Origin of the sequence: Psychrobacter sp. NPDC064578, assembly GCF_044901245.1 — a bacterium.
GTDB lineage: Bacteria > Pseudomonadota > Gammaproteobacteria > Pseudomonadales > Moraxellaceae > Psychrobacter > Psychrobacter cibarius_C.
This window is the reverse complement of the sequence record NZ_JBJDPI010000001.1, coordinates 230685-288355: the sequence shown is the minus strand read 5'-3', so window position 1 is coordinate 288355 and position 57671 is coordinate 230685. Positions and strand designations below refer to the sequence as shown.

The window sequence follows — 57671 nt, the reverse complement described above, 5'->3', positions numbered from 1 at the left end:
TGGATCTTAGCTTTGTAGAATTCTGGTGATTCAGTACCACCAGTTTCAAGCTTGTCATAAGCGACCGCTGCCATACGCGCCCAATGATAACCCATCATGACATAGCCTGAGTACATCAAGAAATCGTCTGATGCAGCAGAGATGATTTCACGATCTTTACGTGCCATTAGCATCAAGCGCACGGTTAGTGTGTTCCACTCAGCACATAGCTTGGTGAGCGCCCAAACGAATTTACGCATGTCTTTGTCAAGTGCATACTCGCCACACCATTTCATGATGCTTGAGGTGTAATCACGGATGATTTTGCCTTTAGACTGCAAGATCACTTTACGACCGAGTAAATCCAATGCTTGAATACCAGTTGTACCTTCATACATAGTAGCGATACGAGCATCACGAGCAATTAGCTCCATGCCCCATTCTTTGATATAGCCGTGACCGCCATAGACTTGCTGACCGTGTTTAGCCGCTTCAATGCCTAGCTCAGTTAAGAAGCCTTTTAGGATTGGTGTATAGAAACCCAATTTATCATCCCATTTTTCAAACTCTTCATCATCGCCATTGATGATACCCTGTGCCATTTTATCGGCATAGCGCGCAGAATGATAAATCATCGAGCGACCGCCTTCGGCAAAGGCTTTTTGGGTCAATAGCATACGACGTACGTCAGCATGGTTGATGATGGCATCAGCAACTTTTTCAGGCTCTTTTGTGCCTGATAAGGTGCGCATAGAACGGCGATCTTTTGCATACGGCAGCGCGTTTTGGAATGATAATTCAGTATGCGCCAAACCTTGGATGCCAGTGCCAATACGGGCTGTGTTCATAAAGGTGAACATAGCTTTTAGACCTTTGTTCGGCTCACCAATTAAGTAACCCACGGCATCATCAAAGTTCAACACACAAGTAGCCGATGAGCTAATGCCCATTTTGTGTTCGATCGATCCACAAGTCACACCATTACGCTCGCCAATTTCACCCTCAGTAGTTGGTAAAAATTTCGGTACGATAAATAATGAGATACCGCGTGTGCCTTCTGGTGCATTTGGCAAACGTGCTAAAACAATATGAACGATGTTTTCCGTTAAATCATGCTCACCACTTGAGATGAAAATCTTAGTACCGCTAAGCTTATAAGAGCCGTCATCTTGTGGAATGGCTTTAGACTTAACTTGACCCAGATCCGTACCACATTGTGGTTCAGTCAAGCACATGGTACCAGCCCAAGAGCCTTCGACCAATTTATGCAAGTAGGTTTCTTTTTGCTCATCGGTACCATATTGCATAATGGTATTGATACAGCCAGTTGATAGACCAGGATACATTGCCCATGGCCAGTTCGCCGTGCCGATCATTTCAGCTTTAATTAAGTTCAATGAGGTCGGTAAGTTCATACCGCCGTACTCTTCAGGGTAAGAAATACCTTGCCAGCCGCCTTCTACAAATTGATCATAAGCTTCTTTAAAGCCTTTAGGGGTTGTGACAACACCATTTTCAAAATGACAACCTTCAGCATCTGCTGGCTGGTATAAAGGAGCTAAGACATTTTCAGCAAAATCTGCCATCCCTTGAAGAATCATATCAACGGTTTCAGGATCGGCATTTTCGCCATTATCCAAATCTTTATAATGAGTTTGAAAGTCGAAAACATCATTTATTAAAAACTTGATATCACGTAAAGGTGCTTTGTAAGTTAACATAGTCGCTCTCTTTAGTTATTCGCTATCATAAATGGCTAGCTCGGTATTTGAGCCACGTTTCATGTAAAAGGGTGTTTAATCATTTGGGGTAAGAATAGACGATATCACGGCTCGTCATTCAGATTTATCAAAAACAGCTCATCCATTTTGATTGCCTTTAAGGCATCCTTGATAAAAAACAGCTGTCGCGGCGTTACTGTCAGTATAAATCTTCTATAGCGACAAATATATAACTAATAACTAATATTCATAATTAATATTTTAAATCAAAACATTAATTTATGTATTGATGGATTCGGTTTTTATTGTTGTCTGTGGTTAAGTAGCTATTTATGATAGATGTGACCGTATCAGAAAAACATTTTTTAACTGCATTTACGATATAAGGAAAGCCAATTATGAGCGCATCCAAGCGCGAGGCAACGCGAGCATCTTGGCTGACAGCGTTATTTGCTCGCATAAAGGCTTTAATTGATGGCGAGCTGGTGCATCTGCTGACAGTGAACCGTAGTAAGAGACCGTGGCATATGCCGATTATCGCGGCGATTGCCATCAGTTTCCCTGTGTTTGTGGGCGCTTATTTTGATGCTTTATCGTCAGGTATCAAAGCGTCTTTGGGGGCGATGGTTATTTTGAACATACCGTTAGTGGGCAAGCTGCCGTATCGATTGGTGACGGTGATGGCTTGGGGTTTTGCCATGTCGCTGTGCTTTGCGCTCGGTCTAATTGCTCAGCAAGTCCCGCTCTTAAAACTGCCAATATTTACGCTCATGGCGTTTGGTATTGTGATTTTTGGACGTTATTATCGTCAGCCACCGCCAGCGGGACTGTTTGTGATGATGGCAGGCGCTATTGCGCTATTTATACCGCTGCCTTTGGAAGATATTTTGCGTGCAACTGGACTGGTGATGCTTGGCAGTGGCTTTGCTTTAGTGATGGCATTGCTGTATTCGTTGTTTTTACTGGCGACGCGCCCAGCGACGCCGACGCCTACTTATAGCTACGAGCCAGATACCATTACTGAAAGTTTGATTGTCGCCAGTTTTGTCAGTTTAGCCTTGCTCATAGCTGTCACTTTACAGCTGTCCAACCCCTATTGGGCAGCAGTTAGCTGCTTTTTAATTATCCAAGGTATTCATTTGCGTACCATGTGGATTAAGCAAATACATCGTTTACTTGGCACAGTATTGGGTGTAGTTTTGGCGAGTTGGATGTTGTCTTGGGGATTGTCAATATGGGGTGTCGCACTGGCGATACTGACGATGATGCTTTGTATCGAGACGTTGGTGGATCGACATTATGGTTTGGCAGTCATATTTATCACGCCGCTGACGATATTTATTGCAGAATACGGCAGTGGCCTACCGCTTTCTGAGTCCGCCTATCAAGAAGTGATTCGCACGCGCCTTTTTGATACCGTGATTGGCTGCTTGGTGGGTCTGAGCGGCGGAGTAGTGATGCATTCGACCAACTTACGCATACCGCTACGGCGTATCGAAAACTGGCTACTGGCGCGCTTTGGCTAATTGATGAGTGTCAAACCACCAGTACATTTGAAATCAAGTATTAATCAAAGTCGCATGAGCTGAGTTCATGCGACTTTTTTTATGTCAATTTTCGATTAACGACTGTGTAGCGTTTCAGTCGCTTGCACAACATCGATCGTATGACACGTCCAATGCGCAAAACTTAGCGCTGCTTGCCCGATGAGCATGCCATAGCCATCAGAAATCTGCGCGCCACGTGCAGAAAAATGCTGCAAAAATGGCAGCGGGCGTCCGTACATCATGTCATAAGCGTAGTCACCGTTTAGCGTGTCGCTTAGTGGTAGCGTATCTGCTGATAAACCAATAGAAGTCGCATTGATGATAATATCAAACGGTCCATTTAATTCAGTCGTGCGACAAGTTTCAATCTGCTGCTCATGAATAGCAGCGCTTGCCGCGCTAAGCTCAGTGACTAACTCTGTTGCCTTGCTCAGCGTGCGATTGGCAATCGTAAGATGTGCGATACCAGCTTCAATTAATGGCAATATCACTCCACGTGCTGCGCCGCCTGCACCAATGAGTGCCACACGTGCACCACTCAATGGCCAATCCAAACTTAAGATGTGATTGACCAGTCCTTGTCCGTCGGTATTATCGCCATACAATGCCTCGGTGATTGGCACGCCACTTTTTACCAGCGCTTTATTTAGTAACAGCGTATTGACTGCGCCTGCAACTTTGGCATGCTCTGATAAACCACCGCGCGCCGCGCAGCAGTCATAAGCGATTTGTTTAAAAGGTACAGTTACGTTGGCTCCAACACCGCCGCCCTGAAAAAATGCCTCAAGCACCGCGGTAAAACTGGCTGCATCATCGGGGCAATATTGGCGTTGATAGCTAATCTCAATGCCCGTCTGCGCTGCAAATAACGTATGAATTTCAGGGGATTTACTGTGGGCAATGGGATTACCGATAACGATAAAATGCTGGGTCATAATAGGTCTGCTTGCGATAAGAGGCAAAAATTAATCAGTAGAAGGGCATCGATATACAATCATCATAAGGGATAACGCAATATTTGACAAATCGGTGGTCTAACGAGTAAACACTTGAATAGGTAGGTTTTTTGACAGATTATATCTTTAACAAATCTGTACTGTCTGGGAGCGTTATCCGTAACGTAAAGGGTGGTCAAGTGTTAAGCAGTTGGGTAAACTAGAGAGTATGAAAATTTTATATTGATATTTTGGCAGTTGCATAACTATCAGTAACTGAACTGTCAAAAACCAAGTCATAACAAACTGACATAACAAACTGAGTCATACAATACCAAGTATAAGAACGCTTGTTTATAAAATATAATGTCCATTATCAGCGGCCTATCTGCCTGCTCGTTAATACTATTTTGAGAATCATCTAAAAGTGTGAGTAAATTGCCCATGTGGAATAATAGCCTACAGACCCTCTTAGTCGGTACGATAATGGCAGTCGGTGTGTCGCTCAGTGGTTGTGATAGCAGTAAAGACGACGCCCAAAAACAAGATGCCGATATGAGCGAGCAAACCGTCGCTGACGATGCGCTAGTACAGGGCAATGCTGCGCCGAACGCCGACTTAGACGGTGCTACTGCTCAGCAAGGTACACAAGTGAAATATGACGTTGCGGGATGGGGCACTAAAAATGTAGCGTCACTGAACGTCGATAATTTAGATGAGATCAAAGCGACTTTTGGCAAGGTCATGAGCACTGACGAGAACAGCCTCGACTATGCCAGTAATCCAGCCGCCAAATATCGCTTTATGGATACTGATGCGCCGTATTTGGATCTGATTGATTCTGAAAAGTATCTCGAACTCGGCTGGTACTTTGCCAATCCTACTGACTCTGATAAAGAAAAAGAGATAAGTCAAAACCATGCCGAAAAAGCGCATAAGCTTGCCCGCCAACTGATGGGTGATGAGGGCGGACAACTGATTTCTGATATGCTTAATGGTCAAATTATCAAAAATAAAGTCATCGGTGGTCAAAAAATAGAATTGGCAAAATGTGAGTTCTATAGTTGTATGCTGGTCATCAATAAATCTGCTGCCCAAACAGATAAGAAGTAAGCTGTGCTAGCTATCATGCCGCTCAGTAATTGGCTATGCATACATCCATTAAGTGCTACGACGGATAGCTCAGGCACAGTATCGCTAGACAATCGTGGGTTGGCATATGGCGATGGGTTTTTTACCACGATGGGGGTTATCGATGGGCAGATACTGTGGTTGGCTCATCATCAGCAGCGCCTTGTTTCCCATGCTGAAGCTTTACAACTTGAATTAGACAGTCATTCTGCCATGGCTTTATTGCAGACGCATGCCGAGCAACTACAACAAGGCATGCTGAAACTGATGGTGACTCGCGCCGTGCAAGATGTCCGTGGTTATGGCTATGTGCCAACCACATCTGGTAGCGCTTGTGAGATTTGGCTAAAATCCTCTGTGATGACCGTCACTACGACTGAGCAATTACGCTTGCCTGATGGATGCTTAATCCCGATGCAGCCTATCAGTTCTGCCATTTGCCTATCTTCGCAGCTTGCTTGCTTACCGCCACCATTAGCCGGACTCAAAAGCCTCAATCGCCTCGACAATGTGCTGGCAAGTGGTGAGCTGCAAGCTATCAAAGCCAAAGTATTGGAAGACAATATTAAACCAAGCATCAGTGAGGGGCTGCTACGAGATATGAGTGGTCGTTGGGTTGAAGGTACGATGAGCAATGTCTTTTATCAATTATCAGAGCAGCAATCCTCAAAATCCGCAAGCCATTTAGACATCAATAAAAATGATCCGAATTATTTAGACCAAGGTCAATGGTATACACCATCGATGGCGCAAGCGGGCGTCGCTGGCGTGATGCGGCAAGTGCTTATCGATGCGTTATCGACTAGCAAACCTCCCGTCATTATCAGGTCATTGCAAGATGAGGATTTGCCACGACTAAGCCAGCTATTCTTTTGCAATGCGCTGCGCGGTGTCATGCCAATGAGCAGTTTGACATTATTATCGGGTGAGGTGGTGAGATTTTAAGCGATTCTAATCGTATTTAAAAATATTAAACTTGGTATCAATAAAGTCATTTGGGTACAAAACAACTTCTTCATTGCGATACATATCTCGCACTTTTAATAGTGCTTCTTGCTCGTTCTCTGCGTTAACCTCTACGATATTATTCAACGTCTCGACAATCTCTATCTGAAAGGCTCTTTTCAGTTTTTTATCTACTTTCATCATTGCTATTCCCGATATCTGCTTATCAAAATTTCTTGAGTATTTATATATTCTAGGTTAGCAAAGGCATTTAAAAAGAAGTGATCGTCTTTTGTTATGTAGACTTGTGCGATAAGGAAAATCGATCAATGATAGTATTTTGATAAGGAGAGATATCCATGGACTACATCTACGAAGATGAACGAATACCTTTACAAATCCGTCGACTATTAATTTTTGATGAGATTTGCAAATTAGCAAAAAAACAACCTGATGAAATTATTCATTTATCAAGATTCACTGAATTATCGCTTGGTGTTATGTATTTGAAAGACTTTAAAAAATTTATTGCGTTTGGCGGCGTGTTTGAGTACGCAGAAACAAGAGAAGAAGTTATCGAGCAGCGTATTAGAGTTTTTCCTAACGATGAACCCGTCACACGTGCGCTGACAGTTAATTTAAAACAGTTTACTCAGCCTGCGCGCACAGCTATCCAGCTGGTCTGCTATTGGAATAACTATATTAAAAATAGAATGCATGCTTACGTCGATTATCGAGAAGAGCACTTTTTTAAAATCAATGATGAAATTGATGGAGAGTATCCACCGCATAAGTTTCATGGCCGTTTAGTTGCAACGGCACGTTTACCTTTATGGGACGATAGAGAGGAGTTAATTGCAGACGTGTACCGTGATAATGAGGGAAAACCAAGGCCTGAGCGATTCAATGAGAAACGTTTAATATAATTTACAATACGTAGAAATCAATCGTATCTGATTAAAGATTATTTAGCAGGAGATAAAAATGCGTACTACCTATGAAGAAAAACGAATTCCGCTACAAATCCGCCGATTAATGCTATTTAATGAAATATGTCGTAAAGCAAAAAAATATCCTGATGAAGTCGTTCACTTAGCGGGTTATTCGAAGATAGCATTCACAATATTGTTTATTCTAAGAAAGATAAAAAATATACAGCATTTGGTGGGGTGTTTAGGTATACACATATACGCCAAGAAGTCATAGAACAAGGCGTGGATAAAATACCTCATGATGAACCTGTCATGTGTGCGCTTACAGTAGAAAGACAAGCTTTTACTAAGGCTTCTCGTACGCCACTAGGACTATTAATAGGCTGGAATAAGCACGTAAGAAATAAATCTTTTAAATGTATTAAAGACAATATGGACACTTTTTTTAAAGTAAATGATGAGTTGGAAATGGATTATCCTCCACACAAATTCTATGAACGATTGGTGGCAAGTGCCTATTTGCCACTTTGGGATGATAATCAAGCTTAGTATAATTTCCGATAGTGACCACGACCCAAAAACTCAATAATTCCTTTATCACGTAATAGTTGTAATTGCTGACGGATTTTATCTTTAATGTGATTATTTTCAGGATGTTTACGCTGTAATTCATCAGCAAAAGCATAAACCTGATTGAGAGAGAAATTAGCATCCAGTCTATCAATACATTGCCAAACATCCAGTGCCCAACCACGCGAAGCTGTAGATTGCTTACGTAGAAACAAGGTTTTTTGAAATTGCTCGGTGACATTATCGCGTGATATGACTTGCTGGTTTTTCACCAAAAATACTTTGCCTGATTCGGGCACTTGTCGTAAATCAATATTGCAACCAACCCAACCGGCACGTTTAGCAGAGACTGATAAAGGCTTACGTTTGACAATCATATCAGGCTTAAAAAAATGCTTAGGAATAATCAGGAAGTTGTTAACGCTATATTCTTGAGAATAGGTTAAAAAGAAAAAGTTAGGATTGTTGTCGCTACTGATACGCTCAATCATGGTGTCATAAGCGCCATCATTGATAATGTTGCTTAACTTTGCTTGCTTACTTTTGAGCTCATATTGCTCATTACAATTTGTACAATAAAAGTCAGCGACAGGCTTGTTGTTAGTAAATTCCGCCAATGGTTCAGCATCGCAATTAGGGCAGTAACTTTGCTTAGAAACCCAATCCTCGCTTAATACACGAATTTTTTGAGGTTCGGATTTGTAGTTTGCAGCGAGACTTTGATTAAAATGTAGGTTCATAACCAGTTTTCGTTATTAGAGAAAAGGAAAAACACCAAAAGAAGGTAGAAATATTAGCCCATATCAGCAGGCGTAAATACCAAGATAATTGATAAGCTAAGCAAATACCATTGAAAATCGCACGGTTCAGTGCTAAATTCTAGCAAACTTCTGCCTCGCGAGTTGCCATGAGCAAGCCTACATCTGAAACGCCTCCTGAACGCCCTAATGAAACGCCATCGAATAAACCAGATAGCAGTGTTGAGGAGCGTGTCGATACCACACTACCGGACACGCAACCAGCAGTCGATGGGGTAGAGGAAACGCCAGCGACAGATGTGTCACTCATCAGTGGAGCGGCTAAGCCACGCGAATATAAAGCGGATAATCAATCGTTCTTTATGCAGCGTGGTTATCAAGTGTTGCTAGTACTGGGGCTTATCGCTGCGTTTTTCTTAGTGATGGTCTATCAGACATTGTTTGGGCGGATTGAGCAGCCAAAGCAAATGGTCACCATTGAGCAGGGTCAGAGCTATTATGGTCTACTGCCGCAGTGGCAACAGCAAATCCCGCTGTTTTCTGCCACGATTGCCAAGCTCTATATGAAAACACAAGTCGATGGCCCCTTACATGCTGGTATTTATCAATTACCAGAAAATCCTACCTTTGCTGAAACGCTACATATACTTGGGCAAGGGGTAAAAGCATCGATGGTAAAGGTGCAAATCATCGAAGGCAAAACCTCTAAAGATTTATATCAAACATTAAGGGACAATAAAGGCATCAAAAAAGAGGTGCTGACCGACGATAGTGGCAATGATAGAGACAATGCTGGTATTGCTCAAGCGTTGGATTTGGTCGGTATATTGCCAAATGAAGTGATCAATAGTAACGACCCTATCGTCAATCACAATCTTGAAGGCTGGTTTGCCCCCGATACTTATTATTATGGGGAAGGTAGCACTGATAAGCAGGTACTGACCGATTTATATAAGCGTCAACAGCAAGTATTGACTGAAGCGTGGGAAAATCGTGCGCCCAATTTGCCTTATAAGACGCCTTATGAGGCGTTAGTGATGGCCTCTATTATCGAAAAAGAAACCAGTGTGGCAGAAGAGCGTCCTTTGGTCTCTGCGGTGTTTAGAAATCGTTTGGATAAAGGCATGCGAATGCAGACCGATCCGACCATCATCTATGGTATGGGCAGTCGCTATGAAGGCAACATTCGCCGTAAAGACATTGATGAAAAAACGTCTTATAACACTTATCAAATTGATGGCCTACCGCCAACACCTATCGCGCTACCATCGGCTGCCTCTATCGAAGCGACCTTGCATCCAGCAGATAGTGATGCATTATACTTTGTAGCGACAGGTAATGGCGGGCACAAATTTACCAATAGCTTGGCGGCGCACAATCAAGCGGTAAAAGAATATCTCGGCGTCATGCGTGAGAAAAAATCACAAACCCCGCCGCAGTAATTCAATCCTCTATCTTTTCTCAAAACCTATCGTGAACTGAGCGTTATGCAACTGTCTACATAACGACATAACGCTCATCAATGACATAAGGTCATATCATGTCAGCATCTATACAAGACCACGTATCTCAAACAGTCCAGTCGCAAGCAAGTCAGCCCAAAACAAGCAATGACATTAATGATATCGCACTCAATCAAGGGCGCTTTATCAGTTTTGAAGGTACTGAGGGCGTAGGCAAAACGACTGCCATTGAGCAGCTGTGCACACGCTTAGACGATAACAATATTGCGTATCTGCGTACCCGTGAGCCGGGTGGTAGCCCGTTTGCAGAACGTTTGCGCGCTATATTATTGGACCCTGCGACCGACATCAATGATGATACAGAGTTATTGCTACTGTTTGCGGCGCGCTGCGACCATATGCAGCAAGTGATTTTGCCAGCGCTGCAACGCGGGACGTGGGTAATATGTGATCGATTTACCGATTCTACCATTGCTTATCAGGGCTTTGGGCGCGCGCATGGCGATGCGGTGGTACGAGCCAAAATTGAATCGCTTATCGAGCAGTTTGTGCCGCAACTACCTGAGCTGACATTGTGGCTGGATTTGCCCGTATTAGAAGGTATGACACGCGCTAATAAACGTAGCGCCGCTGATAGATTTGAGCAGCAAGCGACCGAATTTTTTACTTGGGTGCATAAAGGCTTTAACACGCTAGCGACTCAGCACCCCGAACGGATACAGCGCATTGACGCATCAGGCAGCGCCGATGAGGTGAGCGCGCGAGTATGGCAGGCGGTACAAGGCAGATTTGATGTTTCGTAACGGATTTTATAAAGCCATCACCTAGCCAAATAAAAAGCCCCAACATTGCGTTGGGGCTTTTGTGTTTCATAAACTGTTATATTCTATAAAGTATCAAAACAGTCATCAAGATATTGTCAAAACTGTGTTAAATCAAAGCTGTGGCAATGATCATTTATCCTGTTTATTCACAGCTTTATTATTTGAAATTTCCTGAACATTGCCTTTGTTGATGTTGTCTTTAGTAGTATCGACATCAGAGCTTGCATTGGTTGTATTATCTTGACCAGAGTCGGGTAAACGATTTGGATCAAGCGCGCCCTTCTTGGTTTTAGGTGCGTTGCCATTACCATTCGTACTACTGTTGCTAGACACCTTATTTTTAGGAATTGCCTTCGAAGTCGCTGTCGAGTTGGCTGACATGACGCCTTTATTAACGACGTCAATAGACTCATCTTTTGACGTTATTACTTTGTCATTCAAGGTGTCTGGCGTGGTTTTAGTTTCAGCATTGCTGCTCGAATGGTTTGATACCTCAGTATCTGCATTTTGCTCAGCGACTCTCTGCTCAGTGATTGCCTGCTCAGTGATTGCCTGCTCAGCGATTGTTTCTTTAGCGCTGTCGCTATCAGTGGCAGTGGATGGTTCTGTTGCATCAACACTATCATCGCTCAGCTCTTTCTCTTTACGCTTTTCAGGCGCTTTTGAGCTGGACTCAAAGTTAGCATCAGCTGCCAGTCGCGCCTGCTCTTGTTTAGGTGTCACGTCGACAGGTTTTGGCTGTACTTCATCTTCCACTACCAGTGAGATGAGCTTGCGATCGCGTGGCACGATGCCATCAAACTTATCGGTAATGACGTGTAGCTTGCCTTCTTTGTCGATTGTATACAGCGGCACGAATTGTTTATTGTCGGCTTTATATTGCTCAAAGCTGTAGCTGTCAGTGATGTTGGTAATCTTGATACGGGCTTTTTTCGACAGCATACTGGCAAGTTTGGTATAGGTGACGTCTTTGCCAAACAGCCACTGCGAGTGGAAGTTGCCTTGCTTATCATCGCGCTCGCTTTTGACCTTTTCGTCGCTGAACTTGAGACGGTACAATTTGCGCTCACCAAATTCATGACGATAATGAATCTCAGACAAGGTATTCATCTCTTTGTCCATACTCATGGCAAACAGACGACCGATACCGATCAGGTCAAGATGATGATCGGCGTGATCAGAGATGGGATTGCCAAAATAAGTACGCAGACCGCTCATGCGTGCGCGGGCAATATTGGTATAGTTGTTGTGTGCGACGATGACATCAAAGCCCTGATCTTTTAGAGAAGTTGCTACCAAAAGCGCAATGGGATTTGAGCCGACGATAAGAATGCCATTGGTCTCAGGCTCACGGACACCCAGCAAGTTGCCGACTATTTTTGCCCCCAAGCCCTGAATCATAACCGTGCCAATAATGACCATGAATACTAAGGGCACGAGCAGCTCAACACCTTGAATATCATACTCTTGCAGACGAATAGCAAACAGTGATGAGATGGCTGCAGCGACGATACCACGTGGCCCAATCCAACTAATCATCAGCTTTTCATTGGTCTTTAAGTTTGAGCCAATAGACGATGCCCAAACGGATAATGGTCGCGCCACAAACATGACGATAGCAAGTAACACCAGACCTGCGAAACCAACGCTAAGTAAGCTTTCCAGCTCTACACGTGCTGCAAGGATAATAAACAGCACAGAGATAAGAAGGATGGTTAAAGATTCATTAAACTCTAAAATCGTATCGCGTGGGAATTTTGGCCAATTCGCCAATGCCACGCCCAATACAGTGACTGTCAATAGCCCAGACTCATGCTCTAAATGGTTCGATACTGAAAATAACACCAAGACAAACGCGAGCGTAAAGACATTGCGTAAAAATTCAGGAATCATATGCCGACGCATCAAGAACGCAAGCAGCCAAGCGCCTGCCATACCCATCGCTGTCGCTAATACCACGATTTTGGCAAACAATAAGATACTGCTGGCTTCGCCGCCTGAGATGATGTATTCATAAACCAAAACCACGGCAATAGCGCCGATTGGGTCAATGATGATACCTTCCCATTTGAGGATATTAGAGATGGTCTTATTGGGACGCACACTACGTAATAGCGGCATAATCACCGTTGGACCCGTGACGCACACGAGCGCACCGAACAGCAAAGCAATCAGTGGATCGACATCGAATAAGAGATAAGTCGATAACGCCACGATAGCAATGGTGATAAGTACACCGACCGACACCAGCATTTGCACCACGGTGCCATGCTGTTTAATCTCGTCAAACTCTAACGTCAGCGAGCCTTCAAATAGGATAATCGCCACGCCCAAAGAGATGAAGGGGAACATCAGCTCTCCCAGCACCAAGTCAGGATCGAAGACTCCCAGCACTGGGCCCACGATAATGCCAATCAGTAATAAAAATAAAATGGACGGTTGCTTTAAATACCAAGCCAACCATTGGGCAGCAATGCCAATCCCAACCACGCCAGATAATAATAGGGCGGTATCCATAAATTGATCCTTTTATAATCTTGTCGTATTTTATAGCTATCAACCGCTTTTTTAGAGTAGCGGTTGCCAGTAGTATAGTAATAAGTTGACGCTACTCGCTATAGAGACACATCTCTATAAAACGTAAGCGACGACAATGGTATCCATCATGAATCACAACATGAGCCAGATATGATATAACTACTATAGAGTAGTAAAGACAAAAGCATTGCTAGAAAAACAGTCAATCTCATATAAATCGTATATGGCATCAAGCTCGCTCAGACTATTATTGATAGTACTGTCACGCGACTTTCTTTATCCATTTATCTTGAATTGACCATCGCATTATTCTAGTGATGCAAAAGATGAAAAATAAGGGTGATAATAGCCAGCTTTATAAAACAATAGTCAATAATGATTATTTATATACTTTAGTTTGCTTAAAAATTTATTTGGCTTGCTATCATAACATGCTTTTATTTCATGCTGAGCAAGGCCGTATCCAGCACGATATCAGTAGGCAGCGGTAAAAACATACAATAACTGGGTCAAATAATCGCGCCTTGGGTTATCCTACATAATTGAAATAATGACAAAATAGCACGATGACTTATCATACAGTAGCCGTCTTTATCATGCACCTAACGAGGATTATCATTGTTTTGGGGTGTTTATATAAGGAAAGGTGAATGGTCGATGGCATAAGGGTATAAAAAACAGTAATCTAATAAACGACTAGATAGCGACTAAAAAGGTTGGCCGCCATAACATTCAGTGCCGATACAACGTTTGTCATATACGGATTTGGTTAAAATTAAAACATCGTATACGCCTCACTAGCGATAGTAGCCAAAACATAACCATTAAAAATAACAACGATTACTTATATGGAGGACAACATGCCTATCAATATGCTTACAGCGCAATCTAAGTTTTATGTGCCGCATTGGTTAAAACGTAGTGCGCTGGTGCTTGCTGTCAGTACCTCGATGGTTACTGGCGTCACTGCCACCGCCATGGCAAGCGCCCAAGCTGTCGTCACCACGGCAGATTTTTCTGACTTAGTGCAGCAAGTTACCCCAGCCGTTGCCCGCGTAAATGTCACCAAGACCGTCAGCGAGGCTGAGCTTGCCCAAGCCCAAACAGCCGAATTGTTGCGGCAGTTCTTTGGTGATCGTTTACGTATTCCTGATCAGGCTGCCACGCCAGCAATTGAGCATGCTTATGGCACGGCTTTTTTTGTCACAGCCGATGGTTATATGCTAACCAACCATCATGTGGTGGAGGGCGCTGATAAAATCACTGTCACTCTTAACGATAGAACGGAGCTTGATGCAACCTTGGTTGGTAGTGATGAGCGCTCTGATGTGGCAGTGCTAAAAGTCTCGGGCAACCAATTTCCCGCTTTGCCTATCGGCGACTCGAATGCTCTGAAAGTAGGGGAGCCAGTACTAGCTATTGGTTCGCCATTTGGTTTTGATTACTCAGCATCGGCGGGCATTGTCAGTGCTAAATCACGCAGCTTTTCACGCGATACCAGCGTGCCATTTATCCAAACAGACGTGGCATTGAACCCGGGTAACTCAGGCGGTCCACTATTTAATCAGCGCGGTGAAGTGATTGGTATTAATTCGCGTATCTTTAGTGGTACAGGTGGTTACATGGGTCTGTCGTTTTCCATTCCGATTGATGCGGCGATGGATATTTACGAGCAGCTAAAAACCGATGGCGAAGTGGTGCGTGCTTATTTAGGTATTTATCCGCAAGACATCGATCGCAATTTAGCAGAAGCTTATAACCTAGATCGTCCTCAAGGTGCACTACTGACAAGAGTATCACCAGACTCACCTGCACAAAAAGCTGGTCTAAAACCTGGCGATATCATTTTGCAATATAATGAAGTGCAAATTATGCGCGCCTCAGATTTATTAAACTTGCTCAATCGTGCCAAACCGAGCGATAGCTTCCGCGCACAGATTCAGCGTAATGGTAAGCAAATGACCATCAGCGGCAAACTCACTTATGCGCCCAATGATGTGAGAGCACAAGGCGGCGATCAGCAGAATGATGAGGTGCAGTTAGGCTTGCGTTTACGTAACTTGACCGCTGATGAGCAAGCAGAAATCGCAGTGGATAATAAGACGGGTATTTTGGTCACCACAGTTGACCCAACGGGATTGGCGGCGCGTTCAGGTCTGTTGGCAGGTGATGTGATTACCAATTTTCACCAAAAGCCAATTAAAAAGGTCACGGATTTTTCAAGCGCGATTTCATCATTGCCCAAAAAAGGCGTAGTGACCATTGAAATTATTCGCCAAGGTATTCCCGCGATTATTGGTTTACGTATTGAGTAAGCCTTGATAGCTTTGATAGCTTGGTAGGGGTAATGGGTAGTCGGGGCAGCAATTGAGCATGGCATAACAGGCGCGTCAATAATTCTACTTGTCTATGATAGAGCTCGACCCCTATAATGGCTGATTTTTTTACCCATGACTTAAAATAATCTAACATTGTCACTAACTTATTCATGGAGCGATTTATTTATCGCTCTATACGTTCTAATATAGGGTAAGCCAGTTGCTAGGCTCATACTCTCTCGTAACCATCAGGTAATTATGACTGACCATGCTCTTTATATCCTAAGTATCTCTACGGTAGCAGTATTGCTTGCGTATATTATACTGTGGTCAGGATTACAAACGTTCAATGCCAATCCTACCAAACGTTTTATGCGTATTTGGTTGAAGTTGGCACTATATTATGCTGCCTATACTATGCCCGTTTGGGCTTTGCTGTTGGTGATAGGTTGGTCGCAAGAAATGTTGCCGATACTGCCGCAGCTATCACTGACACTCGTGCTAGTGGCCGTATTTGCAATGGGGTTCTATTTTTATACCGTGGTGATACAACCCAATCGTTTACGTTTAGATCATCATGCAATCGACTTAGATTTATCCACACCGCTGACGGTTGCCGTATTGGCTGATTTACGCATAGGCTTGTATAGCGGCAAGCCGCGTCATATTCGTAAACTGGTTGCTACCATCAATGCGTTACCAGCAGATGCGGTGCTGATTACGGGCGACTGGTTGTATTACCCAAGTGCTGATTTAGTGGGTCAGCTCATGTTGTTTAAAGGGGTTAATAAGCCTATTTATACAGTGATGAGTACCTCAGACTTGCGTTATCAATCGATTAATACGACCAAGCAAGGACAGCCGCTATTAGAAGATACGTTGTCTAGTGCCTTTGATGTACTCGATATTAGCTATATCGGTCAGCAGTGTACGTCACTGCCACTCAAATGTACTGGGGCTACTAATGCGCTTCCAGTAATGCCCAGTGCGAGTTATTCTAAAAATAATAAAGAGGGTTTTAGACAGCAAAATTTGGAAAATAGCCCAACCGTCGCCGTGCTTTGCGGCTGGCAAGATGTTCCTAAACAGTTTGCTGATATTGAAGAGGCAAATGCGTCTGATAAAGCCGCGCTTGGTGCTGAAATTGCTAATACCACGAAGCCCGTCATCATCTTGGCTTCACGATTTGATAGTATTAGCGATTTGCCAAAATCCTTACAGCCACGACCACTATTGATTACTGGTGCAGCAAAGGCGATTCAAAAAAATATATGGTTGGCACAAAAACAAAAAAATATCGCACGTAGTAGCGAGCAGTCAACCCTGTTGAATAATAGCCGCATGGGCAAGCAGCGGGGTTTATACCAACATGGCAGTGCGCAGATATTTGTCAGTAGCGGTATTGGCACACGAGGGCTGCCTTTTCGCTTGTATCGCCCCACTATCGATGTGTTGACGATTCGTTAACATGATTCAAAAGACTTATCAGCGCTGATTCATTGCGCTAAACTGAGAGTTGAATAATAAGGCTGTTGGTTTGTAGGTTGTAATGGCATGTCAGCAATTCAATTGATTGAACGTTAATTGATTGATATCGGTCAAATCAAAATATGCTACACTAGCAGGCGTTTTTATTATTCTATTTTTAGTACTAAATAAGCGTTGTCGGTCATTGGTAAAAATAAGGCTAAGACGATTTTTAGCATCTATATTGCGAACGCTTTTATCATAGAAAAAGATTGATAATAAAAAATACTCAGCATTAATATCAAGCAAGATATTGCCAATGTTGCCTATGAATGTACACAATATGAGTACAGGCGTAGACATAATCATTGACACTTGCCAACGACCTATCATGTGACAGCTTTGAAAAAAGCTAGGATAATACAGTAAGGCACGGTTATGAGCACAGCATACGACGAGATCAAAACCCGACTACAAGGCTCAATGGTAGCCTTGGTAACGCCCATGCATCCTGACGGCACGGTCGATTATAAACGTCTGGCGGATCTCATAGATTGGCAGATTGAGCAAGGCACGCATTGTCTCGTTGCCGTTGGTACTACTGGCGAGTCAGCGACATTATCTATGCAAGAGCACAGCGATGTCATTCGCTACTTTGTTCAGCATGTCAAAGGTCGTGTACCAGTGATTGCTGGAACAGGTGCCAATAATACGATGGAAGCCATTAAGCTGACCCAAGATGCTGCCGACGCTGGTGCAGATTGTGCGTTATTGGTTGCGCCTTATTATAACAAGCCGCCACAAGAAGGCTTATACCAACATTATAAGGCTATCGCGCGCGCGGTAAATATCCCGCAGATGCTTTATAATGTGCCAGGACGTACGGTCGTTGATATCGCACAAGAGACGGTAGAACGTCTGGCTGATATCGATAATATCGTCGCGATTAAAGATGCCACAGGCTCTATTGCTCGCGGTGAGCAATTGATCAAAGCAGTGGGCGATAGAATCGTCGTGCTATCTGGCGATGACAGTACGGCGCTTGATTTGATGACATTTGGTGGTAAAGGTAATATCTCAGTCACTGCCAACGTCGCCCCGAAAGCGATGAGCGAGACTTTTACAGCGGCGCTTCGTGGTGATTTTGATGCGGCTCATAAAGTACATGATGTGGTCAAGCATTTACACCGTGACTTGTTCATTGAGTCAAGTCCTATCCCAGCAAAATATGCGCTTCATAAAATGGGTATGATAGATACTGGTATTCGTCTGCCTTTGGTATGGTTGGCTGAACAACATCATGCCACTATTGATGAAGCCTTGGTGCGTGCGAACTTATTATAAAATGATGCGTGTAAATGCTAACTCAGAGAGATAATATGATGAAAACATCATCACCGACTGCAAAAATATTCCCTGCGCTGCTGACCTTAATATTGGGAAGTACTTTAGTATTGAGCGGTTGCCAAAGTGCTAAAAACTTACTTGGTAAGCGTGACAATGGTAGCTTAGAATATCAGCAAAGCAAGAAGCTTGTGCCAATAGAGCTGCCTGCTAACAAAGAACCAGCGCCTTTTGTACCTTTGTATGCAACTCCTAATGCTGGTGCAAATACGCTGAAATTACAGAACGAATCAGGTAATCAGTACCAGCTACCGAAGCCTGAGCGCGCTGTCAGTAGTCCTTCGAATTAAAGCTATTCCCTTATTTATACCGCTGACATTTTACAGTGATTAATGTAAATATTATTCATTCTGTCATACAAAAATCAGCGGTCGCTGCGCGTTTTTACCACATAAGCTTGAACGAACAGGAATTCCCATAATGCAAAAGCAACAACTGCTGTATAAAGGCAAAGCCAAATCTGTCTATGAAACTGAAGATAATGATCTTTTGATTCTACATTTCCGTGATGATACTTCAGCGCTTGATGGCAAGCGTATTGAACAGTTAGCCCGCAAAGGCGTCGTCAATAATCGTTTTAATGCTTTCATCATGCAAAAATTGGCTGATGCTGGTATCGAAACGCATTTTGAAAAGCAATTGTCTGAAGATGAAGTATTGGTCAAGCGTTTGGATATGATTCCGGTTGAGTGCGTGGTGCGTAACTTTGCTGCGGGCAGTTTGGTGCGTCGTTTAGGCTTAGAAGAAGGGCAAGCATTGACGCCACCTACTTATGAGCTGTTTTATAAAGATGATGCGCTGGGTGATCCAATGGTCAATGAGTCACTTGCTGTGTCTCTTGGCTGGGCAACCGAAGCACAACTGGCAAGAATGGAAGAGCTGACTCATCAAGTAAATGAAGTGTTAAATGCGTTATTCGAAGCAGGTGATTTGATACTGGTTGATTTCAAACTAGAATTTGGTGTGTTCCATGACCGTATCGTCTTAGGGGATGAGTTTTCACCAGATGGCTGCCGTATTTGGGACAAGACGACTAAGAAGAAGCTGGATAAAGACCGCTTCCGTCAATCATTAGGCGATGTCATTGAAGCTTATGAAGAAGTGGCTAACCGTATTGGTGTGCCATTAAGCTAGATGTTTGATTGGCACTGCACTGCAGGTCAATCTTTAGCGTAAAAAAAACTGAGCCATGTGCTCAGTTTTTTTGTGATTTTAAATTAATCTTCGTGTTTATCTTACGACTAATAATATAAAGGCTTTGACCTAAAGGTAGTCGTTATTATCAAATATGGCTATTCTGAATAGCTCCACTGCTATTTGATTTACTTCATTATTATCTAAAGATAAGAACAACCTCTTTATTAAAATAGTTAATGTTGGAGTTATAGGATTTATTATAAAAACAAGAGTCCTAAACCAATCACAACACCACTGACAATCAGCACGATGACACAAAAACCCATGATATCTTTGGCTTTTAGACCTGCGATCGCCAGTGCTGGTAATGCCCAAAATGGCTGAATCATATTTGTCCAAGCATCACCCCATGCTACAGCCATAGCAACTCGTGACGGATCACTACCCAACATTTCCGCCGCTTCTAACATGATTGGTGCTTGTACTGCCCATTGTCCACCACCTGAAGGAACAAAAAAGTTGACGAGTCCTGCACTGAGGAAAGCAAAAAGTGGTAGCGTCTCCGCTGTTGAAACGTTGACAAACGCTTCTGACATCACACCTGCCAACCCCGAAGCTGTCATCATTCCCATAATGCCTGCATAAAAAGGAAATTGGACGATGATAGCGCCTGCACCTTTAACCGCTTCTTGAACTGCAATCAAATACTTGCGAGGTGTACCGTGAAATATAATACCAAGAAACAAGAACATAAAGTTAACCAAGTCGAGCGTTAGAGCAAAACCGTTCTGTGCGAAATAATACACGATAAAGGCGATGCCCAATACGCCAATGACCATTGATAAAATCCAGCTGTTTTCTAAGCGTTCTGCTGGTGTCATATCCGATTTGGCTGGCAGATCCTCAGGGATAGGATCTACTAGAAGTTTTGGATCTACCGTAATCGTATCTTCTTTTTTTGGCATCATCAGACGGTTTAATAAAGGGACGATAATAACCAATGCTGCGACGATAATTAGGTTATAGCTAGCAAAGATGGTCGCACTTGTTGGAATAACACCGATTTTATCAACGAAGGGATGGCCTGCTGTTGCAATGGATAATGGAATCGACCCAGAGAATCCGGCATGCCAAATGATAAATCCAGAATAGGCGCTGGCAATCAATAAACGGTAATCGACATTTTCGACACGCTTCGCCAGCTCTTTGGCAAATAATGCCCCAATGACCAAGCCAAATCCCCAATTAATCCAGCTTGCTGCAAGCGATACTAAGGTGACCAGTATAATCGCACTACCTGGCGAGCTTGCGAAACTGGCAAGTTTACCCAGCCCTTTTTTAAATATGGGGCTGCTTGCTAATACAAAACCAGTTACTAGCACCAACACCATTTGCATTGAGAATGCCAGCAAAGCCCAGAAGCCTTCACCCCAAAACGCCACCATCTGTACCGGTGAAGAGTCGGTTAAACCTAAGCCCATTACAAAAATAACCAAGGTTAAAATAATGACGAACAGAAATGGATCTGGTAAATATTTTTCCATCAAGCTATTCGAGAAGCGTGTAATCCCTTTCATTTTTTGACTTCCTTTTTGTCTAAGTTTACGTTTCATTCCTCATTCCAATGTTACCTCATTCTTCCTTTTTTATGCTTATTCATTCAGCAGAAATCATCTTTTTTAATGCTATACCGACCTTGCAAGGTTTGTTTAAACATTCCTTAAACACTGTGTGCCATACCTTTTCTTAATTTTATGATAACTTATTAATTATTCAATGATATAAAAGCATAAAAGGTCATTACTAATGTCAACGTCTCAAACTTCCACGGCGCAGCCTACTATTTTAGCGCCATCATGGTTTACTCGACCAACCTGTGTGGTCGCTGCTGACTTAATAGGTAAAGTGCTATGTAGAAAGCTGTTAGATATGGATGGCACGCCTAAAATACTACGTATGCGTATCTCAGAAACCGAAGCTTACATCGGTGCGGGCGATCCCGCTTGTCATTCACATGCTGGCAGTCGAACGCCGCGCACTGAAATCATGTATGAGCAAGGTGGCGTTTTTTATGTGTATTTGACTTATGGTGTCCATCATATGCTCAATTTAATCAGTGGTGCTATCGACTCCCCTGAGTCAGTGCTGATACGCGCAGGGTTTTTAGCAGAAGATAGTGACCGTCTGCGAGATGAGCAATTATTGAGCTTAGATCAACAACTGATTCATTCCAAGCAGTTCGCTGGTCCCGGTAAGCTGACCAAGCGATTACAAATCGACCGTGACTTGTATGGCAAATCTATTCATCCAGCATCAGCCGTTTGGATAGAAGAAGACGGTTGCAAGCCGCCAGTATCGCTGCGTCCACGGATTGGCATTGATTATGCGGGCGAGGCAAAAGAGTGGTTATTGCGCTACATTTGGACAGCCCATCCTTCGTTATCCAAAAAATAGCAAGATTGATAGTTGATGGCTGTTTTTCTAAATAGACTTGAAGGAAGTAATATATGTATAAATTGACGGTTTTTATTCCAGATACAGCATTAGAGCAGGTAAAGTCCGCTTTATTTTCGGCAGGCGCTGGGATGATTGGCAATTATGAACAGTGCTGTTGGCAAGTGCAGGGGACAGGGCAATTTAGGCCACTGGCAGGCAGTAATCCGAATATTGGAGCACATGATCGACTGGAAACCGTTGAGGAATGGCGGGTAGAAATGGTAGTGGCTGATGCTGATATTAAACAAGTCGTCGAGGCGTTAAAGCAGGCGCATCCTTATGAAACACCTGCCTATGATGTGATTGAAGTATTAGACTTTTAGGGTTAGCTATCAGTCCTCTTTGATCTTAATCACGTTATAACTCGGATAGCCAAGCTCGATTTTGTAATCTTCACTGCCGTGTTTGGCTTTTACTTTTATTTTACTGTCACCTTTTTTGTATTTGACGTCTTTGACTCGATAACCCATATTGCTGACTTTATTGGCAGCCCTTTGCTCGATAGCAGGCTGATAAAGCTCTTTATCAATGGAGTTGATGGTCTTCTTGTGCTTTTTGTAGACTTTACTGTCTTTATAAATATCTTCATAAAGGTCGCCGTAAGCATTATAACCAGGTGCGGTGACACAGCCAGTCGTTATCGTCAGCAACACTGCAATCATACTGGCGCTAGTAGTGGTTTTTAATAAAGTATGGTGGTTCATCAAATCCTCTTATGATGTCAAAGATGTTTTTGCTGATCTTATAAAAAAGGGTCAAATAAACCAAGGGCTGGCTTATTTGACCAAAGGCATCAATTAATCAATGATGCCAAAACTTTATTTAATAGCTTTATTTCACTAATTTCATTTTTAGCGCACTTAGATATAGTCGGTTCAATATAATTTAGATTCAAGGAAGGCAAGCGAAAGTACTATAAGTAGTAGACTAAGCGAGCCTGATACCGTATCTGATTTATATAGGATTGACTATAACTATCAATTGAATGGAAGACATGCCCTAGTCTTTTTCAATCTTAATCACATTTAAATTTGGGTAACCAAGTCGTATTTCATACTCTTGCGAGCCGCGCTTGGCTTCAATCTCGAACACGCCGCGTCCGTTCTTTTCTTCCAGCTCAATGTCTTTGACCCGATAGCCCATGCCTTGTATTTTATTGATTGCACGTTGTTTAATTGCTGGATAACGCGAGTCTCTTTTAATGCTATCTTCGATATCGTCATTCTTATAGTGCTTACTATTCTTATGCTTGCCATTATTTTTATATTTGTCTTTCTTGTAATGGTCTTTGTCATATCTATCGTCTTGCCAAACATTAGACCAAGCTTTTTTATTCGAGCTAATAAGTTTTAGATCAGGATACGTGTATTTTAGCTCGTATGCTTGGTTGTTCTTTTTGGCATAAGCGGTCATTATGCGATTGCCACGGTAGTTATCGGATTTGATATCCATAACCTGATAGCCTTTACGGCGCAGATCAGCGCGTAGCTTTTGACTAATACGGTTATAGTCAGTGTTACCATAATCATCATTACCACCATATACTGGATAATTATCATATCCTGGACCGACGACGGTACACCCAACTGTAGTGCCCAATAATGCAATCGCAAGACCAGTAGATATAACGGTCTTAAATGAGAAAGGCTTTAGAGTTTTCATGATCCAATATCCTATAATATTTTTAAATTACCCGTCGCATCATTGCTGGTGATAGCCGAGCACGTACGCACTCTATAAATTGTTCATATAATCGTATTCATAACTTACTGGCAAATTAATTGTTACCATCGTCATTACCATTATGCGCTTTGAAATATTTTCTTACATTATCTATCATAATGGACAAAGCTTGATGATTAGTGTCTTTTGCGTTAATAAGTTGTAATCAGGGTAACGAATATGAATCATGTAAGCATATGCTTACACGTAATGACGCTTACGCGACTTAACATCAGGTTAGGAATTAGGCATTATAGTCACACGGCATTAGGGAATGTGACTCAAGGATTGAGTTGACCGCATTAAGGATAATGATTCACTTATTAGCATCAGGATGATAATGATAAGTGGAGTAAGGACACATACCCTTTGCTGCTATCAGTAGTTAATGCTGGTAGTTGTAGTAAAAAGGGCAGGATGCCCAGTATCACAATATGCTGAATATTATGCAAGGATGCATGGGAAACAGTGGTGATAGGTAACATGGATGGTTAACAATAAAACCGCATAACAGTTAATTGCTATGCGGTTTTATTGTGTCTAGACTTTGAGAAAAGCCTAATCCCTAAAGTAATCGATATTTGATTTAGCTTCTAGAAACTTCGCTAAATATATTTGTCGAAATTTAGATGAAGTGCTAGTAATAAAAAAACCGTATAGGCAATATACGGTTTTTTGTTTTTTGAAATTACAATAACTTAGTATTTATGTTCAGTACGCCATGCATCTACTTCACGTTCAGCATCATCTTTGCTATGACCATAACGTTCTTGAACTTTTCCGACCAATTTATCACGGCTACCTTCAACGTGTAATAAATCATCATCAGTAAGATCAGCCCATTTTTGCTTTACTGAGCCTTTTATTTGGTTCCATTCACCTTTTAGAGTATGTTCGTTCATTTTTATGTTCCTTCTTTTATTATAAAGTTGGTTATTGAGACAATTATTCCATCTGTCTTTAATCGACATTTTACTCAGCTGCTATCAGTACTTATGAATCAGCTAACTGGTGATATCTAATATAAGTGCTCACCATCGCCATGTCTGTATATGCAATGTTGAGAGTGTTGCTCCATTATTGAGATCTGCACAGCTATGTTATGCAGCGTCCATTTGTGTAATGAATGAAGTGTTTTATCAGTGACATACGTAAAGAGGATTAACAAGTCTGGCGATGATTTATAAAAAATGACGTAGTAACACGCTGTAAATATAGGAATAAAAAAAGTAGCTGTCATCATAAATGTGGCGGCTATTTTTTTATGATTGTTTTAGGATGGGTTAAAACGAATTATTAAGAATAAGTAAGGTTAAGCATTTAGTGATAGACTTCTTGTTTAAATGGCTATAACCTTATAGTTGAAATAACAATTGTTTTATAGATTAAGTTGGGGCAGGTTGATAGTGAATGTACTTAACAGCGTAAGTGCTACAAAACCGGAAACTAAGCGCGAGCTGGCAAAGGCGAAAACGCGTCATACGTTACTAAAAAGTGCCTTGCAGCTGTATAGCGTAGAGGGCGCTTTTGGTATGAGTATGAATAAAATCGCGAAAGGCGCAGGTATTGCTCAGCCAAGTTTTTATAATCATTTTGATAGTTTAGATGCATTGCAGCAGGTGTTAGGCGAGCAACTTAAAGGCAACTATTTATCGCCAATGCGCATGGCGTGGGTAGATATGCTTAAAGACTATCCAACGCTGTCTAAAGAGGATTTCAATGAGCGTTGTCAGAAATGCCTAACATTGATTTTTGATGCCGCCTTTCAAAACATCACTTTATTTCAGCGTTTGCTCGAAGACAGTCTGCGCTTTGATTCAAACATAGAACGTAACGGGTTGGGAAGTCTAATCATAGAGATAAGAGAAGAATGGACTAAAATATTTATAGCGGGGTTGCAGTCAGCCGAGTGCTCTTTTGACGAATCTGACGTTCATCTCTGTGTCGATATCGCTGCCGCCCAAGTACATGAGTTGATATTGGGATATCATCAACAGCGTTATTCACGGCAGCAAGCCATTGAAATGTTGTGCAAAAACTTTGATGGACTTTTTAACAGTTTTTTCGCCAAAGACAAGCGCAGAGTAAATGGCTAGTCATCCAGCTTATCAATGTTGCACTTTGGCTAATTCTCAGTGTTTTTAAGATTGTTAAAATGAGCAAATGTATTAACCTCATAAAACGGAATTTATATAGTGAAAGCAATATAGTCGATTCAATTGAAAAGTAGTACAAGGCAACCGAGTGTAACTGTATATTTAATACGTCAAGCGAGGTTAAAGCAGTAATACTTTTATAGTGGAATGACTATAGTAAAAAATAACAGGGAGCGCGACCATGGCTAGTGAAAAGAGTCACAAGGATGAACAAACACATTTTAGAACCTGCAATTTATGCGAAGCAATGTGCGGTATTGTCATCAAGCACGATGGAAAAAAGGTATTATCGATTAAAGGCGATAAAGACGATCCATTTTCTAAAGGGTATATTTGTCCAAAAGCGACTGCTTTGCAAGACTTGCATGAAGACAGTGATCGCCTGCGTCATCCCGTTGAGAGAACCGCTAACGGTTGGAAAGAGATTAGTTGGGCTGAGGCGTTAGATAAGGTGGCAGCTGGTATTCAGTCGGTACAGAAAAAACATGGTCAAAACGCTTTCGGGATTTATTTAGGCAATCCTAATGTCCATAATTTGGGCGGCATGTTAACCATTAAGCATCTATTAACCAGTATCAAGACGCGCAGTCGCTTTTCTGCGACTTCCATCGACCAGTTACCGCATCACATTGTTAGCATGCATCTGTTCGGGCATATGCTGCGCATCCCTGTGCCCGACGTCAATCGTACCAAATATATGCTCATCATTGGCGGCAATCCGCTGGCGTCTAACGGCAGTATTATGACCGCACCAAACATGCGTCAAAAACTAAAAGATATCAAAGCGCGTGATGGTAAAGTGGTGGTGATTGATCCACGCCGCACCGAAACCGCCGACATTGCTAGCGAGCATCACTTTATTCGTCCAGCGACCGATGTTTTGCTCTTGCTTGCCATGCTCAATGAAATTTATCTCCAAGGGTATGCGGACAAGGCACGCGCTAACAATAATAGAGCAGCGGCGCTCGCGCCAGAGATTGCACGCATTGCAGAGTTTGCCAAAGATTATAGCGCCGAGTCCGTCGCTGAGATTACTGGTATTGCGGCAGATGAGATTAAACGACTCGTCAAAGAATTTTGTGAAGCAGAAAGTTCGGTCTGTTACGGGCGCATGGGTGTATCAGTGCAAGAGTTTGGCTTACTGAGTCAATATCTAATCATGCTGATTAATATTGTCACAGGTCGTTTGGATGAAGTGGGTGGTCTGATGTTCCCCAATCCTGCGGTCGACGTGGTCAATAACTCAGGCTCAGGTTATTTAGGTAAGCGCCATAGCCGCGTGAGTAACTTGCCTGATTTTAACGGCGATTATCCCGTCGTGGCAATGGCGGATGAGATGTTGGTAGAAGGGGCGGGGCAGTTAAAAGGCTTTATGACTGTCGCGGGCAACCCTGTACTCAGCACGCCGAATGGTGAAAAGTTGGATAAAGCCTTTGCCAACTTGGACTTTATGGTCGCTATTGATTACTTTGTCACAGAAACCAGCCGTCATGCGCATATTATTTTGCCGCCGGTATCGCCACTAGAGCGCGATCATTATGACGTCACCTTTAACAATTTTGCCGTCCATAACGTCGCCAAATATTCAAAGGCATTGTTTGCTAAGCAAAGAAGCGCCAAACATGACTGGCAAATCTACTTAGAGTTAGCAAAACGCTTGGATAAAAAAGCCGTACTTGCAACCAAAGTCGAACGCCTAATAATAAAAGTTTTGGGTCCGAAGTTTGTGCTTAATCAAGGTCTAAAACGTGGGCCTTATAAGGGTCTCAATCTAAAGCAATTGAAGAAAAATCCACATGGAATTGATTTGGGATCGCTCAAAACCATGCTGCCACAAGCGTTAAAACACAAAGACAAGCAGATTCATCTTAATGTTGATTTTTATCAAGCAGATTTAGAGCGCGTACAGGAGATGATGCAGGACTATGATGACAAGCAAATTCTATTGATTGGTCGTCGTCATGTACGCAGCAATAATTCGTGGCTACACAACAGCTATCGCTTGGTAAAAGGTAAGCCGCGCTGTACTTTGATGCTGCATCCTGAAACAGCGAAAGAGTACGGTATTGAGGATGGTCAAAACGTAAAAGTCACGTCGCGTGTGGGTAGTGTGACGATCGTAGCAGAAGTGACGGATGAGCTGATGCCAAATGTCGTGAGTATCCCTCATGGGTGGGGTCATGGCCGTAAAGGGGTAAAACAAAAAATCGCTCAAGCGCATGCGGGCGTCAGTGTCAATGATTTGACAGACGATACCTTAATTGATCAGCTAAGTGGTAATGCGGCAGTCAATGGTGTACCAGTACAATTGGAAGCGATTGAGCCAGAAGCGACTGATTTGGAGACGACTGATTCTGATACTGATTTCGATATGAAATCAGGGAGCGCTGCATAAAATAGTTCTAGAATAAAAGTCTTCCATATAAAGAAAAAAGGCGCTTACTTATAATGGTAGCGCCTTTTTTACGTTTCTTATTCTTACGTTTCTTATTTTTACGATCCTAAGCCAACAAAATCAAAATCGACTGGCGGTGTCTCACCTTGTATTAATAAGCTGATCGCCTGCGCCGAACCGCAAGCATGCGTCCAGCCAAGCGTACCATGACCCGTATTAAGCCATAAATTATCAAAACTAGCATCCACATTATGACTGCCATGACGGACTTGACCTCTGTGCGCGCGCCCAATTAACGGCACATTAGAAGGTGTCATCGGACGTAGCCCTGTCCAATATTGCACAGAATTGGCAATGATACCTTTGGGAAACAACTGCTGCACGCGGCGGGTAATGGCTGCACAGCGGGTGCTATTTAAATCCAAATTGTAGCCGTTAAATTCTGCCGTTCCAGCGACGCGTAATTTGTCGCCAAGGCGTGATGTCACCAGCTTAAACTCATCATCAATGAGACTGACAAAGGGTGCTAGATGCGGGGCGTGAGGGTTGATTTGATAAGTAGCCGAGTAGCCTTTGGCTGGAAATATCGGCGCATGTATTCCCAAAGGTCTTAGTAATGACACACTATAGCTACCGAGGGCTAGTACATGGCTGTCTGCACTAAAGGTTTGCGCGTTTTCTCCCTTAGGTTGAATGGTAATACTATGTACATGCGGGCGAGCAGAATGGGCGTCAGTGTTTAACGCCAGAATCTCGGTATCGTATAAAAACTTAACGCCAGCCTCGATGCAGCGCTCGGCTAAGCGCTGGGTAAATAAATGGGCATTACCCGATTCATCACGGCTGGTATAAGTCGCACCTTTTAGCTTATGAGCAATAGGGTAAAGCGCAGGCTCTAAGTTAACAGCATTATTGATATCGATGACATGACGCTCACAGCCTAACGCTTGCATGCGCTCCGTTGGCGCAATGGCGGCATTAAACTCAGCTTGATTGGTATAAAAATGCATGATACCGCGCGTTTGCTGCTCGTAATCAATACCGATATCAGCACGCAACTGTTGTAGTGCATCTCGTGAATACAAGCCTAAACGTACCATTTGTACCAGATTGGCATCGGCTCTATCGGCACGGCACTCTTGCAAAAACTGCATCGCCCATTTGAGCTGCGCCTTATCAGCACGCAAGCGATACAGCAGCGGTGCATCCTCGCGAAACAGCCATTTAAGCGCTTTCATTGGAGCCGCTGGATTGGCCCAAGGGGTTGCGTGCGAGACAGATATTTGCCCACCATTGGCAAATGAGGTCTGCATACCGGCCGCTGGCTCACGCTCAATGACGGTCACATCGTAGCCTGCTTGGCGAAGGTACCATGCGGTGGTCACGCCCACCACGCCCGCTCCGAGTACCGCAATATGGATCATAGATTACTCTGCTGCTTTTTTAGTAAAAATGTTTTGAAGAGTGCTGCTTATTACGCGTCACTCATCATGTCGTACTATTTTTGACGCGCAACATCGGCTTGCAGCGCTGGCGGTAAGTCTAATATCGTAAGCTCACTCTCGGCTAAATGCTCTGGACGGGCAACGACCAATGCTTTGAAACCATTAGCATTAATAGTGTCATCGGTAATCGTATTAACCACCTGAATTTTTTCTAGCTTGTCACCGGCTGCTGGCACGTCACCTGCGCCGCTGACATAATGTAAAAACGCTTTTGGTGCTGCCTTAAAATAAATACGGGCAATCACTTCTTGACCAAGATAGCAGCCTTTATCATAGTCCATACCGCCGCGCTGATGCAGACGCAGCTCTTGTGGCTGAAACAGACCTTGGGTGGCAGCAACTATCCAATAGTTGCCAATGGCAAGACTCGCTTGCATCCACGCTTGGGTATCGGCTGGCGTATTATGGTCTTCTTGATGGCTAAAGGTTGGCACCTCATCAAGCACGCAAGGATAAATGGGCGCGGGCGCACTGGTGTCAAACTTTGAAAAGGCACCGAACTTTTTTAAATGGGCTTGAAAAGCCTCAGCGCAATCGGCGCTGATAACCACATCATAATGCTTTTCGGCTTGTTTTTTTATCCACAAACCAAAATCAATGCGACCTTTTAAATTGCTAAGCGCCGTTGCTTGATAACTGAGTCCGAGCTTGGTGACATCAGAGGTTAGCTGACCCTGCAAGAATTTTTCTGCATCTTCACCTTGAATCGTTAGTTGAACAAATTGTGGCAATGTTGATGGGAGGGTCGATACGTTTGATTGAGTCATTATTATTATCCTATTCATAAGTCGCTATCGTTATCAGTAGCCATAGCCTCAGATATTGTGGTGAATACTGAGTTATTAAAGTAATTGTTAAAGTAAATATTGAGGTTTTACCATCTAAAGATACATGGTCATCAAACCAAATTTAGTTAAAGCAGAGTACCACAAAACACTGTGTGATAAAAAACGTCCGCTGTAAGACATGAGCGAATCTATCAATTAGTCACAGCACCGCATTTACGAGCGAAGCGATTGGTTAAAGCTGGCGAGTTACGGTACAATGTTAGCTCTAGAATACACCCAATTTATCACGGCTGACGAGGAAATTATGAGCTTACCCAATTGCCCAAAATGCGATGCTGAATATACGTACGAAGATGGTGCGTTACTGGTATGTCCCATGTGTGCTCATGAATGGACTGCGGCTGAAACCGATGCGGCACAAGCCGAAGAGCAAGACGCGGTCATTCGTGACGCGGTCGGTAATGAGCTGCAAGATGGCGATACCGTCACCGTGATTAAAGACTTAAAAGTCAAAGGTTCATCGATTGTTATTAAAGTCGGTACCAAAGCAAAAGGTATTCGCCTGCTGCCCGATGCCTCTGATGGTCATGATATTGACTGTAAACTTGATGGCTTTGGGCCAATGAAACTTAAATCATCTGTTGTTAAAAAAGCATAAATTATTAAATGTGCTTTAAAAATCTGCTAAGCATTAACAACAAGACGCAAAATTATTTTTAATAAAATAAGACAGAACCAATATTAAAGAAATAATAAGTAGAGAATGATTATGAGCACTAAAAACGAACAGCTATTTGCGCAAGCTCGCAAACATATTCCTGGCGGCGTAAACTCGCCAGTCCGTGCCTTTGCTGGAGTTGGTGGTACGCCAATTTTTATGCACCGTGCCAACGGTAGTAAAATCTATGACACCGAAGACAATGCTTATATCGATTACGTCGGCTCTTGGGGCCCAATGATTTTGGGTCATGCCCATCCAAAAGTCATCGATGCGGTCAAAAAAGCGGCTGATGATGGTCTAAGCTTTGGTACACCAACGCCGTTTGAAACAACCGTTGCAGATAAGATTTGCGAGATCGTTCCTAGCGTTGAAATGATCCGTATGACCAGCTCAGGTACAGAAGCAACCATGAGCGCGATTCGTCTAGCACGTGGTTATACCCAACGTGACAAAATCGTTAAATTTGAAGGCTGCTATCATGGTCATTCAGACAGCTTACTGGTAAAAGCAGGCTCTGGTATGCTCGATATCGGTGAGCCAACCTCGAAAGGCGTGCCTGCTGATTTTGCTAAGCACACGATTACGATTCCTTATAATGATTCGCAAGCGATTAAAGATTGTTTTGAGAAATGGGGCGAAGAAGTCGCTTGCGTTATCTTAGAGCCAATCGCGGGCAACATGAACATGGTCATCCCTACGCAAGAATTCCATGATACGTTGCGTGCCGAGTGTACCGCCAATGGCGCAGTGCTTATCTTTGATGAAGTGATGACGGGCTTTCGTGTTGGACTTGGTGGTGCACAGGCACATTTCGGCATCGACCCTGATTTAACTTGCTTTGGTAAAATCATCGGCGCAGGTCTACCTGTTGGCGCTTTCGGTGGCAAAAAAGAAGTCATGTCTTGTATCGCCCCACTTGGCGGTGTCTATCAAGCGGGTACGTTATCAGGCAACCCGCTAGCGATGCGTGCTGGTATTGCGATGTTTGAAGACTTAACGGCAGATGGTTTTTATGACGAGTTAGCAGCAAAAGTTGATCGTCTAGTAGACGGTTTTCAAGCGGCGGCTGACAAACACGGCATCAACATGCGTACCAATAAATTGGGCGGTATGTTTGGCATGTTCTTTGTTAAAGACAATGAAACTGACACGCCAAAGAATTTCGATGACGTGACAGAGTGCGATATGACGGTGTTTAACACGTTCTTCCATGGCATGTTGGATCGCGGTATTTATCTGGCACCGTCTGCTTATGAAGCAGGCTTTATGTCAATTAAACACAGCAATGAAGACATTGATATCTCTATTAAAGCCGCTGACGAGATTTTTGCAGAAATGGCAAAAGCGTAACTGTTTATTCAGGACCTTATTTATTCAGAGCCTTGTTTATTTAAGACCTGTTTCAAATGTATGTAGTTACAAGAACCAGTATGAGAAATCATGCTGGTTTTTTTGTGCCTAATATTTATCCTTTTTTTATTTTCACTATAAAAGATAAAGATTTTTTGACGATGACTGCATAAATTAAAAAACCAAGACTAAGACAATTCCTTCTTTGGGTGATTGCAAAATAAACGATAAATTATGGTATTCTGAGATGAATCAAGACAATTGAGCAAGGATGCCAACTGATGACTACAAGCATTAATGATATGCCTAGCAGTAATACGCCACCGTTATGGCAAGCCTCATATGAGAAATATGGAATAAGAAATAATTTAGATGTATTAGAGGGAAAGCACAACCTGCTAGATTTGTTGCAACCCAAGATAGATCAGCATAGTGATTCTGTGGCTTTTAGTATGGGGCCCGCCACCCTTACCTTTGCACAATTGGATATTGCCAGCCGCCGTTTTGCTGCTTTTTTGCAAGCACAAGGAATCAATAAAGGCGACCGTGTCGCTGTGCAATTACCCAATATATTGCAGTATGCCGTGGTGTTACTTGGTTGCCTGCGAGCAGGCGCGGTATTGGTGAATGTCAATCCGATGTATACCCATTATGAATTGGCGCATCAGCTGACGGATGCTCAAGCTAGTGTGCTGATTGTCCTCGATGGGATGACCTCTGCTTACGATCAGTTAGATGATGCAGTCAAAGCGCAACTGTCATTGGTTGTACATTGTACCGCCAATCCGAATACTGCACCTGCTGATAACGATATTGCTTTGCTTACCCAACTTGAACCGTCAGCCGATACTACTCGTCAATTCAATCAAACCAACCAAACCACAGCTGATAATGCTGCAAAAAATATCTCAGAGCAGAGTGTAAGCTTTGCCCATATTATGAGTGCATACCACGCTGAGCAATATCAGCCTGTTACTATCGAGCGTGAAGATTTAGCTTTATTGCAATATACGGGTGGCACGACTGGCAAGCCAAAAGGTGCGATGCTCACGCATTACAATGTCATGGCCAATGTCTGTCAGTGTTATGCGATGTTTGGTCATGCGATTGAAGCTGGTCGTAGCGAGCAGATCAAAATACTGAATCCGTTGCCGCTCTATCATATCTTCTCATTTACCGTTTGCGGCTTACTAGGCATTTATGGCGGCTGGGAAGACATACTGGTCACCAATCCGCGTGATATCGATGGACTAGTCAATACCATCGAGCAGCATCGTCCGCATGTCATTCCTTCGGTTAATACCTTATTTATTGGTATGCTGCATCATTCAAAGTTTGCCAACCTTGATTTTAGTCGCTTGGCACTATCTATAGGTGGCGGCACTGCAATCATCAAAGCCGTATCTGATCAGTGGCAACAAGTCACTAGTATGATTATCAATGAAGGTTACGGCATGTCCGAAACTGCACCAGTTATCTCTTTTAATCCACCTGGTATAGATCATTTCAACGGTAGCGTTGGTCTGCCACTTGCGATGATGGATATTAAAATCATTGATGAACAAAGTGCAACTTGTGCAATAGGTACACGGGGCGAGGTTTGTATTAAAGGCCCGCAGGTCATGCGTGGTTATTGGCAACGAGACAATGCAGATACTTTTACAAAGGATGGCTACTTTAAATCAGGTGATATTGGTGTGCTAGATGAACATGGATTTTTGACGCTGGTGGATCGCAAAAAAGACATGATATTGGTTTCAGGATTTAACGTCTATCCAAACGAAGTGGAAGCGGCATTGACAGAGCATCCGAAAGTACTTGAAGTGGCGGTGGTTGGTATTGCAGATGAGCACAGCGGCGAGGTACCCAAAGCGTTTGTGGTCAAAAAAGATTCGAGCCTAACGGTAGAAGAGCTACAAAGCTTCGCAAGCGAACGTTTAACAGGTTATAAACGCCCGCAGTCATACGAGTTTATCGATGAATTGCCCAAAACTGCGGTAGGAAAAATATTACGTAAGTCTTTACGTTAGTTGAGGTAGTGGCGAGTTATTATCGTCCGATTTTATCAAATTTACGGTCTTTTAAGCTGAGTCTACCGCGTAGGACATCACTGTACATACGAAAGTCGCTAGCAAAGCTTTTTAAAGGAAATTTAAACGAGGCAGGTTTGTTTTTTTCAAAGAAAAAATGACCGACCCAAGCGCAAGCATATCCAGCAGCGATGCCTTTAAGTAATGGTTTTGGCGAAGCGGTTTTGACCGACTTTGCGAGTCCCCATAAGCCAAAGCTACTACCAGCAAAATGTAAGCGGCGGCAAGCCATGTTTTGATGTTCAGCTAAATAGAAGTCATAAAATTTTTGCTTTGTTGGACTGACGGTTGTCATCATGTTTTTTTTTAGCATTGCTGACCGCTTGAGTATCGGCGTTTTTGGTAGTGTTTTGTGTGGTCGTTTGATTCATTTGTTTAGCTTCCTTGCTAATCGTTTATTGAGTATAGATATTAGGGCGAGTCATTAGGGGGGCTTTCTTTTTTACTAAAACGGCTAGGCGGTCATTAAGTAACTGTTATTTATTATAATATTGATCGTTTTTAATGTAGCAAAACGCTATCCTTAACACAAGCAATGGATGTTTATGGCGCATTCGTTATTTTGTGAATGATGCTCTTGCTGCTTAATTAGCATTTGGGTCACTTGCCAGTGTTTGGCATAAATGCTTTAATGGCGAAAATTACGTCAAATACGTGAGCCGCTTTGCGTAAATGGCTCTATTTGGTGCAGCTACGATGTTTATATGACTCAATCGTCTAATTTTTAACCCATATCCTCTCCCTTTTATCCAACACGGTAACGATTCCTCTTATGCCTATTGACTACCTTACAAATCCGCCGCTTGCTGATGATGAAATGATGGCAGCCATTGATATCGGTTCCAATAGTTTTCATCTGGCCATTGCGCGTCTTGACCATGGTGAGGTGCGAAAAGTCGTTTCTATGTCTGAAAAAGTCCAGCTCGCCGCAGGCTTGGATGAAAACAATATCTTAAGTGCGGCAGCTGCACAGCGAGGTCTTGACTGTTTGAGCCGATTTGTGGCGCGTTTGGATTCGGTACCACCCGAACGCATTCGCGTGGTTGCGACCAACGCTTTACGCCAAGCCAAAAACGCCAATGACTTTATTGCCCGTGCCAATAAAATATTGCCGAAACCCATTGAGATTATCGCGGGACGAGAAGAGGCGCGCTTGATTTATTTGGGCGTCTCACACACCAATGCCAGTAGTGACAAGCGTTTGGTCATCGATATTGGTGGCGGTTCGACAGAGTTTATCATTGGTCAAGAGTTCGATCCGCTATTGACCGAGAGTTTGCAGATGGGCTGTGTCGCCTTTACCCAGAAGTACTTTGCCGATGGTCAAATCACGAAAGAAGCCTTTAATAATGCGATATCAGCCGCTCGCAAAGAAGTGTTAGCGATTCAGGGTCGTTATCAAAAATTGGGCTGGAGTAGTGTGGTTGGCTCGAGTGGGACGATTAAAGCGGTACGTAATGTTCTGGTATCTAAGGGCTGGGCTGATGAGCAAGAGCGCATCACTTATAAAGGTGTCAAAAAGTTAGAGAAGCTGTTGCTTAAAATTGGCAATGTCGATGACATCGACTTAGAAGGCGTTAAGGAACATCGCAAAGCCGTCTTCCCAGCAGGCGTTGCGGTACTGCGTGCAGTCATGAAAGTGCTGGGTGTCGATACCATTACTTACTCAGATGGTGCACTACGTGAAGGTGTGATGTACGACATGCTTGGACGCTTTGCTAGCGAAGATGTTCGTGACCGCAGTGTGCTGGCGCTGATTAAGCGTTATTCAGGGGATAAAAAACAAGCCAAACAAGTGGTGAAAACCAGTCGTCATTTATTTGAGCAAGTGAAGGAGAAGCTCGCCCTTACCAATGATGATTGTGATTTACTCAGACGGGCGGCTTTCTTGCATGAGATAGGATTGGCCATCAGTCATAGTAGTTATCATAAGCACAGCGCGTATTTGCTTGAGTATTCTGATATTCCAGGATTTTCGCAAGTCGATCAAAAGCGCATGGCACAGCTGATGCTCAATCATCGTCGTAAGCTCAAGGCTGATATGTTAGAGCAGACCTGTACTATCGGTGGTAATCAGCTCGTTTATCTTTGTCTGCTGCTACGTTTGGCCGTACTGGCGCATCACAGCCGCAGCGATTATGAATTACCAGCATTACAGTTACAAGCCATGGATGATCATTGCTGGCAAATTACCGTTGCCGATAGCAGCGAGCATTATGCTTTCTTATTGCCGGATTTGCATACTGAGATTGAGCAGTTTGCCAAATGGGGCGTGACGCTGAGCGTGGTTGAGGGCTAGGCAGCGCTGCTTTGCACTGACGATCAACATGATGCCGTTACTATTGTATTGAGTATGCTATAAATTAACGTAACAAAAGCGGCTTTGTCAGTAATGTCATGCCATTTAAGATGTGCTACTATAGCTTCTATTGAGTTTACAACTGTACTTTCATTATCTGAAAATCGATAACGATATTATTCTTAAACATAAATACATTAAGTATAATTATTAAAGGGAAGCGTCTATGAGCACTGTCTGGGATAGTGTGCAGCTTGCACGGCACGCCAAGCGTCCATTATTTATGGACTATGTTAATCAGCTGTTTACCGAATTCGATGAGCTGCACGGTGACCGTGCTTTTGCCGATGACAAAGCCATTCTTGGTGGTCTGGCGCGTTTTGATGGTCAGCCTGTGATGGTGATTGGTCAACATCGCGGTCGCAGCACCCGTGAGCGTATTGCTCATAACTTCGGTATGGCCAATCCTGAAGGCTACCGCAAAGTGATTCGTTTGGTCAAAATGGCTGAGCGCTTTAATATCCCCGTGATGACCTTTGTCGATACCCAAGGCGCTTATCCGGGTATCGGCGCTGAAGAGCGCGGACAAGCGCAAGCCATTGCCGAAAGTATCGCCGTTTTCTCTAGCCTAAAAGTGCCTATTATCGTGACTATCATCGGTGAAGGCGGCTCAGGTGGGGCGTTGGCTATTGGCGTTGGTGACAAAGTAAATATGCTACAAAATAGTATTTATTCGGTTATTTCTCCGGAAGGCTGTGCTTCTATCCTGTGGAAAACAGCTGAAAAAGCACAAGATGCTAGTGAAGCCTTGAAATTAAATGCGATTAATTTATATCAAATGGGGCTGATTGATGCCGTCATTGAAGAAGGTGAAGGCGCACATATCAAGCCGCAACCAGTCATGATCGCCTTGAAAGCACTGATTGCTGAGCAGTTAGATGAGATTAAAGATTTAGACGCACACGCGCGTTGTGAGCTGCGTTATGAGAAGCTGAAAACCTTTAACTCAGAAGTGATGTTGCCTGCTTAATGGTCGCTATCACACCTCTGTTACTAAGCCTCTATGCATGTACACAAAGCTGTTCATATTAGAGACTGAGTCTTAATGCTAAAATAAAAACGTGTCATTTTATGGCGCGTTTTTTTGTGGCTGTTAATATAGGCAGTAACTGACGCTGTAACTGACGCTGTAACTGATGTCGTAGCTGACGTATGAGCAGATTCATTTATATGTCAATTCATGTATGCATGCTAAATAAATAAGGCTGATTATGACCAGCAGTGCAATCCTCCCGCATCCTATGAATCCAATCGCAGACTTGCCTGTCGATGCCGATCTGGCACAAGCATTATTGAGCAGTATGGCTGAATATGGTGAGCAGCTGCACGGTCGACGGCTTTGGCTGGCGTGTAGTGGTGGTCGTGATTCATTAGCATTGGCTGCGCTCTGTGTGCAGCTCTATCGCCAAGGTAAGTTGCCGTTTTTGCCGCAATTGCTGCATGTGAATCATGGTTTGCAAGCAGATAGTGACACTTGGGCGATGCATGTCGCTCATTGGGCAGCAGTGCAGCAGATACCGTGTCGGATTTTACGTGCGCAAGTGAATGGTCATGATGAGCAAGCCGCAAGGCAAGCTCGTTATGATGTCATGCGAGCGCAACTCAATCAAGATGATGTATTGCTCTTAGCGCATCATGCCGATGACCAAGCAGAGACAGTGCTGATGCGACTGATACAAGGCGCTGGGGTGAATGGTCTGTCGGGTATGCAGCCGTGGCGTATCCAAACGCAAGGCACACAGCGTATGGCATTATGGCGACCTTGGCTGACGGTCAAACGCAGCAATATCAGCAATTATGCTCAGCGCCTAAAGCTCCCTTATATTGATGACCCAACCAATGATGCTGGCGATAATGTACGTAGTGGGCTACGCCTCGACATCATGCCAGTATTGGCGACCTATAATTCCAATGTCATTGATAATATCGCCCGTAGCGCACAGCTATTGCGTGATGCCCAATTGATAATCAATGCACAAGCGGCAGAAGATTTACAGCAGATAGAGGTAGCATCATTACAGCTATCGTCTGCCCAGCGTGTGCTAAATATAGACAAGCTACAAGCATTACCCATTTATCGTCAGCGGCAACTATTGCATCATTGGCTCGGTCAAGATGAACCGTTACCGCCTGCTAAGCAGCTGGTCGATGATGTATTTATGCTAAGCCAACGTGAAGATCCTGATCACCAAACGGCGCTTTTTTGGCAAGCTCGCAAGCAGTCCTATACGATTTGCCGCTACCGTCAGCAGCTTTATCGTCTCAGCAGAGATTGGTTGACATGGCTTGAGTTGCCGCTTACCAAACAGATTCAACCCTTATCTAATTTTGTTGTGGCTGATGCTGATTCAGCGGCTGCCCAGCCTGTGTCAGTTACCTTACGTAGTGATGATAACTTTATTTGGCAAGTGCAAATGATGCCAGATGCCTTGGTAGAGCTATTAGACAGCGATCAAGGCGATGAGAGGTTTGAGATTACCTTTGCACCATTAGGTCGTCAGCAGCGTGTGCAAACTGCATTGGCATCACGTCCACAAGCGGGCAAAAAACTATATCAAACGCTTGGCGTGCCTGTATGGTTGCGAGAGAGTTTGGTGGTGGTCAGTGCCGTATCCGTACAGCAGGATAAAGAGTGGCCATTATTGCTGGTTTCACCTTTTGAGAGCTGGATACTAGGGACGAGTAGATCGCTAATAGACACGATAGACAATACTGGTGTTTTAGACAGTGCTATTAGAAGCAATGTTATTAGAAACAGTCTAAGCATCAATAACGCTTTTTAATATTTGTAACCTAAGCCTTTTAGGAGGTCAGGTTATCTAGGGCGTTAGGCCATCAAGTTTTCTAACCATTTTGATATCTATTATTTGCGTGCTTTTGTAGCATTCTTCACTCTTTTCGCCATTAGCTACAAAGCCAAATTTTTGATAGAAATCAATAGCAGCCACATTGTTTGCTAATACCCATAAATAAAAATGGGCATGTATATGAGATTCTAAGAGAGCTTTCAATGATACTGTCATTAATTGAGTGCCTATACCCAATCCTTGATAGTCGGGCAAAACATACAACGTGGTAATTTCATAATTTTTATTATTAATGAAGTACCCAATAAACCCCAAATTATGATGATGAGCATCATATGCTATCCAGACAATAACATCAGGATGCGCCATTAACTCCTGCCACATTTTTGTCTTATTACATAAGTTGTTTTTATCATTGATATAGGACACTGGTAGCAAATCTAAATAGGCTACATGCCAACTTTTGAAGTGAATGTTAGCAATGTCTGCATAATCCTCAGGGTTGGCTTTACGAATGAAAAACATAGTACTCTCCGTCACTGATTTTATATAATGCCCTTGTTAATTTAACCGTTTGGTTGTGCAATAGTCCATGGCAATTAAGTGATTCAACGGAGCTTACAGCCGGGTTAGATGCCGTCAATTTATCAAACGATGCCAGTAGCAGTATGGTAAACTGAGTGTCATTTTACCTATCATTATGTTAGTTTGAATACCTTTGGATTTTTGAATAGGAGACATGTATGTCAGTATTAGATAATAAGAAAATCAGCTTTATCGGTGGCGGAAATATGGCGCAGGCTTTGATTAGTGGGCTTGTCAGCTGCGATGTCAAACCGAGTTTAATTACCGTTGCTGATCCTAGTAGCGAGGCGCGCGAGCAATTGGCTGCTAAAGGATTGAACACGGTTGATCCAACTGCTGATGCAAAAGCTGCCGTTATCGATGCTGACATTGTGGTGCTGGCGGTCAAGCCGCAAGTGATGAAAGCGGTAGTCAGTAGCTTTGCGGATGTCTTAGACAAGCAGCTGGTGATTTCAGTGGCAGCAGGTTTGTCGACTAAGCTTTTATCTGACATGTTGGGTGGCTATGACAATATCGTCCGCGCGATGCCAAATACCCCTGCAATGATTCAAATGGGCGCAACGGGTCTGTACGGTACTGATAATATTTCTGCTGAACAAAAGCAGTTAGCAACGGCGGTGATGGAAGCATCAGGTTTGGTCATGTGGGTCTATAATGAAGAACACATGCATGCGGTAACCGCCGTATCAGGATCAGCGCCAGCGTATATGTTTTACTTCATTGAATCCATGATTGACGGGGCAGTGGCTTTAGGTTTGGATAAAGAGCAGGCTTCAGCGCTCGCTATGCAGACCATGCTAGGCGCGGCAAAAATGGCGATGAATAGTGAAGATGCACCTGCTGAATTGCGTCGCAAGGTCACCTCGCCAAATGGGACAACCCAAGCCGCCGTTGAATCAATGCAAGCCAATGATATCGGCGGTCAAATCGTTGAGGCTATGCAGGCCTGCTATGACCGTAGCCAAGCCTTGAGTGAAGAGATGAGTAAATAATCATCCATGTATCAGGCGCGTTATTTGCTAAAAGCGCATGACGCGCCTGAGCTGTAATACTAAGCAGCAATACTAAGCAGCAATACCAAGCACCAATACCAAGCACCAATACCAAGCAATGACAGTCGTCATCCCAAAACCTGTTAATAATGTCACATTGAGTAGCACTTCATGAACAACATGTTATTTCAAATCTTTGATTTGGTCACCACCTTCGCCATGATGTTGGTGTTTATTCGCTTTATGCTGCAATTTGCAGGGATGGATGCCAGCAACCCCATGATTGCGCCTGCCTATAAAGCAACGCACATTGTCGATGTGTTTGGGCGTATTTTCCCAACCGTTGGGCAAGGGCGTATCAGTATTGCGGCTATTGTCCTGATGTTTTTGATTCGTTTGATCGATATCTCTGGAAAAGCAGCACTGACCCATAAAGGTATCGCTCCTGTACCGTTATTTTTCACTGGTACTATCAGCTTGGTATTAGACTTTTTACGTATGTGTCGCTATCTCGTCATTGGTTCCATCATTGTCAGCTGGATTGTGGTATTTACCCAATCTCAGCATCCGATTATTGGTATCATTGTTAATTTAGCGGAGCCAATCTTGGCACCATTTCGTCGAATCACGCCAAACTTGGGTATGATTGATTTATCACCAATGGTCGCATTCATTGCTTTTATTTTGCTTGAGATGTTTATTGGTGGCTTTGCCGCGAGCTTCATGCCGATGTTGGGTTGAGCTGGATTAATGAATTAATAATCACTTGAAAGCCGCTATCTAAAATTACCAGTAGCTATCTAAAAAAGGGCGTTCTATGAGATATAGAGCGCCCTTTTTTTATTAATTATTTAGAGGTTATGTTGAAAGTCTATAAAACGATTGGGTATTAATTGGGCTTGCTCATTATTAGGGTGCGGTGCATCAGCGGCTCGCAGCGTCTGGGTAATCCAGCTGTCTGCTGCCTTTACTGCATCGATAAGCGCATCACCCATTGCTAAGCGCCCAGCGATAAAGCTGGCAAGCGAACAGCCAGAGCCATGAAATTCGCCCGTTAAGCGCGGCAAGGTGCTTTTATGTACCATCTCACCCTTTATATACAAATACTGCTCTATATCGCCGCTATCAAAGTCATGTGAGGTCTTTACCAATACGGCATAGGTGCCTTGAGCGCATAATTTTTGCGCGCCAATATGTAAGTCTTGCTCACCGCTTAATGCGCGTAGCTCATGAGTATTCGGTGTGATAAGGGTCGCGTATGGTAACAGCTCTCTAAATGCGCTAACGAGCGTCTTTTCATCGCCCAAACTGCCACCACTATTGGCAACCAATACGGGATCTAATACAAATGGCGTATCAGCGGTGATAAGGTGCTCGGCAAACAATTGAGTCAGCATAGCGATATTATCAGTCGTACCCAACATACCTGATTTAATAGCTGCAACAGGCAAATCATCGAGCACTGCGGTGGCCTGATCCTTTACCAAATTTGCTGCACAAGCTTCAAAACCAAAGACTTGCTGCGAGTTTTGTATGGTAATAGCTGTACAAGCAATGGCAGCATGCGCACCTGCTTGACCGATGGCTTCTATATCCGCTTGTAATCCAGCGCCGCCTGAAGGGTCTAATCCTGAAAAACACAGTACCACTGGTCGCATAAAAATTCCTTTGACATAATCTACAATGAGTAACAAATACTATAGACACCCACTGCTAAAAAAGCCATAGTAGGTGAGAGATGGTACATAGACAATCCATCAATTAATTAACAACAACCTAAAGCGTGCTGACTAACTTAAACATCGTTTTTACTGGTTTTTATTGATATTTGGGTTGCTCAAGAGGCTATGAAACCATATAAACACATAAATATGATAAAAAATGCATTAAATTTGTAGACAGTGCTTGCAATTCGTTTTGGCTTTGCTATAATACTCGCCCACGGGATAAGACGTATTATCAGCAATAATACTATTTTTTAGAACTTAAAAAGTCTTACGTCGTTTGGTGAAGTGGGTGAGTGGCTGAAACCAGTTCCCTGCTAAGGAACCATACGTTTGCGCGTATCGAGGGTTCGAATCCCTCCTTCACCTCCATTTATTCGGTTTTTAGTAGAGTAGTGACGCGATATAAAAGCGTTAATAATCTTCTGTTTTATTAAAGCAAAAAATAATTTGATTTTAATAAAAAAAGATGTTGACACAAGCGAAATTATCTATATAATAACCAACCTAATTTGCTGCAATTGTTTATTAACAACGCAGTAAATGATATGCAAAGTACGCGCTTGTAGCTCAGTTGGATAGAGCACTTGGCTACGAACTAAGGGGTCGGGAGTTCGAATCTCTCCAAGCGCACCATTTGCATTATCACTTCTTTAACCCAGTTAAAGAAACCTTAAAATAATCGCCTGTCTTATGACAATTTGGCGGTTTTTTTATGTCTGCAATTTCTGTGTGATAGTCTGATGAGTTGATGAGTCATACCACATTGTTATATGACTTACGGCATCTTAGGATAATGTACGATAAGACAGTGAATTACGGTACAATAGAGTCACTATTCACTGCTTGCTATGAGCTTGTACCATGTCAAAGAGTTTACCTAAACGACCTACCAAATCTGCTGCTAAAACTAAAGCATCAGTATACCCTGCCTCTGACGTTGAAGAGCTAACGATTGCTAAACCTGGCACCCGTATGGCAGCCATTCTCTATGATGGCATGTTAATTTTAGCGTTGTTGTTTTTGGTCGGTACCCTGCTAACCGTGATTGGTACATTGCTGACCATGAATACCGGTACAGACTCTTCTCAAGCGCAGTCGCTGCCAACGTGGTATCAAAACGTGATTATGACGCCGTCTTTTATACTGACGTTAGTAGGATTCTATGGGATATTTTGGCGTCGCGGTGGACAGACATTAGGTATGCAGACTTGGCGGTTAAAGACGGTCAATAGTAATGGTCATTTGCTAACGTGGGGACAGTCATTTAAGCGGATTTTAGCGGCCAGTATTATGCCACTTATATTTGGTATCATTGGTAGTGTCATCGATGGCTCGCGTGCTGTTTTATTGACCAGTGCCTTTTTGGGCTTTGTCTTTAACTATGCTTTTTGCCTCTTTAACCCACGTGGTCTCGCAGTGCAAGATATGCTATCGAATACCATTACCTTAAAAATGCCAAAAACAGAGAATGAAGGACTATGGCGGGTGATTAGAAATCGCAAGCAAGGAAAATAAACCACATTATCATCGCCATAGTCTGTTCATACATTTTGAGGTCTGTTAATACACTTTAAGCGTTACAGGTTGACGGTTTGTATCAGCCATAAAGTATAGCCGACAAAGAATAAGACCAAAGTCGACCCAGAAGTGCGACCGAATGGACGCTTACTCATAAAGGCAAACCCGCACAATACCAAGAGTAACAAGGTGACCAATCCCATCGCCACTATATCGCGTGATAAGATAATTGGGCTGACTGTGATTGGCGCTATAAGCGCTGCGAGACCAACGACGCCCAAGGTGTTAAATATATTAGAGCCAATAATATTACCCAGTGCCATGTCGTGTTCGCCTTTACGGGCAGCTGATAAGCTCGATACCAGCTCAGGTAACGAGGTCCCCACAGCAACAATCGTCAATCCAATCACCAGTTCGCTCACGCCCCACAGCGTTGCCAATTCTACTGCACCCCAAACTATAGCTCGCGAGCTAATGACCAGTAAAAGCATGCCGATAACTAAGCTGATGAGTCCCCGTGTTAGGGTTTGCTCGATATGTTCAGCATCGATGCTTTCTGCTATGGGTTCTCCTTCGTGCTCATGGTTGCCTTCACGTAAGCTTAGTACAATCTGAATGCCTAAAGTCACGACCAGCAGCGCTATCAACACAATACCATCTGCTTGGTCTAATTGCCCATCACGCAGCTGCCATGCGGCGACCATAGTAATCAATACCAATAGAGGTAAATCACGCTTGATAATGCCCTTACGAATGATAATAGGGCTAATCAATACGGTTGCACCCAATACCAGCGCAATATTGATGATGTTTGAGCCATAAGCGTTGCCTAATGCCAAATCAGGGCTGCCTTCTAGTGCCGCCAATACTGACACGACCATCTCAGGGGCGGATGTACCCACACCCAAAATCAACACACCGATTAAGAAACTAGGGACGTTGAATTTTTTTGCTAAGGCAGTGGCGCCATCAACAAAAAGGTCTGCACTCCAAACAAGAATAGCTAGTCCGATCAATACTGCAATAACTGCCAACCACATCAGTCTGTTTCCTTATTAGTGTTAATACCAAACCTAAAAATACGCTTAGCCGTGTCAAACTCATTTAGCTTAAAAACATAGCGCTGACATTTATTTTTCTGACGACTTCATCTTTTAAGAGTGGTATAAAATGTGAATTTGCCATATAAAAATGGCATAAAAAAAAGCTGAATCAGAATGGATATTCAGCTCTCATATTAGCATAGCGGTTTTGGTTGGATAATAAGAATAACTTCAACAGCTTAGTCGATTATTTATCCTTGCTTTATCCAAAAACCTTCGGTGTTCCGGTGCTTTAAGCCACTTGTACCGGAATGATGTTTGCTGTGTCTTTTACGGTGTTGTCTTCGTTGCAATACACCAGTTTTGGCTGGTAGGTTGCCGCTTCTACTTCATCAAAATGAGCATAGGCACAGATGATAATGATATCGCCTAAATCTGCCATGTGAGCCGCCGCACCATTTAGCGAGATGATACCAGAACCCGATTCAGCGCGGATAGCGTAGGTGCGAAAGCGCTTGCCATTGGTCACATTGTAGATATCGATAGACTCATTTTCGCGCAGACCAGCAAGATCCAATAAATCACCATCGATACCGCATGAGCCTTCGTAATGAAGTTCGGCATGGGTGACGCGAGCACGGTGTAATTTGCATTTAAGCATATTAAGTAGCATAGGTTGCTTCCTTAGCGTAACTGAGATTAATGATTCAAATCAAAAGGTTAATGGGGGATAACTTGCTAAAATAAAAGGCTATTATAGTTAAAGCATGATTTTATTCTGGCAGTTTGAAGCCATTAATTTGTGAACGTGCTTTTTCAATATCGCCATTTAGTAATAATGGTAGCGCTTCAAATGCTGCTGTCAGAGCGCTATCAATGGCAATCTGTTCATCGGGCGCAGCTTTTGAGAGTACATGACCACTAACTTTAGACTTATGACCAGGATGACCAATACCAATACGCAAACGATGGAAGTCGTTGCCGATATGAGGGGTGATATCACGCAGACCATTATGACCGCCATGACCACCATTCGTCTTAAGTTTGATACTGCCAGCTGGAATATCGAGCTCATCATGAGCAATCAGTAACTCATCATTTTCAATGCCATAAAATTTCACCATCGGCACCACTGACTGACCAGACTTATTCATAAAGGTGAGCGGCATCAATAGACGTACGTCATGCCCATGAATCTGCCCACGTCCTGTTACTCCATGAAACTTTTTATCATGAGAGAGGGTAATGTTGAACTGCTGAGCCAAGTGATGGACAAACCAAAACCCTGCATTATGACGTGTAAACATATACTGCTGACCAGGATTACCAAGACCGACAATAAGCTTTATGGCCATAAAAACACCCTGCTTAAATTGAATAAATGGGGCATAAGGTTTGCGATTATGCTATTTATTCATAGCATATCTGTTATTTTTCAAACCTTACTTACAAAAACAGCAGGAGATATTTATCACCTGCTGTTTTTTGACTAAACAAACCTTGTATTACATAGCAGACGCTAGATTGCGTGCTCTATGTAACCGTGGTTTATTATTCGCCGTCTTTGTCTTCAGTACCTTGCTCAGTAGCAGGTACGTCAGCAGCATCAACTTCTTCAGCGTCTGCGTCAACTTCTTCAACCGTTGGTGGCTGCATGTTAACGATAGTACGGTCGTGAGCATCTTCCATGTCAAGATCAAAGATGATAACGCCTTCAGGTAGTTTGATGTCTGATAGACGGAATAGATCACCGATTTCCATGCCTGATACGTCAATTTCTAGATACTCAGGTAATTGTGATGGTAGGCAAACGATTTCGATATCAGATACTAGCGTTGATAGAACACCACCAGCTTTAGTGCCAGGCGCTTCTTCACGACCAGAAAAATGCACAGGAACGTTCATGTTGATTTTCTGACCTTTCACAACGCGCTGGAAATCAGCATGCATTGGGAAGCCTTTAGCTGGATGGCGTTGCAAGTCTTTGATAACCGCTTGATGCTCTACGCCGTCAACATTGATTGTCAAAATGTGTGAGAAGAACGCTTCGAATTCAAGTGACTTTACTAGCTCGTTGATCTTGATAGAGATAGACGTTGGCTCTTCGTTACCACCATAGATGATAGCAGGAACTAGGTTCTGCTTACGTAGGCGGCGGCTCGCACCTTTACCTTGTTGCTCAGCAGAACGATCAACAGCGTTTAGTTCAAAATGATTAATGCTCATGGATATAATCCTATAAAAAGAATGATGAAGTGTCTGGTCATAAAAAAGTGGATTTGCGACCAATCCACTAATACGTGATGATAGCCAACATTTATGATTGCTAACAAAATTCACAATTGCTAAATGTAGCCATTTGCTCATCATAACGATTTTTTGGATAGTCATTATCATGACAATCGTTACTTTTGGGCATGATCAGCACTTTTGAGAATGCCAACCTAATTAAATCGAACAAATGGTTGGCACAGGCGCGCATTATACGTGATTTTGTAGTAATAATAAAGACCTACGCAAAATGACTGTGCAACACCAATAGGCAAAAAAAGCGTCAAGTAAAGATACTTGACGCTTTTTTTTAAACTTAAGCAGTGTTTTATAACGAGCATTGCCAACAGAAAGTAGAGCGAGTGCTCATTAAAAGTCTAAGCGTCAAACATGGCGCTGATAGATTCTTCGTTATTGATACGGCGTAAGCTTTCAGCAAGCATCGGTGCGATACTCACTTGGCGGATTTTGCTACAGGCTTTTGCCGCTTCAGACAATGGAATCGTATCGGTAACAACGACTTCGTCTAGCGCAGATTCGCTGATATTTTGTAGTGCGTTGCCTGATAGGACAGGGTGCGTAATATAAGCCAATACGCGACGTGCACCGTTTGCTTTCAATGCTTCAGCTGCTTTACATAGCGTACCTGCGGTATCAACCATGTCATCAACGATGACGCAATCACGATCACGCACGTCACCGATGATGTGCATGACTTGCGACTCATTGGCACGGGCACGGCGTTTATCGATAATCGCCATGTCAGTATCGCCCAACTGTTTAGCCATAGCACGCGCACGCACCACGCCGCCCACATCAGGTGAAACAACCATGATGTTGTCGTAATCTTGTTTTTGTAGGTCGTTAAGCAATACAGGCGTGCCGTAGATATTGTCTACAGGAATGTCAAAGAAGCCTTGAATCTGATCTGAGTGCAAATCAACCGTCATCACGCGATCGATACTGACGATGTTTAGCATGTCAGCGACGACTTTAGCAGAGATAGGTACACGAGCTGAACGAGGGCGACGGTCTTGACGGGCATAACCGAAGTAGGGCATGACTGCTGTGATGCGACCCGCACTAGAGCGACGCAAAGCGTCCGCCATCATCATGATTTCCATCAAATTGTCATTGGTTGGTGCACAAGTTGGCTGCATGATAAACACGTCTTTACCGCGCACGTGTTCTTTGATTTCTACGGCGATTTCGCCATCAGAAAAACGCGTGATATCAGCTTTACCAAGAGGTATATGGAGATGATCGGCTACGGTTTTTGCTAATTCAGGGTGGGCATTACCCGTAAAAATCGCCAAATAAGGCATGACAGAAGTCCTATTGATTGACTCAAGCAGCGACCGCTAAGCAGTGTCAAACTGCTCAAATTCAGAAAAGAGTGGTGAAAAGTTTTGATGACTACTATTACAGTAAAAAATGGCAGGGGTAGCTGGACTCGAACCAACGGATGTCAGGATCAAAACCTGATGCCTTACCAACTTGGCTATACCCCTGTAATGTCTAGGCTGTGTACGTCGATATCTAAAAGCAACTTTTAATAAAAGTCATTGTTAGAATAGCGTCACGACCTGTTCGCTATATTATAAACGGATAAACCATTTAAAACATAACTTTCCCTAGCGGTGTCCATTGCGAACTATACCGAAACTGGGATAACGTTGTCAATGTCAATAAGATAAGCGGCTATTTATAAACCACCTATGATCACTGCATATTAAACGCTTCGTACTAAAAAATGGCAGGGGTAGCTGGACTCGAACCAACGGATGTCAGGATCAAAACCTGATGCCTTACCAACTTGGCTATACCCCTATTGAGGCGACCTATTATAATTAAATTTTCAGAATTTGCAAGTCATTTGCGCCTTTTTATGGCGTTTATTGAAAAATAGGTCAAAAACAACGAATATCGGGTCAATAAAACGCTTTACGTTGTATTTATAATCATTTTATTTGCACACTGCAGCTCAAACCTAACTCATAGATTACGAACTAAATAGGCAGAACAAGGCGCCTCTTTAATCCACTTTGCTAAAAGTGCTTTGTCAGTAGCCACGCTTGCATCCAAAGGCAAGAACACCGCGCTACCAGAGCCCGTCATTCGTGCTGTGCCGAGTGCTTGCGCCTCTAACCCTTGTAAGTAACGTAATGCTTCGCTGACGGCAGGAGCAAGACTGGTTACCACTGGCGTAAAGACATTTTGATAGGGCGTGGTCAGAGTTTGTACATAGTCGGCTTGTTTATTTTTAATTGTCTCAACCGATAGCACAGCGATATCACGTTGTAATTTAGGATGCGCGAACAGCTGGGCAGTATTAACGTGAGCATTGGGCGTCAATACTAAATATTGCTGGTCGGGCAACTTGATTGCGGTCAGTTTCTCGCCAATACCCATCGCAATCGCATCTTGCCCAAAGATAAAAATCGGCACATCTGCGCCAATAGTGGCAGCAATTTTTATAAGCGTATCTTGATCAAAATTAAGCTGCCAAATTTCATTAAGTGTCATCAATGTCGTTGCGGCATTGGATGAGCCGCCACCCAAGCCTGCACCCATCGGCAAATGCTTATCTAAAGCGATATGCACCTGTGCTAACTGCTCAGGTAGAGTATTTGATTGTATGGCAGACGCTATCAATGCACGCGCTGCTTTAAAAATTAAGTTGTCTTCTATATCGGCAGTTATAGTCTCTGCACCAGCCAATATTATAAGTTGGTGACAGAGCTCATTGGCATCTAAGGCATTATCTACCGTAGAAATCACCACATCATCCGTGACTGAAAAATGCAAATAATCGCCCCAATCGAGCAAGCGAAAAACGGTTTGTAAATTATGATAGCCGTCAGCCCGTTTGCCAGTAATGTGCAAAAACAAGTTGATTTTTGCTGGCGATAAGCGAGAAATAGAAGAAGCAGGCAACACAGCTAAGTTCTTAATCATAAGTTTCAGTCATAAACGGCTATAGTAATCAATAATCAGCAATTTTCATCGTATTTACGTGACTAATCAATGATTGATCGTCATTACTACCTTATTGCCTTGTGGCAGTACGGCACTGATTTTATTTGGTAACTTGTCGGATCCTTTATAGGTGAAGCTTGCGGTCCATTCACCATTGACTGAGCTGATTAAACGATTTTGATCATCGAGCTGTGGTGCGCTATCGGAAGGCGCTGGGCGACCAGATATCCAATAGGGCATTTGTGAAATAGGCGCTTGCCACCCTGTGGCCTTTTTGAGCAAAGTCTCAGGATCATCAGCAGTTAAGGTACCTGTTTTTTCGCTGACTAAAGTGGCGGTTTGACCATTATACTCGATGTTGGTTTTACCAATGCCGAGCGCGCCGATCAGCTCAATGGCAAAGCGATCATTCTGCTGCCCCCATGCATAGAACGCACTGCCACCTTGAGTGCCTGTGGTGTCATTGGCGGGCATCGTTACACCGATTTTGCCAGTGATATTAAAGTTCTCAAGCTTTTGCGGTGGCTCAGCGTTTTGACCTTGTAAGGTCGCGCTGGGTTGGTTAGTAGCGTTGGCTGTTTTTAGTGATTGACAACCAGACGTGATGACGAGCGCGGTTGTCACGGCAGCGAATAGCGCCAATTTATTAGGCTTATTAGCATGGACCAATACTGACATGATGTTTCCTCAAAGATAGACAAATTTACGAAATCATTGTTTCGAAAATAGATCAGCTTAATGGTTGTATGTTACTCAGTTATGCGTGGCTGTTAGTATCTTATGAGTGCCTTGTAATCATAGCACGCAACGATTTATCCACTATAAAATGACGGGTCAGTAAAGCTGTATGCGGTCATTGATATTGTGTTGCCCAAATGAGAAGCGCTGCTGCAAGTCTGCGAGTAATGCCTCGACTTTTTCATTGTTGCCTAAACCTTGATAAGCGCGCAGCAGTAAGCTGCCAGAGCGCAAGGTAGGAAACACATCGTAAGGGGTTTGCAGGTAGTCGATGACTTGTTGGTAGTTCTCATTGGCCAATGCATTGCCAGCCAACACATTCAGCGCTTGCAGGTGCAGCTCATTGTCATAACGTGGGTCATCATAGCGAATTTGAATGATGGCGGTGGCCAATGCCAATCCTTGTTCCGAACTGCGTTCATTGGCTAGCAATAACTGCGCGTAACTGAGCTGGTAGGAGAGGTTGGTTGGGTCAAGTATTTGCAGATGATTGAGCAAGGTGCGCTTAACGATATAGTCGTCTTTGTCATCAAGGAGCTGGGCGCGTGCAAACAAGAGCATTTCATTATCAGGATACTTGCGAGCAGCTTTGGTTAGTAGGCGCAGGGCTTCTTCGGACTCATTTTGCTGCCATAAAATATCAGCTTGTAGCACAAAGGTATCTGGCGCAAAGACGTTGAAGTCTTTACGCAATTTTTCTAAAGTAGCAATCGCCGCATCTACATCATCGTTAAGCAATTCAAAAGCCACTACTTTTCTACGAGCCTCTAATACCAAGTCTTCTTGCATGACACCGTTGAGATAGTATTTGGCTTGGTCAAAGTGCTGCTGACGCTCGGCACTGATACCAAGATAATAATAAGCTTGATCAAGGTAAGCGGGGTTTTTTGCGAGCATATTGAGTAGCTCATCGGCACTGTTATATTCTTCGATGTCTAAGCTCACCAACGCAGCCAACAAAGTAATCTCGGCATCATCAGCAAAGCGACCATGGGCATCCAGCAATAATTGCCACGCTTCTTGGCTTTGCTTTAAGTCAAGCAAGTAGCGAATCTCGTACAGATAGAGACTTTTACTATCGGGGTTACGCAGGCGCGCTTGGCTCACATAATTGACGACGGTTTCAGCCGTGACGATTTTGCGCAGTATGTCTGCCTTTAGCGTAATAAAAGGTACATAGTCAGGCTGGCGTTCTAGCGCACGATTGATATGGACAATGGCAATCTCAGGCTCGTTAAATTGGTAAAGCAACCCTGCTTTCAATACCGACAATGAGGCATTCTGCTCGCTATCTAGTGGTTGCAAAGCGGCAAGTAATTCACGTTTGTCTTCATCATTGTTTGGATAGATACCGATAAGGATTTCGCTTAAGTCCGCTCTAGGGTCATAAAGCAAAATACGATTCAATGTTTCACCAGCTAACAGATAATCGTGTGCTCTCAGGGCCAAATGCGCCACATAGAACCAAGCAGGCACGTGATCTGGATTTTGGTCTTGCCATGACTTGGCAAATTGTAACGATTTCTCAACCCTTTCAGTGCGTAAAGAAAGGCTGAGCGCTCTTTCAAATACGGCAGTTGCATCTTCTTTAAATGCTTGCTGCTTATAGATGGTAATCGCTCGTTGTCTATCACCGCGATCTGCTGCAAATTCTGCATCAAGCAGCGCATACAGGCTAGGCTCTTTGAGCTCAGGTTGCCATAAGGTAGTTGGTGCTAGCCCATTAATATTGGCGACATTTTCTATTGGTTGTGTGTTGTTAGGAGCAATTGCTGGTAGCGTTGAGTGGCTATTATCAATGCCGTCGCTACTGACAGCCTTGTCGTTCTTATCAGCAATGGATAGTTTGGGTACATGGGCTTCGAGCGAGATATCAGGATGACTGGCATGAACGGAAGACGATCCTAAGCATAGGCAAAAGGCCAATGACAAGGTTAGCTTATAACGCTGGCACAGACGTTCGATAACCGCATGCAATAGAGCACGCAGATTAGATTGGTCGTCATGCGCAAGTTGTGATCGAAATAATGACCCAAAAAAAATCATAGATAACCGTATTCGCCCATTGTTCATCTATATCGATAAGACAATTTTATTTTAATCATTTCAAACTAACTATTGGTAACGAGTACCCATGCCTGACATTATAAAAGCAGACTGATGGGATAAACAATAGTGCCCGTGTTACTCCGTTATTAATAGCAGCCGCTCTACCAAATCTTTGCTAACAAAGTAGGATTGGCCGATAACCTGTATCAACGGGGTCTTTCATTGGTTGTAAACCTTAGCTTAAATATTGTGAAAATATAACAAGTTAACGTCAAGTAAGCGAATGATTTCTATCCATTTCTATAAGCACTCGTTAAAACATAGATATTGGTTTTAACAATCGTATCGGTAGTTGATTTGTTACTCATGTGCCCAGATACAAGCAAATAGCTATCATCGATAGCTGAGTGTTAATTAAAGCTGGCAATAATGATATAATAGGCGGCTTTTAGAGTCTTCCTTTCAGCGCTGTCGCCTACAACTGTCTTTTAAAAATAATGAGATAGCGTGGGCTGGCAGGTGAGCGTCATGTTTATGGTCTATCAATAATGAGATTAGTGGTCATTGGGGTCAATCACAAAACTGCACCAGTCGCTCTGAGAGAGCGCTTGGCGCTTGTGGGTGACGATGTGAATATCGCTCTCAAACAATTAGAGGCCTTTACTGATGGCAGTGTGATTGTTTCTACTTGCAATCGTACGGAAATCTATGCGCTTGTGCCGCAGCTAGCAGAGCCGCAAGAAGTTCCCTCTATGTCTGCTAATGGCGCGGTCGGTGCTCAGACATCTTCGGCGGCTATTAGTGCTCATATCTTAAAAATTAAAGCGTGGCTTGCTGACTTTAAGCAGTTGTCACTGTCTGAGATTGATTCTTATCTTTATGTGCACCGTGACACTCACGCGTTGACCCATTGGCTTAGAGTTGCCGCAGGGCTTGACTCTATGATATTGGGTGAGCCGCAGATACTCGGTCAAATCAAGCGCTCAGTACAGCTCGCGCAAGAACAAAAAGCGCTGAGTAATCAGCTTGGCTGGATTATCGATCAAGTATTTGCTGCTGCCAAACGCGTCCGTAACGAGACCCAAGTAGGTGCTCAAGCAGTATCGCTTAGCTATGCGGCTGCCAAATTGGTGACGCAAATATTTGATGATTTGCCCAGTCGCACATTGCTGGTGGTCGCGGCAGGTGAGATGAACCGTTTGGTTGCCACCCACATTGCTGGGCTTGGTGTAGGTCGCGTGATTATTTGCAACCGCAACCCTGAGCGCGCTGAAGCGCTGGCAGTGGAGCTGCGCAGCGCAGGTCACTTGGTAGAAGTCAGACCTTTGCAAGAGTTACCACAAGTTTTAGCAGAAGCCGATATCGTTAGTAGCTGTAGCGGTAGTATGGACGTGTTGATTGATAAAACCATGACTTTGCGGGCGCTGAAACATCGTCGTTATCAGCCCATGTTGATGATTGACTTAGCCGTGCCGCGCGATATTGACTCGACCATTAGTCGTATTGATGATGTTTATCTCTACTCTGTCGATGATTTACAACACGTGATCGCTGGCAATATCGAACAGCGTAGGCAAGCGGCAGTCGATGCTGAACTGCTCGTTAGCCAATTAGTCGTTGAGATGGATCGCAGCTTTCAAGTGCGCCAAGTCGGTAAAGACATTCAGCAGTATCGCACGCATACGCAGGACCAAGTAGATAAACTCCTGCATGAATCCATTGCCAAGCTACAACAGGATAATGCCAGTCCTGAAGATATTATCATTGAGCTGTCACGCCGCCTGACGCAGACGTTAACCCACGCACCATCGAAGCTTATGCGCAAGGCTGCCCGTGAAGGGGATAGTGAGTTGCTAGACTTTGTGGTGTCTGGGCTGCAAGAGGCTCATCGCGGACGTCGATAGCCATTATTGACTGATCAAAAAAACGTAAGTGGCGCAAACGTTATTATTGCGCAAACATATCGTTGTCAACCTGCATTATCAGTGCTAATATCAAGCTGTTATGAGTATATTAAGCGATGATAATCTTTTGTTATACGCGAGCGGTTATTCTCCAAAACCTTAGTGTATATGTTCTCGCTTGATGCCTATTCATCTCATCAGTTGTTAGTGACCATTATTAGCCTACCACCGCGTAGCCCCTATAGTGGCGCACCTGTTCTGTACGACTTTGTCTAAAATCAATAAAAACACGGCGTGCAAAACACAATCACCAACGGCAATAGCGCTAGGATAAAGTGCTATATCGTCAACCCTGCGTCATGCTCTCGACTATTACCCCATATTAATATTCAGTTAATACTACCCATAGTAGTATCTAGCTGCTATGCAATCTAACGACTATGCTATTGGTCAGCAATGCTATTTGACAGCCATATTATTTAACAAAAACGTTATTTGACACCCATGTTATCTAATAGAAGCATTATCTGGCTAAGTTGGCGAACAGTAGGTGTCTAGATTGGTTAGCGTTATTAAGGCGGGTTGGTTTAAGAGAGTATCTGGATTTTGCTATAGCCAATGCTTGAGAAAAATTAAACTATCTAACTATAAACTAGGAGCTTCCTATGACTGCATTACGTCAAGATATTGATCCAAACGGCTTATTAGAATACTCAGTGGTCTATACTGACCGCGCCTTAAACCACATGTCAAAAGTCTTTCAGCAAGTGATGAATGACCTATCTAGCGACCTAAAATCCGTGTATAACGCCGAAGCAGTGGTCATTGTACCCGGTGCTGGTACTTATGGAATGGAAGCCGTTGCGCGCCAATTGGCCAATGATGAAGATTGCCTCATTATTCGTAACGGTTGGTTTAGCTATCGCTGGACGCAAATTTTAGAAAAAGGCAAAATCGCCAAGTCGTCTACGGTATTGACGGCACATCGTGAAGAGGGTGAGTCACCAAAGCCATTTGCCCCCGTTGATATCGATGAAGCGGTTGCTAAAATTAAAGCAGAGAAACCAGCAGTGGTCTTTGCGCCGCACGTCGAAACATCATCAGGTATTATTTTATCATCAGACTATCTCAAAGCGCTAAGCGCGGCTGTACATAGCGTTGGCGGTTTATTGGTCATTGATTGTATCGCTTCAGGTTGTGTGTGGTTGGACATGAAAGACTTGGGTATTGATGTTCTCATCAGCGCCCCGCAAAAAGGGTGGAGTAGCACTCCGTGTGCAGGCTTAGTCATGCTAAGCGCTGCGGCAATCGAAAAAGTAGACAATACAGAATCAGATAGCTTTAGCTTAGACTTAAAGCAGTGGTTAAATGTCATGCGTGCCTATGAAAATGGCGGTCACGCTTATCATGCCACCATGCCAACTGACAGCTTACGTCAATTCCGCGATACTATTTTAGAGTCAAAAGAGATTGGCTTTGATAAATTGTGTGACGCGCAGTGGCAATTGGGCAACCGTATTCGTGAAGTATTAGCCGCTAAAGGCATTGAAAGCGTTGCGGCAAAAGGTTTTGAAGCGCCAGGCGTCGTGGTTGCTTATACCGATCGCGATGATATGCATAAAGGCAGTGCGTTTGCCGAAACAGGCATGCAAATCGCTGCTGGTGTACCGCTAAAAGTTGGTGAGCCGGATAACTTTAAAACGTTCCGCTTAGGTTTATTTGGTCTAGATAAATTGACTGATGTAGATGGAGCGGTACAGCGTTTTGAAACTGCACTTGATGAAGTATTGGCGAAATAATATCTTTA

General features: G+C 43.4%; 49 protein-coding genes and 4 tRNA genes (1 of these 53 only partly in view). 29 read left to right on the top strand and 24 right to left on the bottom strand.

The genetic code is table 11. The annotated features are described in order from the left end of the window. On the bottom strand, positions 1–1700 hold the 5' portion of the coding sequence (locus ACI2JM_RS01200) for an acyl-CoA dehydrogenase C-terminal domain-containing protein (protein WP_201539451.1). Its footprint begins 121 nt before the window's first position; the window shows 1700 of its 1821 coding nt (coding positions 1–1700); its start codon is at positions 1698–1700; its stop codon lies off the left edge, out of view. A 398-nt stretch (positions 1701–2098) separates the two neighbouring features. Here ACI2JM_RS01200 and ACI2JM_RS01195 point away from each other — a divergent pair, with 398 nt between their 5' ends. Then, complete coding sequence (locus tag ACI2JM_RS01195; protein WP_404641506.1) at positions 2099–3226, top strand: FUSC family protein; 1128 nt, start codon at positions 2099–2101, stop codon at positions 3224–3226. A gap of 95 nt (positions 3227–3321) precedes the next feature. Here ACI2JM_RS01195 and aroE read toward each other — a convergent pair whose 3' ends face one another. Further along, positions 3322–4182, bottom strand: coding sequence for a shikimate dehydrogenase (aroE, locus tag ACI2JM_RS01190; protein WP_404641504.1), 861 nt, complete (start codon positions 4180–4182; stop codon positions 3322–3324). Positions 4183–4626: 444 nt separating this feature from the next. On the opposite strand from aroE, the gene ACI2JM_RS01185 reads away from it, so the two are divergent. Both ACI2JM_RS01185 and ACI2JM_RS01180 read left to right on the top strand, forming a co-directional pair. Next, positions 4627–5295 (top strand): hypothetical protein, encoded by a 669-nt coding sequence (locus ACI2JM_RS01185; protein ID WP_404641502.1) that lies wholly within the window; start codon positions 4627–4629, stop codon positions 5293–5295. A gap of 3 nt (positions 5296–5298) precedes the next feature. Continuing rightward, positions 5299–6258: an aminotransferase class IV gene (locus ACI2JM_RS01180; RefSeq protein WP_404641500.1), complete on the top strand. Its 960-nt coding sequence runs from the start codon at positions 5299–5301 to the stop codon at positions 6256–6258. A gap of 6 nt (positions 6259–6264) precedes the next feature. Here the strand turns inward: ACI2JM_RS01180 and ACI2JM_RS01175 are convergent, their stop codons facing one another. Next, positions 6265–6462, bottom strand: a complete 198-nt coding sequence (locus ACI2JM_RS01175; protein WP_404641498.1) for a DpnD/PcfM family protein — start codon at positions 6460–6462, stop codon at positions 6265–6267. A 155-nt stretch (positions 6463–6617) separates the two neighbouring features. On the opposite strand from ACI2JM_RS01175, the gene ACI2JM_RS01170 reads away from it, so the two are divergent. Next, positions 6618–7184 (top strand): hypothetical protein, encoded by a 567-nt coding sequence (locus ACI2JM_RS01170; protein ID WP_314885931.1) that lies wholly within the window; start codon positions 6618–6620, stop codon positions 7182–7184. Between the two features lie 288 nt (positions 7185–7472). Continuing rightward, entirely contained in the window at positions 7473–7739 is a 267-nt protein-coding gene (locus ACI2JM_RS01165) for a hypothetical protein (RefSeq protein WP_404641496.1), read from the top strand. On the opposite strand, the gene ACI2JM_RS01160 is transcribed toward ACI2JM_RS01165, so the two are convergent. Continuing rightward, the gene (locus ACI2JM_RS01160) at positions 7736–8500 is read right to left on the bottom strand and encodes a DpnI domain-containing protein (RefSeq protein ID WP_404641494.1); all 765 of its coding nucleotides are present in this window, start codon (positions 8498–8500) and stop codon (positions 7736–7738) included. The genes ACI2JM_RS01165 and ACI2JM_RS01160 overlap by 4 nt on opposite strands. 167 nt (positions 8501–8667) lie before the next feature. Here ACI2JM_RS01160 and mltG point away from each other — a divergent pair, with 167 nt between their 5' ends. Continuing rightward, positions 8668–9960, top strand: a complete 1293-nt coding sequence (gene mltG / locus ACI2JM_RS01155) for an endolytic transglycosylase MltG (protein WP_055123616.1) — start codon at positions 8668–8670, stop codon at positions 9958–9960. Between the two features lie 98 nt (positions 9961–10058). Further along, positions 10059–10784, top strand: a complete 726-nt coding sequence (gene tmk, locus ACI2JM_RS01150) for a dTMP kinase (RefSeq protein ID WP_201552456.1) — start codon at positions 10059–10061, stop codon at positions 10782–10784. Between the two features lie 150 nt (positions 10785–10934). On the opposite strand, the gene ACI2JM_RS01145 is transcribed toward tmk, so the two are convergent. Beyond that, positions 10935–13322, bottom strand: a complete 2388-nt coding sequence (locus tag ACI2JM_RS01145) for a cation:proton antiporter (RefSeq protein ID WP_404641491.1) — start codon at positions 13320–13322, stop codon at positions 10935–10937. Positions 13323–14293: 971 nt separating this feature from the next. On the opposite strand from ACI2JM_RS01145, the gene ACI2JM_RS01140 reads away from it, so the two are divergent. The 5 genes from ACI2JM_RS01140 to purC all read left to right on the top strand — a co-directional run bounded on the left by ACI2JM_RS01140 (position 14294) and on the right by purC (position 19666). Further along, entirely contained in the window at positions 14294–15658 is a 1365-nt protein-coding gene (locus tag ACI2JM_RS01140; RefSeq protein WP_390890589.1) for a Do family serine endopeptidase, read from the top strand. 261 nt (positions 15659–15919) lie between these two features. Beyond that, positions 15920–17128, top strand: a complete 1209-nt coding sequence (locus ACI2JM_RS01135) for a hypothetical protein (protein ID WP_404641489.1) — start codon at positions 15920–15922, stop codon at positions 17126–17128. Positions 17129–17566: 438 nt separating this feature from the next. After that, positions 17567–18472, top strand: coding sequence for a 4-hydroxy-tetrahydrodipicolinate synthase (gene dapA / locus ACI2JM_RS01130; protein WP_201580752.1), 906 nt, complete (start codon positions 17567–17569; stop codon positions 18470–18472). A 35-nt stretch (positions 18473–18507) separates the two neighbouring features. Beyond that, entirely contained in the window at positions 18508–18822 is a 315-nt protein-coding gene (locus ACI2JM_RS01125) for a hypothetical protein (RefSeq protein ID WP_227685480.1), read from the top strand. Positions 18823–18952: 130 nt separating this feature from the next. Further along, entirely contained in the window at positions 18953–19666 is a 714-nt protein-coding gene (purC, locus tag ACI2JM_RS01120) for a phosphoribosylaminoimidazolesuccinocarboxamide synthase (protein WP_060490251.1), read from the top strand. 260 nt (positions 19667–19926) lie between these two features. Here the strand turns inward: purC and ACI2JM_RS01115 are convergent, their stop codons facing one another. Continuing rightward, positions 19927–21246, bottom strand: coding sequence for a short-chain fatty acid transporter (locus tag ACI2JM_RS01115; protein WP_060490252.1), 1320 nt, complete (start codon positions 21244–21246; stop codon positions 19927–19929). Positions 21247–21475: 229 nt separating this feature from the next. Between ACI2JM_RS01115 and ACI2JM_RS01110 the strand changes: the two genes are divergently transcribed. Further along, complete coding sequence (locus ACI2JM_RS01110) at positions 21476–22123, top strand: DNA-3-methyladenine glycosylase (RefSeq protein ID WP_404641486.1); 648 nt, start codon at positions 21476–21478, stop codon at positions 22121–22123. 53 nt (positions 22124–22176) lie between these two features. After that, positions 22177–22488, top strand: a complete 312-nt coding sequence (locus ACI2JM_RS01105; protein ID WP_372814520.1) for an NGG1p interacting factor NIF3 — start codon at positions 22177–22179, stop codon at positions 22486–22488. A gap of 9 nt (positions 22489–22497) precedes the next feature. Here the strand turns inward: ACI2JM_RS01105 and ACI2JM_RS01100 are convergent, their stop codons facing one another. The 3 genes from ACI2JM_RS01100 to ACI2JM_RS01090 form a co-directional block, all read right to left on the bottom strand. Continuing rightward, positions 22498–22869: a hypothetical protein gene (locus tag ACI2JM_RS01100; protein WP_201552466.1), complete on the bottom strand. Its 372-nt coding sequence runs from the start codon at positions 22867–22869 to the stop codon at positions 22498–22500. A 295-nt stretch (positions 22870–23164) separates the two neighbouring features. Further along, on the bottom strand, positions 23165–23827 hold the full coding sequence (locus tag ACI2JM_RS01095) for a PepSY domain-containing protein (protein ID WP_404641483.1): 663 nt from the start codon (positions 23825–23827) through the stop codon (positions 23165–23167). A 758-nt stretch (positions 23828–24585) separates the two neighbouring features. Further along, positions 24586–24789: a CsbD family protein gene (locus ACI2JM_RS01090; RefSeq protein WP_045443240.1), complete on the bottom strand. Its 204-nt coding sequence runs from the start codon at positions 24787–24789 to the stop codon at positions 24586–24588. Positions 24790–25293: 504 nt separating this feature from the next. Between ACI2JM_RS01090 and ACI2JM_RS01085 the strand changes: the two genes are divergently transcribed. Both ACI2JM_RS01085 and ACI2JM_RS01080 read left to right on the top strand, forming a co-directional pair. Further along, positions 25294–25983: a TetR/AcrR family transcriptional regulator gene (locus ACI2JM_RS01085; protein ID WP_404641480.1), complete on the top strand. Its 690-nt coding sequence runs from the start codon at positions 25294–25296 to the stop codon at positions 25981–25983. 241 nt (positions 25984–26224) lie between these two features. Then, positions 26225–28438, top strand: coding sequence for a molybdopterin oxidoreductase family protein (locus ACI2JM_RS01080; protein ID WP_404641478.1), 2214 nt, complete (start codon positions 26225–26227; stop codon positions 28436–28438). A 98-nt stretch (positions 28439–28536) separates the two neighbouring features. Here ACI2JM_RS01080 and ACI2JM_RS01075 read toward each other — a convergent pair whose 3' ends face one another. Both ACI2JM_RS01075 and ACI2JM_RS01070 read right to left on the bottom strand, forming a co-directional pair. Continuing rightward, positions 28537–29862: a D-amino acid dehydrogenase gene (locus ACI2JM_RS01075; protein ID WP_404641476.1), complete on the bottom strand. Its 1326-nt coding sequence runs from the start codon at positions 29860–29862 to the stop codon at positions 28537–28539. Positions 29863–29936: 74 nt separating this feature from the next. Then, positions 29937–30710, bottom strand: coding sequence for a YgfZ/GcvT domain-containing protein (locus ACI2JM_RS01070; RefSeq protein WP_404641475.1), 774 nt, complete (start codon positions 30708–30710; stop codon positions 29937–29939). 325 nt (positions 30711–31035) lie between these two features. Here ACI2JM_RS01070 and ACI2JM_RS01065 point away from each other — a divergent pair, with 325 nt between their 5' ends. From ACI2JM_RS01065 to ACI2JM_RS01055, 3 genes are all read left to right on the top strand, one after another. Continuing rightward, positions 31036–31389 (top strand): zinc ribbon domain-containing protein YjdM, encoded by a 354-nt coding sequence (locus tag ACI2JM_RS01065; protein ID WP_055123598.1) that lies wholly within the window; start codon positions 31036–31038, stop codon positions 31387–31389. Positions 31390–31500: 111 nt separating this feature from the next. Further along, a complete protein-coding gene (hemL, locus tag ACI2JM_RS01060; RefSeq protein WP_404641473.1) occupies positions 31501–32802 on the top strand; it encodes a glutamate-1-semialdehyde 2,1-aminomutase in 1302 nt (433 codons plus the stop codon). Positions 32803–33083: 281 nt separating this feature from the next. Beyond that, positions 33084–34832: an AMP-binding protein gene (locus tag ACI2JM_RS01055; protein ID WP_404641471.1), complete on the top strand. Its 1749-nt coding sequence runs from the start codon at positions 33084–33086 to the stop codon at positions 34830–34832. Positions 34833–34851: 19 nt separating this feature from the next. Here ACI2JM_RS01055 and ACI2JM_RS01050 read toward each other — a convergent pair whose 3' ends face one another. Then, positions 34852–35205 carry an Mpo1-like protein gene (locus tag ACI2JM_RS01050; RefSeq protein WP_404641469.1) on the bottom strand — a complete coding sequence of 118 codons (354 nt, stop codon included), beginning with the start codon at positions 35203–35205 and terminating at the stop codon, positions 34852–34854. 459 nt (positions 35206–35664) lie between these two features. On the opposite strand from ACI2JM_RS01050, the gene ppx reads away from it, so the two are divergent. The 3 genes from ppx (at position 35665) to tilS (ending at position 40034) form a co-directional block, all read left to right on the top strand. Next, the gene (ppx, locus tag ACI2JM_RS01045; RefSeq protein ID WP_055123594.1) at positions 35665–37191 is read left to right on the top strand and encodes an exopolyphosphatase; all 1527 of its coding nucleotides are present in this window, start codon (positions 35665–35667) and stop codon (positions 37189–37191) included. A 226-nt stretch (positions 37192–37417) separates the two neighbouring features. Further along, positions 37418–38221, top strand: coding sequence for an acetyl-CoA carboxylase carboxyltransferase subunit alpha (locus ACI2JM_RS01040; RefSeq protein ID WP_055123593.1), 804 nt, complete (start codon positions 37418–37420; stop codon positions 38219–38221). A 241-nt stretch (positions 38222–38462) separates the two neighbouring features. After that, positions 38463–40034: a tRNA lysidine(34) synthetase TilS gene (gene tilS, locus ACI2JM_RS01035; protein ID WP_404641466.1), complete on the top strand. Its 1572-nt coding sequence runs from the start codon at positions 38463–38465 to the stop codon at positions 40032–40034. 36 nt (positions 40035–40070) lie between these two features. Here tilS and ACI2JM_RS01030 read toward each other — a convergent pair whose 3' ends face one another. After that, entirely contained in the window at positions 40071–40583 is a 513-nt protein-coding gene (locus ACI2JM_RS01030) for a GNAT family N-acetyltransferase (protein ID WP_404641464.1), read from the bottom strand. 218 nt (positions 40584–40801) lie between these two features. On the opposite strand from ACI2JM_RS01030, the gene proC reads away from it, so the two are divergent. Both proC and ACI2JM_RS01020 read left to right on the top strand, forming a co-directional pair. Further along, on the top strand, positions 40802–41635 hold the full coding sequence (gene proC / locus ACI2JM_RS01025) for a pyrroline-5-carboxylate reductase (RefSeq protein ID WP_404641462.1): 834 nt from the start codon (positions 40802–40804) through the stop codon (positions 41633–41635). 171 nt (positions 41636–41806) lie between these two features. After that, on the top strand, positions 41807–42376 hold the full coding sequence (locus tag ACI2JM_RS01020) for a YggT family protein (RefSeq protein ID WP_060490268.1): 570 nt from the start codon (positions 41807–41809) through the stop codon (positions 42374–42376). A 110-nt stretch (positions 42377–42486) separates the two neighbouring features. On the opposite strand, the gene ACI2JM_RS01015 is transcribed toward ACI2JM_RS01020, so the two are convergent. After that, entirely contained in the window at positions 42487–43293 is an 807-nt protein-coding gene (locus tag ACI2JM_RS01015; RefSeq protein ID WP_296242630.1) for a hydroxymethylpyrimidine/phosphomethylpyrimidine kinase, read from the bottom strand. 348 nt (positions 43294–43641) lie between these two features. On the opposite strand from ACI2JM_RS01015, the gene ACI2JM_RS01010 reads away from it, so the two are divergent. The 3 genes from ACI2JM_RS01010 (at position 43642) to ACI2JM_RS01000 (ending at position 44877) form a co-directional block, all read left to right on the top strand. Further along, a tRNA-Ser gene (locus ACI2JM_RS01010) sits at positions 43642–43731 on the top strand. Positions 43732–43918: 187 nt separating this feature from the next. Beyond that, a tRNA-Arg gene (locus ACI2JM_RS01005) sits at positions 43919–43995 on the top strand. Between the two features lie 228 nt (positions 43996–44223). Beyond that, the gene (locus tag ACI2JM_RS01000; RefSeq protein WP_404641460.1) at positions 44224–44877 is read left to right on the top strand and encodes an RDD family protein; all 654 of its coding nucleotides are present in this window, start codon (positions 44224–44226) and stop codon (positions 44875–44877) included. Positions 44878–44939: 62 nt separating this feature from the next. On the opposite strand, the gene ACI2JM_RS00995 is transcribed toward ACI2JM_RS01000, so the two are convergent. The 10 genes from ACI2JM_RS00995 to ACI2JM_RS00950 form a co-directional block, all read right to left on the bottom strand. Next, a complete protein-coding gene (locus ACI2JM_RS00995; protein WP_296242634.1) occupies positions 44940–45920 on the bottom strand; it encodes a calcium/sodium antiporter in 981 nt (326 codons plus the stop codon). A 295-nt stretch (positions 45921–46215) separates the two neighbouring features. Then, a complete protein-coding gene (panD, locus tag ACI2JM_RS00990; protein WP_404641457.1) occupies positions 46216–46596 on the bottom strand; it encodes an aspartate 1-decarboxylase in 381 nt (126 codons plus the stop codon). Between the two features lie 100 nt (positions 46597–46696). Continuing rightward, the gene (gene pth, locus ACI2JM_RS00985; RefSeq protein WP_198330760.1) at positions 46697–47278 is read right to left on the bottom strand and encodes an aminoacyl-tRNA hydrolase; all 582 of its coding nucleotides are present in this window, start codon (positions 47276–47278) and stop codon (positions 46697–46699) included. A gap of 196 nt (positions 47279–47474) precedes the next feature. Then, a complete protein-coding gene (locus ACI2JM_RS00980) occupies positions 47475–48149 on the bottom strand; it encodes a 50S ribosomal protein L25/general stress protein Ctc (protein WP_238049645.1) in 675 nt (224 codons plus the stop codon). 422 nt (positions 48150–48571) lie between these two features. Continuing rightward, complete coding sequence (locus tag ACI2JM_RS00975) at positions 48572–49519, bottom strand: ribose-phosphate pyrophosphokinase (RefSeq protein ID WP_045452669.1); 948 nt, start codon at positions 49517–49519, stop codon at positions 48572–48574. 110 nt (positions 49520–49629) lie between these two features. Then, positions 49630–49705 (bottom strand) — tRNA-Gln (locus tag ACI2JM_RS00970). Between the two features lie 243 nt (positions 49706–49948). Then, positions 49949–50024: transfer RNA gene (locus ACI2JM_RS00965), tRNA-Gln, on the bottom strand. Between the two features lie 165 nt (positions 50025–50189). Then, positions 50190–51152, bottom strand: coding sequence for a 4-(cytidine 5'-diphospho)-2-C-methyl-D-erythritol kinase (ispE, locus tag ACI2JM_RS00960; RefSeq protein ID WP_404641454.1), 963 nt, complete (start codon positions 51150–51152; stop codon positions 50190–50192). Positions 51153–51218: 66 nt separating this feature from the next. Continuing rightward, complete coding sequence (lolB, locus tag ACI2JM_RS00955; RefSeq protein ID WP_055123583.1) at positions 51219–51851, bottom strand: lipoprotein insertase outer membrane protein LolB; 633 nt, start codon at positions 51849–51851, stop codon at positions 51219–51221. A gap of 156 nt (positions 51852–52007) precedes the next feature. Beyond that, positions 52008–53957, bottom strand: a complete 1950-nt coding sequence (locus ACI2JM_RS00950; RefSeq protein WP_198330762.1) for a tetratricopeptide repeat protein — start codon at positions 53955–53957, stop codon at positions 52008–52010. A gap of 551 nt (positions 53958–54508) precedes the next feature. Between ACI2JM_RS00950 and hemA the strand changes: the two genes are divergently transcribed. Continuing rightward, positions 54509–55864, top strand: coding sequence for a glutamyl-tRNA reductase (gene hemA / locus ACI2JM_RS00945; RefSeq protein ID WP_404641451.1), 1356 nt, complete (start codon positions 54509–54511; stop codon positions 55862–55864). A gap of 665 nt (positions 55865–56529) precedes the next feature. Continuing rightward, positions 56530–57663 carry an aminotransferase class V-fold PLP-dependent enzyme gene (locus ACI2JM_RS00940; protein WP_404641449.1) on the top strand — a complete coding sequence of 378 codons (1134 nt, stop codon included), beginning with the start codon at positions 56530–56532 and terminating at the stop codon, positions 57661–57663. Positions 57664–57671: the final 8 nt, after the last annotated feature.

Bases quoted from the DNA above. Each gene is read 5' to 3' on its own strand.
- ACI2JM_RS01195 (WP_404641506.1), top strand. From the start codon at position 2,099: ATGAGCGCATCCAAGCGCGAGGCAACGCGAGCATCTTGGCTGACAGCG.
- aroE (WP_404641504.1), bottom strand. From the start codon at position 4,182: ATGACCCAGCATTTTATCGTTATCGGTAATCCCATTGCCCACAGTAAA.
- ACI2JM_RS01185 (WP_404641502.1), top strand. From the start codon at position 4,627: ATGTGGAATAATAGCCTACAGACCCTCTTAGTCGGTACGATAATGGCA.
- ACI2JM_RS01175 (WP_404641498.1), bottom strand. From the start codon at position 6,462: ATGATGAAAGTAGATAAAAAACTGAAAAGAGCCTTTCAGATAGAGATT.
- ACI2JM_RS01170 (WP_314885931.1), top strand. From the start codon at position 6,618: ATGGACTACATCTACGAAGATGAACGAATACCTTTACAAATCCGTCGA.
- ACI2JM_RS01160 (WP_404641494.1), bottom strand. From the start codon at position 8,500: ATGAACCTACATTTTAATCAAAGTCTCGCTGCAAACTACAAATCCGAA.
- mltG (WP_055123616.1), top strand. From the start codon at position 8,668: ATGAGCAAGCCTACATCTGAAACGCCTCCTGAACGCCCTAATGAAACG.
- tmk (WP_201552456.1), top strand. From the start codon at position 10,059: ATGTCAGCATCTATACAAGACCACGTATCTCAAACAGTCCAGTCGCAA.
- ACI2JM_RS01145 (WP_404641491.1), bottom strand. From the start codon at position 13,322: ATGGATACCGCCCTATTATTATCTGGCGTGGTTGGGATTGGCATTGCT.
- ACI2JM_RS01140 (WP_390890589.1), top strand. From the start codon at position 14,294: ATGGTTACTGGCGTCACTGCCACCGCCATGGCAAGCGCCCAAGCTGTC.
- ACI2JM_RS01135 (WP_404641489.1), top strand. From the start codon at position 15,920: ATGACTGACCATGCTCTTTATATCCTAAGTATCTCTACGGTAGCAGTA.
- dapA (WP_201580752.1), top strand. From the start codon at position 17,567: ATGAGCACAGCATACGACGAGATCAAAACCCGACTACAAGGCTCAATG.
- ACI2JM_RS01125 (WP_227685480.1), top strand. From the start codon at position 18,508: ATGATGAAAACATCATCACCGACTGCAAAAATATTCCCTGCGCTGCTG.
- purC (WP_060490251.1), top strand. From the start codon at position 18,953: ATGCAAAAGCAACAACTGCTGTATAAAGGCAAAGCCAAATCTGTCTAT.
- ACI2JM_RS01115 (WP_060490252.1), bottom strand. From the start codon at position 21,246: ATGAAAGGGATTACACGCTTCTCGAATAGCTTGATGGAAAAATATTTA.
- ACI2JM_RS01110 (WP_404641486.1), top strand. From the start codon at position 21,476: ATGTCAACGTCTCAAACTTCCACGGCGCAGCCTACTATTTTAGCGCCA.
- ACI2JM_RS01105 (WP_372814520.1), top strand. From the start codon at position 22,177: ATGTATAAATTGACGGTTTTTATTCCAGATACAGCATTAGAGCAGGTA.
- ACI2JM_RS01100 (WP_201552466.1), bottom strand. From the start codon at position 22,869: ATGAACCACCATACTTTATTAAAAACCACTACTAGCGCCAGTATGATT.
- ACI2JM_RS01095 (WP_404641483.1), bottom strand. From the start codon at position 23,827: ATGAAAACTCTAAAGCCTTTCTCATTTAAGACCGTTATATCTACTGGT.
- ACI2JM_RS01090 (WP_045443240.1), bottom strand. From the start codon at position 24,789: ATGAACGAACATACTCTAAAAGGTGAATGGAACCAAATAAAAGGCTCA.
- ACI2JM_RS01080 (WP_404641478.1), top strand. From the start codon at position 26,225: ATGGCTAGTGAAAAGAGTCACAAGGATGAACAAACACATTTTAGAACC.
- ACI2JM_RS01075 (WP_404641476.1), bottom strand. From the start codon at position 29,862: ATGATCCATATTGCGGTACTCGGAGCGGGCGTGGTGGGCGTGACCACC.
- ACI2JM_RS01070 (WP_404641475.1), bottom strand. From the start codon at position 30,710: ATGACTCAATCAAACGTATCGACCCTCCCATCAACATTGCCACAATTT.
- ACI2JM_RS01065 (WP_055123598.1), top strand. From the start codon at position 31,036: ATGAGCTTACCCAATTGCCCAAAATGCGATGCTGAATATACGTACGAA.
- hemL (WP_404641473.1), top strand. From the start codon at position 31,501: ATGAGCACTAAAAACGAACAGCTATTTGCGCAAGCTCGCAAACATATT.
- ACI2JM_RS01055 (WP_404641471.1), top strand. From the start codon at position 33,084: ATGACTACAAGCATTAATGATATGCCTAGCAGTAATACGCCACCGTTA.
- ACI2JM_RS01050 (WP_404641469.1), bottom strand. From the start codon at position 35,205: ATGCTAAAAAAAAACATGATGACAACCGTCAGTCCAACAAAGCAAAAA.
- ppx (WP_055123594.1), top strand. From the start codon at position 35,665: ATGCCTATTGACTACCTTACAAATCCGCCGCTTGCTGATGATGAAATG.
- ACI2JM_RS01040 (WP_055123593.1), top strand. From the start codon at position 37,418: ATGAGCACTGTCTGGGATAGTGTGCAGCTTGCACGGCACGCCAAGCGT.
- tilS (WP_404641466.1), top strand. From the start codon at position 38,463: ATGACCAGCAGTGCAATCCTCCCGCATCCTATGAATCCAATCGCAGAC.
- ACI2JM_RS01030 (WP_404641464.1), bottom strand. From the start codon at position 40,583: ATGTTTTTCATTCGTAAAGCCAACCCTGAGGATTATGCAGACATTGCT.
- proC (WP_404641462.1), top strand. From the start codon at position 40,802: ATGTCAGTATTAGATAATAAGAAAATCAGCTTTATCGGTGGCGGAAAT.
- ACI2JM_RS01020 (WP_060490268.1), top strand. From the start codon at position 41,807: ATGAACAACATGTTATTTCAAATCTTTGATTTGGTCACCACCTTCGCC.
- ACI2JM_RS01015 (WP_296242630.1), bottom strand. From the start codon at position 43,293: ATGCGACCAGTGGTACTGTGTTTTTCAGGATTAGACCCTTCAGGCGGC.
- ACI2JM_RS01000 (WP_404641460.1), top strand. From the start codon at position 44,224: ATGTCAAAGAGTTTACCTAAACGACCTACCAAATCTGCTGCTAAAACT.
- ACI2JM_RS00995 (WP_296242634.1), bottom strand. From the start codon at position 45,920: ATGTGGTTGGCAGTTATTGCAGTATTGATCGGACTAGCTATTCTTGTT.
- panD (WP_404641457.1), bottom strand. From the start codon at position 46,596: ATGCTACTTAATATGCTTAAATGCAAATTACACCGTGCTCGCGTCACC.
- pth (WP_198330760.1), bottom strand. From the start codon at position 47,278: ATGGCCATAAAGCTTATTGTCGGTCTTGGTAATCCTGGTCAGCAGTAT.
- ACI2JM_RS00980 (WP_238049645.1), bottom strand. From the start codon at position 48,149: ATGAGCATTAATCATTTTGAACTAAACGCTGTTGATCGTTCTGCTGAG.
- ACI2JM_RS00975 (WP_045452669.1), bottom strand. From the start codon at position 49,519: ATGCCTTATTTGGCGATTTTTACGGGTAATGCCCACCCTGAATTAGCA.
- ispE (WP_404641454.1), bottom strand. From the start codon at position 51,152: ATGATTAAGAACTTAGCTGTGTTGCCTGCTTCTTCTATTTCTCGCTTA.
- lolB (WP_055123583.1), bottom strand. From the start codon at position 51,851: ATGTCAGTATTGGTCCATGCTAATAAGCCTAATAAATTGGCGCTATTC.
- ACI2JM_RS00950 (WP_198330762.1), bottom strand. From the start codon at position 53,957: ATGATTTTTTTTGGGTCATTATTTCGATCACAACTTGCGCATGACGAC.
- hemA (WP_404641451.1), top strand. From the start codon at position 54,509: ATGAGATTAGTGGTCATTGGGGTCAATCACAAAACTGCACCAGTCGCT.
- ACI2JM_RS00940 (WP_404641449.1), top strand. From the start codon at position 56,530: ATGACTGCATTACGTCAAGATATTGATCCAAACGGCTTATTAGAATAC.